We start from the raw sequence: 48,067 nt of genomic DNA on the forward strand, positions 1-48,067 counted from the left end.
AACCGGTCAGCCCTATGACCTTTCGAGCCTGTACGTGATGGCGAGCAGCGCGGCGCTGTTCTCGCCCGCGATCAAGGACCAGTTCCTCGAGCTGTTGCCGAACCGGATGATCTCCGATTCCATCGGCTCCTCGGAGACCGGCTTCGGCGGTCTGTCGATCGTGGCCAAGGGCGTCAACCACACCGGTGGGCCGCGGGTGAAGATCGACGGCTCCACCGAGGTGCTCGACGAAGACGGGAATCCGGTGCAGCCAGGCTCGGGCGTGGTCGGAATTCTGGCCCGGCGCGGGCACATTCCGCTCGGCTACTACAAGGACGAGGCGAAGACCGCCGCAACGTTCAAGGAGTACAACGGAATTCGCTACGCCATCCCCGGCGACTACGCCAGGGTCGAGGAAGACGGCACGGTCACCATGCTCGGCCGCGGTTCGGTCAGCATCAACAGCGGCGGCGAGAAGATCTACCCCGAAGAGGTCGAAGGCGCGTTGAAGACGCACCCGGAGATCTTCGATGCGCTGGTGGTCGGCGTCGACGACGAACGCTGGGGTCAGCGCGTCGTCGCGGTCGTGCAATGTCGTGGCGAGAACCGCCCCACCATCGATGATCTGCGCCCCTTCCTCACCAAGGAGATCGCCCCCTACAAGCTGCCCCGCAGCCTGTGGTTCGTCGACGAGATCAAGCGTTCCCCGGCGGGCAAGCCCGACTATCGGTGGGCCAAGTCGCAGACCGAGGAACGTGCCGCCGACGAGCACGCCGAGGCGAGCCGCAAGTAGATGGTTGTCCGCTACGGGTTCTTCGAGGCGACCGCGCACGGCTTCGAGCCGTTGCCGTTCGCCGCGAGCGCCTGGTCGCCCACGATGATCAACGGGCCCGCGGTCTGCGGACTACTGGCCAGAGCGCTGGAACAGCAACATTGTTCGGCGGGTTTCCTGCCCGCCCGGCTGACCGTCGACCTGTTCCGGCCCACGCTGGCCAAACCGGTGACCGTGGTGACGGAGCTGGTCCGGGAGGGGCGACGGATCCGCGTCGCCGACGCCGCGCTGATGCAGGACGGTGTCGACGTCGCCAGGGCGACCGTCGTCTTTCTCAAGCGCTCGGTGCAGCCGCCGGGGCAGTTGTGGACGCGCAGGGAGGTCCCGCGGCCGCCGTCGGTGCCGGTCGCCACTGAGCCCACGCGTCCGCTCTTCGGCAGTGACGCGCACGCCGACGGGTGGTCCGCCGACATCGGCGAGCACCAGAACGGCAGCCGAAAGCGCATGTGGCAGGTGCCGATGCGGGTGCTGGAGGGCGAACCGCCCTCACCCTTCGTCGGTGCCGTGGTGATCGGCGAGGCCACCAGCCTGATGACCAATTGGGGCAGCGCAGGCGTCGGCTTCATCAACACCGACATGACCCTGGCCCTGGCCCGTACACCGGTCGGCGCCGAGATCGGCGTCGAAGCCGACAGCCACCTCAGCGCCGACGGCGTCGCCGTCGGCAGCGCCACCCTGTTCGACCGAACCGGCCCCTTCGGCACCTGCATAGTCACCGCTCTCTCGAACGCCGACCGCCAGGTCGACTTCACCAACGGCGACATCACCGCCGCCAAGGCCGGTATCCGCTAACGCCTTTCGGTGCGTGAATCACGCAGCCGAATCGGTTCCGTCCGGTTCAGCGGGTGGTGAGTTCGGCCAGGCGGTGGGCGAGGGCGGTGCGGAGGGCAGGGATTCGGGTGAGGGTGGAGAGGGCCAGGTTGCGGAGGGTGCGGGCGGGGCGGGGGCGGAGGGTGGCCATGCGGGTCATGCGGTCGGTGAAGGCGACTACGCCGAGGGCTACTGGACGCCTGGTGGTTTCGTAGGTGTCGAGGAGGGCCGCCGGTTCGCCGTTGACGACTCGGGCGAGGAGGGGGCCCAGGGTGGCGGCGTCTTGGATGCCGGTGTTCATGCCTTGGCCGCCGGCGGGGCTGTGCACGTGGGCGGCGTCGCCGGCCAGCAGGATTCGACCGGCGCGGTAGTGGTCGGCGACGCGGTGGTGGACGCGGAAGCGTGAACTCCACAGCACTTCAAGGACTTTGATGTCGCCGCCGGGGCCGCGGGTGTCGAGGATGGTTTGGATGTCGTCGCGGGTGGGGTGTTCGGGGGCCTCGTCGAGGGTGGCGACTACGCGGTAGCGGTCCGGTTCGGATTCGTCGGGCAGCGGCGCGACCACGGTGACGCCCTCCGGCGAAAGATGCAGTGCCACTTCGTCGCGGGCGATCGGCCAGTCCATGCGGACGTCGGCGAGGACGAACGAGGTGGGATAGGTGTCGCCGGTGAAGCCGATGCCCGCCTGCTCGCGGACGACACTGTGCATGCCGTCGGCGCCGATGACGTAGTCGGCGCGGAGAGCGCCGGTGGCACCTGCTTCGTCGGTGTATTCGACTGTGACGCCATTGTTCTCGTCGGCGACCCGGGTCACCCGGTACGGCCGGTGGACGTCGCCGCCTGCCTTGCGCAGCCGGGCGAGCAGGACCGCCTCGGTGGTGTCCTGCGGCGTCATCAGGGTGTACGGGTATCGGGTCGGGAGGCCGTCGAATCGGATGGTCGCCAGGGTGCGGGCGCCGTCGTGCACCGTGAATCGCGGCACCACCAGACCTTTGGCGATCAGCTCCTCGGCGATACCGAGTTCGTGCAGCACCTCGAGGGTTCTGGCGTGCACTACCGCGGCGCGAGAAGTGTTGGCGCCCTCGGCGAGCCGGTCGAGCAGCACGAAGTCGACGCCCGCGTCGGCCAGGGTGATCGCGGCGGTCAGTCCGGCGGGGCCCGCGCCGACGATCACGACGGAAGTGGTGTCCGAGAGCGGGTTCTGGGTGGTATTCATCGGAACTCCTGAAGTCAACAACTGTAGGCCAACGCCTGTTGGCATAACCGTAGACCCGTCCGGGTTACGAAGTCAACAGTTGTTGGCCTACACTCGTTGGCATGACGATCGAGCCTGATCAGCAGCCCGTGCGCCGCTCCGACGCGACCCGCGCGGCCATCCTGGACGCCGCCCGCGCCCGGTTCGCCGCCGAGGGATACGGCAAGGCGACCATCCGGGCGATCGCCGGGGACGCCGCGATCGACCCGTCCATGGTCATGCGCTATTTCGGCAGCAAGGACGGGTTGTTCGCCGCGGCGGTCGACATCGATCTCGCGCTGCCCGATCTGGCCGCCGCGGCCGAGGGCGAGGTCGGCGAACTGCTGATCCGCCGCTTCCTCGCCCTCTGGGAGGAGCCGCCCGGCAACGCGGTCCTGCTGACGCTGCTGCGCTCGTCCGTCACCGATGAGGCGGTCACCGAACGCTTCCGCGACGTCTTCGCTCAGCAGGTGCTCCCCGCCGTCCTCCGCTTCGGCGACCCCGCCGACGCGCCTCGGCGCAGCGGACTGGTCGTCACCCAACTGCTCGGCATCGCCCTGTGCCGCTACATCCTGCGCATCCCCCCGGTCGTCGCGTGCACCCGCGCCGAACTCATCGCGGACATCGCGCCGACCCTCCAGCGCTACCTGACGTCGACCGAGTCGAGCTGACCTGGCGCACGGCGCGTTTCGCCAGATGTCCGGCTAGCCGGCGACGATCCACTCGACCTTGGTCGCGGTCGTGCCGAAGGCCGCGGCGCTGGCGGCGAGGGCCTTGTTCTCCGCGGTCGCGGCGATATTGGCGAGCGCGATGTCGGTCGGTGCCGCCGCGGCCTTGTCCGCGGCTCGCTTCGCCGCTGCCGCGGTCAGCTGGACGTTCTTCGGCGGGTTCTGGAGTTGCTCGAGGGTTTTCAGCGCGGCCGTGGCAGCCCGCGCGGCCGTCGCCGTGGCCTGTCCTGCCGCCGTCAGCGACGGGCGGAACTGGATGTCTTCGGCGGTAACCGGTTTGACCTCCTGGGTCAGGGTGGTGTCACTCGGTGCCGTCCCCGGCTCGTTGGTGTTGACGGACGCGATCGCCTCGAGCGCGGAGGTGCCGCGCGCGTCGGCGCTGGCGGCGCGGGCGCTGGCCTGCTCGATCAGCGCGGTGAGGTCTGCCACCGGTATCGCCGTCTCGGTGCCCTGCCCGTTGCTCGTGACATCGGGGCGAGCGTCGGCCGCAGGCGCGGCGCCCGCCACGGCCAGCATCCCGAGCACGGCGACCGAGATTCGAGCGAGGGCGGAACGTACGGATGGAATATCGTCCTCCGGAGTTTCGGGTGCGCGGTGCGCACGTAGGTGGCCAGTGGCCTGGCCTCCTCGATATTCGGTACGGGCGAGCCCTCGGATAGGTGCAATCCTGTTTAGGCACAACAAAAAACGCCCCACCGATACCGGCGGGGCGTTCTTCTGCAGGACTGATCAGGCCGGACCGGCCGCCAGCAGCGCGCCGAGCGCGCGCAGGTGATCGGTCCCGCCGCCGAGCGCGAACTCGTTGTGCTTGGCCGCGGTGAAGTAGTTGTGCACGATGTGATCCCGGTCGATCCCGACGCCGCCGTGGACGTGAATGACGGTGTGCGCCACCCGATGCCCCGCGTCGGCCGCCCAGAACTTGGCGGTGTGCACGGCCTCCCCGCTGGGCAGATCCTCGGAGATCTGCCAGGCGGCCTGCGTGAGGGCCAGCCGCAGACCCTGAACATCGATGTAGGCATCGGCCAGGCGCTGCGCCACGGCCTGGAAACTGCCCACCGCCTTGCCGAATTGCTCACGCTCACGGGCATATTCGGCGACCAGCTCGAGCGCCCGTTCCAGCGTCCCGAGCTGGAGCGCACTGAGTCCGAGCCAAGCGCGAGTGAGCAGCCAATCGAGAATCTCGGCGCCGCTGTCGACGGTGCCGACCAATTCGCCTGGGGTGTTGTCGAGTTCGACCGCGTACTCGGGCGTGTGGTCGACGACCTCCTGCGCGGTGACCGTCGCCGCCGCCGGATCGACCAGGAATACCGCCGCCGCGCCGGAGACCGTGGCCGGAACCAGGATTCGATCGGCCCGGTCGGCGAACGGCACGGTGATCTTGACCCCGGTCAGCCGCCAGCCGCCGTCCGCCTCAACGGCGGTGGTGGTCGGCTCGGCCGGCTCCCAGTTGTGCTCTTCGGCGAGCGCGGCGGTCAGGGTCACCTGTCCGGCGCCCGCCTGGGTAGCCCGATCCTGTTGCGCCGCATCGCCGAACCGCGCCAGCGCACCGGCTCCGACCACGATCGACCACAGGTACGGCACGGCCGCCACATATTTGCCGAGTTCACGCAGCACCGCGGTCTGCTCGAGCACGCCGAAATCGTTGCCGCCGACGGCCTCCGGCAGCGCCGCGGCGAGCACGCCGGTCTCGGCCAGCGATCCCCACAGCGCCTCGTCGAATCGTTCGGCCGCGGTGTCGAGTTCGCGCAGCCGGTCCGCGGTGACGAGCTTGCCGCACACCTCGCCGGTCAACCGGCCCAGGTCGAGTTGCGCTTCGGTGGGCATGAAATCCATGTCTGCTACCTGCTTTCCGGCTCAGCGCGCCGCGGCGGGCTGCTTGAGGGCGGTCATGGCGATGATGTCGCGCTGCACCTCGTTGGTGCCGCCGCCGAAGGTGAGGATCAGCGCGGCCCGGTGCATCCGTTCGAGCCGGCCACGCAAGGCTTCGCCGTGCGAGTCCTGGCGCAGATACGCCTGCGGACCGAGAACTTCCATGAGCAGCCGGTACGCCTCGGTGGCCAGTTCGGTGCCGTACACCTTGCAGGTGGAGGCGTCCCACGGCCGCGGCGCGGCGTCGCCGCCCGCGTCGGCCCGGCTGGCGATCTCCCAGTTGAGCAGCTTCAGGTACTCGACCTTGGCGTACACCCGGGCCAGGTTGAGCTGCACCCATTCCTGGTCGATCACCCGGGAACCGTTGGCCGCCTTGGTATTGCGCGCCCATTCGACGGTCTGGTTCACCGCGAGGCCGAGCGGCCCCGCCGAGGTCAGCGCGACGCGCTCGTGGTTGAGCTGGTTGGTGATCAGCGACCAGCCGCCGTTCTCCTGGCCGACCAGTGCGCTCGCGGGCACGCGAACGTCCTGGTAGTAGGTGGCGCTGGTGTCCGGCCCGGCCATGGTGTGCACGGGCGTCCAGGAGAAGCCCTCGGCCGTGGTCGGCACGATGAGCATGCTGATGCCCTTGTGCTTCTTGACGTTCGGGTCGGTGCGTACCGCCAGCCAGATGTAGTCGGCGTACGCGATCAGGCTGGTCCACATCTTCTGACCGTTGATCACGTAGTCGTCGCCGTCGCGCACCGCGCTGGTGCGCAGGCTGGCCAGGTCGGTGCCCGCGCCGGGCTCGGAGTAACCGATGGCGAAGTGCAGCTCGCCCGCGGCGATCTTGGGCAGGAAGAAGCGCTTCTGCTCCTCGCTGCCGTAGTGCATGATCGTCGGCGCGACCGAGTTGATGGTCAGGAACGGCACCGGCGCGCCGGCGATCGCGGCTTCGTCGGTGAAGATCAGCTGATCCATGGTCGGGCGGTCCTGACCGCCGAACTCCTTCGGCCAGGCCAGGGTCAGCCAGCCGTCGCGGCCCATCTCCTGCACGACCTCGCGGTAGACGTTGCCCTGGCCGTACTCGCCGGTCTGCGCGCTGAGCGCAGCCCGGCGCTCGGGAGTGATGAGTCGCGCGAAGTAGTCGCGCAGCTCCGCGCGTAGCTCCTCCTGCTGCGGCGTGTACGCAATGCGCATGGCAAATACCTCAGGCCTTCGTCGATGTGGGTTCACCCGATCATTGCATATGGACTGAAACATGTTCCAGTATTGAGGGTGAATCGGGTCGATGCCGCCACCTGCGGCGGCACCGGCTTGTTAGGCTTCGGCAAGGATCGCGGTAAAGGAGTTCCCATGAAGGTCAGCGTCGATCTGGACCAGTGCGAGGCGAACGGAATCTGTGTCGGAATCGCCCCCGACGTGTTCGAACTCGATGACGACGACCAGCTGCACATCCTCGAGGCGGACGTCCCCGCGGACCGGCTGGCCGACGTCGAGGACGCGGTGGCGCAGTGCCCGAAAGCCGCGCTGCGGCTCCAGTGAGACCGACCCTTGCCATGGAATGGAACACGTTCTAGGGTCGGGCTCGTGAGTGATGATGTGAGTCTTGCGGGCCGGGTGGCGATTGTTACGGGGGCCGGCGCGGGGCTGGGGCGGGCAGAGGCGCTCGCCCTGGCGGCGGCCGGCGCTTCGGTGGTGGTCAACGACCTGTCGGAATCCGACGCGGTGTCCGACACCCTCGCGGAGATCCGCGCGCTCGGCGCCAAGGCCGAATTCGTCGCGGGCAGCATCGCCGAACGGGCGACCGCGGACGCGTTGATCCGCACCGCCGACGAGGCCTTCGGCAGCGTCGACATCGTGGTGAACAACGCGGGCATCACCAGGGACCGGATGCTGTTCAACATGACCGACGAGGACTTCGACGCCGTTGTCGCGGTCCACCTGCGCGGTCACTTCCTGTTGTCCCGCAACGCCGCAACGTACTGGCGCGGCAAGTCCAAGGCGGCAGGCGCGCCGGTCTACGGCAGGCTGATCAACACCTCCTCCGAGGCCGGCCTGCTCGGCCCCGAGGGGCAAGCCAACTACGGCGCGGCCAAGGCGGGCATCACCGCCCTGACTCTGTCGGCCGCGCGGGCACTGTCCCGGTATGGCGTGCGCGCCAACGCGATCGCGCCGCGCGCGCGGACCGCGATGACCGAGGCCGTGTTCAGCGCCGCGCCCGCGGATGAGGTGGACCCGCTCTCGCCCGATCACGTGGCCAGGCTGGTCGCCTATCTCGCCGCGCCCGCCGCCGACTCGGTGAACGGCCAACTCTTCGTGGTCTACGGCGGGATGGTGGCGCTCATGGCGGCCCCCGTCGTCGAGCAACGATTCGACGCCAGCGGTGGGCAATGGTCCGCCGACGACCTCGCCGCCACCCTCGGCGGCTATTTCGCCGAACGCCCTGCCGGGCAAACCTTCTCGGCCTCGGCGCTGCTCGATCTCGGCTGAGACCGTTCGGTGGAACTCCTCCGGCGAATCATGCCGATCGAGGACTGACATCTGCAAGACCCGCTGACAATGAACTGCTGATCGGCCGTCCAACTGTTGATCAAGGGTCGGGCAGTTGGTAGACATTGGAGGGTGAGATGTGTGCCGCCTCACAAAGGTGGGATCAATCTCCTGACACTCGTTCCACATTCATATGCCGATGCAAAGAAAAGTGCAGTTCAAAAGTGGCAAACATCTTCCGGCGATGCAGTGAACGTGTTCTAATCGTTGAGGCGGTGCGGCCTCGGTGAAGAATCGTGCCGTGAGCAGTTCGCGCAAGTTTCAGCAAGGAGGTTCAAAGATGAACGAGGTCCTTGCTGTGCCATTGCGCGCAGTGGGTGGGTTCTTCGAACTGACGGCCGAAGTCGCGCGTTCGAGTGTGCGCAGACCATTTCAAGGTCGCGAGTTCATCGACCAGTCCTGGTTCATCGCACGCGTTTCCATCGTGCCGACACTGTTGGTCGCGATTCCATTCACCGTTTTGGTGAGCTTCACGCTGAACATCTTGTTGCGCGAGATCGGCGCGGCCGATCTGAGCGGGGCGGGCGCGGCTTTCGGCGCGGTCACCCAGGTCGGCCCGATCGTGACCGTGCTGATCGTCGCGGGGGCCGGCGCCACCGCGATATGCGCTGACCTGGGCGCGCGCACGATTCGCGAAGAAATCGACGCGATGCGGGTGCTCGGCATCAACCCGGTGCAACGCCTGGTGGTGCCGCGGGTGCTCGCGTCGATGTTCGTCGCGCTGATGCTCAACAGCCTGGTCTGCACGATCGGTATCGTCGGCGGTTTTTTGTTCTCCGTCTTTCTGCAGGACGTGAACCCCGGCGCGTTCGTCAACGGCATCACGCTGCTGACTCATTTGCCCGAATTGGTCATCTCGGAGGTGAAGGCCGGAATGTTCGGGCTGATCGCCGGGCTGGTGGCCTGTTATCTGGGTCTGAATGTCAAAGGTGGTCCGAAGAGTGTCGGTGATGCGGTGAATCAGACCGTTGTCTTCGCCTTTATGGCCTTGTTCGTGGTCAACGTGGTGGTCACCGCGGTCGGTATCAAGTTCACGGCGCGGTGACCGCATGGCCTTCGTGATCGAATCCCGCTTCCCGCGTACCGTGCGACGAGTGCGTCGGATGTCGGACTCGCTCGATTCTGTTGGTAAACACGCTGTGTTCTATGCACAGGCCCTGGGGGCCATTCCGCGTGCCCTGACGCACTATCGCACCGAAACCATTCGGCTCATCGCCGAAATCAGCATGGGCAGCGGTGCTTTGGCGGTGATCGGCGGCACCGTCGTGATCGTCGGCTTCCTCACGCTGTTCGCCGGCGGCACCATCGCCGTGCAGGGCTACAGCTCGCTCGGCAATATCGGCGTCGAGGCGCTCACCGGCTTCTTCGCCGCCTTCATCAATGTCCGCATCGCCGCGCCGGTGATTTCCGGCATCGGGCTGGCCGCCACCATCGGGGCCGGGTCGACGGCGCAGCTGGGCGCCATGCGGGTGGCCGAGGAGATCGACGCGCTGGAATCGATGGCGATCCGGCCGGTGCCCTATCTGGTCGGCACCCGGGTGCTCGCCGGGATGATCGCGATCGTGCCGCTGTACGCCCTCGCGGTGATCGCGTCGTTCCTGGCCAGCCGGTTCGCCACGGTGGTCATCTACGGGCAGTCGGCGGGCGTGTACGACCACTACTTCTCCACCTTCCTGATCCCGAGCGACATCCTCTGGTCGTTCGCCCAGGCGATCTTCATGGCCCTGGCGGTCATGCTGATCCACACCTATTACGGCTTCCATGCCGCGGGCGGACCGGTCGGGGTCGGCGTCGCGGTCGGCAACGCGGTGCGCGCCTCCCTGGTCGCGGTGGTCACGGTGACCCTGCTGATCTCGCTGGCCATCTACGGCACCTCCGGCAACTTTCACCTCTCCGGGTAACGCGATATGGCGGATTCGAACAAAGTGCGCGCAGCAGTGGGTTACAAGTTGGCCGGCTCCGCGATGGTGCTCGCGCTGGTCGCGATCGTCGCCGTCGCGCTGGTGATGTTCGTCGGCGGGTTCACCTCGACGGCCACCGTGACGATCGACGCGCCCCGTAGCGGGCTGGTGCTCGACCCCGACGCCAAGGTCAAGGTGCGCGGCGTGGAGATCGGCCGGGTGGTCTCGATCGACCAGACCGCCGACGGCGCCAGCCTGAAGCTCGCGCTGAATCCCGAACAGCTGAAGCTGGTTCCGGCCAACGCCGGCGTGGATATCCGCTCCACCACCGTCTTCGGCGCGAAGTACGTGAACTTCACCGTGCCGCAACAACCTTCGTCGGCCTCGCTGCAACCGGGCGCGCGGGTGACCGCGCAGCACGTGACGGTCGAATTCAACACGCTGTTCCAGCACCTGTCCGACGTGCTGGCCAAGGTGGAGCCGGAGAAGCTGAACGCGACGCTGTCCGCGCTCGGCACGGCGTTGCAGGGCCGCGGCGAGAAGCTGGGCGACCTGCTCGCCCGCAGCGACGCCTACCTGCGCGACATCAATCCGTATCTGCCCACCCTGCAACAGGATCTGGTGAAGACCGGCGACGTCACCAACCTGTACGCGGACACCGTCCCGGACCTGTTGCGCACCGTCGACAACGCCACCGTCACCAGTCAGACGCTGGTCGACGAGCAGCAGAGCCTGGACGACGTGCTGGCCAACCTGATCGGCCTGGCCGACACCACCGGCTCGGTGCTGCGGGAGAACGAGGCCGACTTCAGCACCGCGCTCGATCTGCTGCGCCCGACCACGAGCCTGCTGTTCGAGTACGCCCCCGCGCTCAGCTGCATCATCAACGGCCTCGGCCCGATGATGCCGCTGGCCGAGGACGTGTTCGGCGGCAAGCTGCCCGGTATCGGGATGAACACCAACTTCATGTTCGGCGCGCAGCCCTACAAGTATCCGGACGACCTGCCGAAGGTGAACGCGACCGGCGGCCCGCACTGCGAGGGCGTGGTGGATCGGGTGCCGGGCAGCCATGCGGGTTACGTCGTCACCGACACCAACGAGGGAGCGCCGTACGTGCCGAACACGGGTTTCACCAAGCCCAACGAAGCACCGAAGGTGTTCCAGCTGCTGTTCGCCGGGCTGCCGGGGGTGGGCTCGCTGTGAAGAACACCGCGACGACGGTCAAGCTGCTCATCTTCACGCTGGTGATGGCGCTGGTGTTCGCCGGTCTGGTGATCGTGTTCAGCCAGATGCGGTTTGCCCGGGAGTACGGCTACCACGCCGTGTTCACCAGTTCGTCGGGGATGCTGCCCGGATCGAAGGTGCGCATCGCCGGTGTGCCGGTCGGATCGGTCTCCTCGGTGAAGGTGGGCAAGGACCACCTCGCGCACGTCGAGTTCGCCGTCGACCGCAAGTACCGGCTGCTCACCAGCACCCGCGCCACCATCCGCTACGAAAACCTGGTCGGTGACCGGTATCTGGAGCTGCTGGAGGGTCCGGGCGGCACCGAGGCGCTGCGCGACGGCGGCACCATCGGCAAGGACAAGACCGCGCCCGCGCTGGATCTGGACATGCTGCTCGGCGGGTTCCGCCCGCTGCTGCGCGGCCTGGATCCGGCCCAGGTGAACGACCTGACCGGCGCGCTGCTGCAGATCTTCCAGGGCCAGGGCGGCACGTTGGTCTCGCTGCTCAACAGCGGCGGCTCGTTCGCCAAGACGCTCGCCGATCGCGACGAGCTGATCGGCAACGTGATCAACAACCTGAACACGGTGCTGCAGACCATCGATCAGCGCGGCGACCAGTTCGCCACCACGCTCGACGAATTGCAGCGGCTGGTCAGCGGTTTGGCCGCCGACCGCGACCCGATCGGCGACGCGCTGCCCCGGATCGCCGGTGCGACCCGTGACCTGACCGGGCTGCTCCAGCAGGCGCGGCCGGACCTGCGTTCCACCATCGAGCAGACCGGCCGGCTGTCCACCAATCTCGACGAAGGCTCGGACACCATCCAGTGGGTGCTCGACAAGCTGCCCGACACCTACAAGAAGCTGATCCGCATCGGCGCCTACGGCTCGTTCCTGCAGCTCTACGTCTGCGGGACCAACCTGGTGGTGGACGGCCCGAACGGGCAGCCGATGCAGGTGAACCTGCCGGGTAAGCAGACGACCGGAAGGTGCACGCCCTGATGAACGAGCGATCACGCGCCGTCACCATCGGCATCGTCGGGTTAGTCGTCGCGGCGTGTGTCGCCCTGTCCGCCTTGCAGTTCGACCGGTTGCCGTTCATCCGCAGCGGCGCGAGCTACACCGCGTACTTCTCCGACGCGGGCGGCCTGCTGCCCGGCGACCCGGTCCAGGTGGCCGGCGTGCGCACCGGCCGGGTGGACGATGTCCATCTGGACGGCGCGAAGGTGCTGGTCCGGTTCACCCTCGACGAGTCGATCGTGCTCGGCCAGAAGACCTCCGCGGCGATCAAGACCAACACCGTGCTCGGCCGCAAGTCGCTCGAGCTGACCCCGACCGGATCGGGCGCGCTGCGCCGCAGCGACACGATTCCGTTGGACCGCACCACCTCGCCGTACTCGCTCAACGACGCGCTCGGCGACCTCGGCCGTACGGTGCAGGGGCTGGACATGGATCAGGTGGACAAGACACTGGACACGCTCTCGGCGACCTTCGCCGACACCCCCGCGCCGTTGCGCGCGGCCTTGGACGGCGTTACCGCGTTGTCGCGCAGCATCAATGCCCGCGACCAGGCCCTGTCCGAGCTGCTGACCCGGGCGCAGAACGTCACCAAGATCCTGGCCGACCGGAGCAACCAGATCAACGCGCTGCTGCTGGACGGCAACAACCTGCTCGGCGAGCTGGACCGGCGGCGCGCCGCGATCGGGCAGCTGATCGTCTACGTGAACGAGGTGGCCAAGCAGCTCTCCGGCCTGGTCTCGGACAACGAGCCGATCCTCAAACCCGCACTGGACAAACTGAATTCGGTGCTCGGCCTGTTGCAGCGGAACAAGCAGAACATCTCCGACGCGCTCGACAGCCTCGGCCCGTACGCCGCGGCGCTGGGTGAGCAGGTCGGCAACGGGCCGTGGTTCAACGCCTACGTCGTCAACGCCACCAGCACCGAGTTGCAGCCGCTGGTCGACGCGCTGGTCTGGCCCGAGCATCTGCCCGAGGACCTGCGCAATATCTTCACCAACCCGGCACCGCCGTCGATCGGGCCCGCCCTTCAGGAGCCACCGCGATGAACATGCTGGACAGAGCACGCAAGCTGCCGCGCTGGGCGCTGCTGGTTGCCGGCGGGCTGGTCGCCGTGCTGGTGGTCGCCGCGATCTACAGCGGGGTGAGCCGGATCGGGAAGACCAAGATCACCGCGTATTTCCCGTCGACCTCCGGGTTGTATCAGGGCGACGAGGTCCGGGTGCTCGGCGTGAACGTCGGTTCGATCGACTCGATCGAACCGGGCAAGGACCGGGTGAAGGTCGAGATGACCATCGACCGCGGCATCGACCTGCCCGCCGACGCACGCGCGGTGATCATCTCGCCGTCGCTGGTCTCGGCGCGGTTCATCCAGGTGGCGCCCGCCTACGTGAGCGGCCCGAAAATGCGCGACGGCGCGGAGATTCCGCTCGAGCACACGGCCGTGCCGGTGGAGTGGGACGACATCAAGGCCGAACTGTCCAAGCTGTCGACGACGCTCGGCCCGGTCGGCGACGACTCGCAAGGCTCGTTCGGGCGCTTCGTCAACACCGCCGCCGACAACATGGACGGCAACGGGCAGAAGCTGCGCGACACGTTGCGCGAGCTGTCCGCGACCCTGAACACGTTGTCCGACGGGCGAACCGATCTGTTCGGCACCATCCGCAATCTGCAGAAGTTCGTCGACGTGCTGTCGGCGAGCAACGAGCAGATCGTGCAGTTCGGCGGCCGGCTCGCGTCGGTGTCCTCGGTGCTGGCCGGTACGTCGCAGGAACTCGGTGCGGGACTGGACAATCTGGATACCGCGCTCGGCGATGTGAAGCGGTTCCTGGACGGCAGCGGCGCCGAGCTCACCGAGGGCGTGCAGCGGCTGGCCGATGTCACCCAGCAGCTGGTGGACAAACGCCCCGAACTGGAGCGGGTGCTGCACTCCGGGCCGACGGCGCTGGTGAACTTCTACCAGATCTACAAGCCGGCCCAGGGCACGCTGGCCGGTGCGGTCTCGCTCAACAACACCGCCGATCCGCTCGGCTTCCTCTGCGGTTCGGTGCGGGCGCTGGAAACCAACGACTCGGATCGCTCCGCCGATCTGTGCGCGCAGTACCTCGCGCCGGTAATCAGTTCGCTCGCCATGAATTACGCGCCGATCATGCTGAATCCGGCCACCGGCGTGCACGCGTTCCCGAACCAGCTGACCTACAGCCCGCCGAGCCTGGCCGGGCAGACCGCACCGCCCGGACCCGCACCGGGACCGGCGCCGGTCACCGTGCCGAACGGCCTTACCGGACTTGCTATTCCAGGAGGAGGGCGATGAAAAAGCCTCGCCGGATGGCCATGCTGGTGGTGGGTCTCGCGGTGGCGCTCGGCATCTCGGGCTGCGAGTGGGACGGGTTGAACTCGCTGCCGATGCCGGGCACCGAGGGCACCATGGACGGCGCGTACCGGGTGCGCATCCAGATGCCGAATGTGACCACGCTGACCAGGAATTCGCCGGTCCGGGTCGACGACGTCACCGTCGGCACCGTGTCGAACATCGAGGTGGAGGGCTGGCACGCGCTGGTCACCGTCACGCTGAATCCGAGCGTGCGGCTGCCCGCCAATGCCGTCGCCAAGATCGGCCAGACCAGCCTGCTCGGTAGTAATCACATCGAGCTGGCCCCGCCGAGTGACGTTGTGCCGCAGGGACAGTTGAAGGACGGTGACCTGATCCCGCTGGAGCGGGCCGGGGCCTATCCGACGACCGAGCAGGTGCTCTCGTCGCTGTCGGTGGTGCTCAACGGCGGCGGCATCTCGCAGCTGGAAACGATTACCCGCGAACTGAATTCCGCGCTCAGCGGCCGGGCGAACGACATCCGCGATCTGCTGCCGCAGCTCAACGAGCTGACCACCAACCTGGACCGGCAGCGCAACGACATCATCGCCGCGATGAGCGGCCTGGACCGCCTGGGCGGCCAACTGGCCCAGCAGCGCGACGTGGTCGCCGCCGCCATCGAGCGGATCCATCCCGCGCTCACCGTGCTCGCCGACCGCACCAAGAACATCACCGCCACGATCAACGCGCTCGGCGACCTCAGCGACGTCACCGACCGGCTCATCGCCAGCAGCGGCGACAACCTGAAGGCCAACCTGCGCAGCCTCGCCCCGGTGCTGCAGACGCTGGCCGACACGGGGAACAACCTGGTCGAGTCGCTGAAGATCATCCCGACCTTCCCGTTCCCGATGAAGAACCTCGACAAAGCGATCATGGGCGACTACCTGAACCTGTTCATCACCGTCGACCTCACCGGAAAGCGGTTGGACAGCAACTGGTTGACCGGCACGCCGCTCGGCGGTCGGTTCGGCGGCGTCGAGGGCGTGATCGGCAGTTTCGCGCCCGACACCGCGACGCAGAGCGGCAACCCCGCGACCGGGCCCTTGCAGCCGCCGCCCGCCCCGGGCGCCCAGCCGACGCCGACCATTCCCGGCCTGCCGCCGATTCCGGGTCTGCCCGCCATCCCCGGGCTGACCGTGCCGATGCCGGGAGACACTGCGCCACAAGGGGGTCCGGGCCGATGACGCTCACCCGATTCGTCCGCATCCAGCTGTCGATCTTCGCCGTGCTCACGGTGATCGGCCTGGTGATCATGGGCGGGGTGTATGTGAAGGTGCCCGCGATGTTCGGCATCGGCCGCTACGACGTCACGGTGCAGCTGGCGGCGACGGGCGGTCTCTACCCGACCGCCAACGTCGCCTACCGCGGCACCAATGTCGGTGTGGTGCAGGATGTCCGGCTCACCACCGGCGGGGTCGAGGCGAAGCTGTCCATCGACAGCGACTACAAGGTCCCGGCGGATGTGAACGCGTGGGTGCGCAGCGTCTCGGCGATCGGCGAGCAGTACGTCGACCTGATCCCGCCCGAGCACCCGGCCGGGCGAAACCTGGCCGACGGCGCGGTGATTCCGGTGGAGCGCACCAAACTTCCGCAGGACGTCGGCACGCTGCTCGACCAGTCCGACCGGCTGCTGTCCAGCGTCGCCGACACCCGGCTGCGGCAGGTGATCGACGAGGCGTTCAAGGCGTTCAACGGCGCGGGCCCGGACCTGCAACGGTTCATCGACTCGGCGTCGCTGCTGGTGCAGGAGGCGCAGAACAGCGCGGAGCCGACGAAGAAGCTGCTGGATCAGATCGGACCGCTGCTGGACACCCAGATCGAGTCCGACGCGGCCATCCGGTCCTGGACCAGCGATCTGGCCACGGTCACCGACCAGTTGCGGGCGCACGATCCGTCGCTGCGCAACGTGTTGCGCGACGGGCCGTCGGCGATGCAGCGGGTCAGTGCGCAGTTCGAATCGCTGCGCCCGACGTTGCCGCTGCTGCTGACCAACCTGGTCAGCACCGGACAGGTCGGCGTCACGTATCACGCTGGGCTGGAACAACTCCTGGTCGTCTTCCCGCCGCTGATCGCGGCGCTGCGCACGATCATCCGCGGACCAGTGGAGTACGGCGCGATGGTCGACTTCATGGTGGTGGTCAACGACCCGCCCGCCTGCACGACCGGATTCCTGCCGCCCAACGAACGACGCTCGCCGAGCGAGCTGGACTCGATCCCCTCCCCGCCCGGCCTGTACTGCAAAGTGCCGCAGGACTCGCCGATCGACGTGCGCGGCATCCGCAACACGCCGTGCGCCGAATTCCCCGGCGTCCGAGCGCCGACCCCCGAGCTCTGCCGGACCGGTTACGTCCCGGAAGGGGACAACCCCGCGTTCGGTCCGCCGCGACCGGTAGCCCCGGCCTCCGCGCCGGCCGCACCGGGGACGACACAGGTGGCACCCGCCGCGTACGGCACCGGCACGCCCGCTGCCGCGAGATCCTATGACCCGTCCACCGGCCAGTACATCGGCCCGGACGGCCGCACCTACCGACAGGGCGATATCGGACCGGGCGGTTCGGGCACGGTACCGTCGAGCTGGCAGGCGATGCTCGAGGAGCAGCAACGATGAGCGATAAAAACGCAGATCAGCACCGTACGCGGCGACGCGCGGTGCGCTCGGTGGGTCCGCCGGTCGAGGAGACCGCGGGCTCCGCAGTGACGTCGGTTCCGGTCGCCGAGACCGGTGCCGCGCAGGCGGCCGCCACGGCGGTCCCGGTTTCCACGGCCAAGACGCCGGACGCCGAAAACGCGTCCGCGGTCCCGGCTTCCGGGTCGGCAACGACCGAGGCGAAAGACGCGGCTCCGGTTGATGCCGTTGTCGTCGAAGACTCGGCGGACGGCAAGGTGGTCGATCTTGCGAAGGGCGTGCCGGCCGATGCGGCGGACACCGGCACCGAGCGGACCCGCTCCGGTGTGTGGCGCATCGTCGGCGTCGCCGCGGCCTCCGTCCTGGTGCTCGCGCTGCTGATCGGCGCGGGTTTCGCCGGTATGAAGGTGCGTTCGATCGACGCGCGCGACGACCGCCGCGGCGAATACGAGCAGACCGCGCGGCAGGCCATCCTGAACCTCACCACCATCCGCGCCGATTCGGCCAAGGCCGACATCGACCGGATTCTCTCGGTCGCCTCCGGCCAGTTCAAGACCGAATTCGACGGACGGGTCGACCCGTTCATGAATATCGTGCAGCAGGCCAAGGTGGTCTCCAACGGCGAGATCGTCGACGCGGCGCTGGAGAACGACAGCGACGACTCGGCGACGGTGCTGGTCGCGGCCAAGCAGTCGCTCACCAACGCCGGCCAGCAGGGCGAGCAGACCCGGTTCTACCGCTTCCGGGTCACCGTGAGTCGCGGCGACTCCGGCATGACGGTTTCGAAGGTGGAGTTCGTCGGATGACACTTCGTGGAATGACCAAGCGCGGCAAGATCTTCCTGGCCACGCTCAGCGTGCTCGCCCTCGCGGCGGTGGTGGTGCTCGGCGTCAGCGGCTACCGGATCTGGAACGACGACCAGGCCGAGCAGGCCCGCAAGGACGCGGTGACCGCCGCGAGCCGGACCGTGTCCGCCATGTTCACCTACGACTTCCAGACGGTGGACAAGGAACTGCCGAAGGCGGCCGACAATCTCTCGCCGAAGTTCAAGGACGACTACCTGAAGCTCATCGAGCAGGCAATTGCCCCGGGCGCCAAGGAAAAGCAGCTCAACGTCAAGGCGACCACGCAGGCGGGCGGCGTCGTGTCCGGCGACAAGTCGAAGGTCGTCGTGCTGCTGTTCCTGAATCAGGTGACCACCAGCAAGGATTCGCCGGAGGGCACGACCACGGGCAGCCGGGTCCGGGCCACGGTGGAGAAGGACGGCGACCGCTGGCTGGTCGATCAGGTCACGCCGGTTTAGTCGAAAGCGGCTGTCCCGCAGTCGTTTCGCGGGGGAGCCGGACGGTGAACGTGGTGCCGGCGCCCTCGGTGCTGCGCACGTCGACCGAGCCGCCGTGCGCGGTGACCAGCGCCTGCACGATGGAGAGGCCGAGGCCGGTGCCGCCGCTGGTCCGGGCGCGGGAGTTGTCCGTGCGGTAGAAGCGTTCGAAGATGCGGTCGGCCTCGTCGGCGGGCAGGCCCGGGCCGGTGTCGGCGACCTCGAGCAGGACTTCGTCGGCGGTCGGGGTGAGCCGGACCGCGACCGCGGCGTCCGGCGGGGTGTGCGTGAGCGCGTTGTTGAGCAGGTTGGCCAGCACCTGGCGGAGCCGGGTCTCGTCGCCGACGATCTCCAAAGTGCCCTCACCGGTTTCGATTTCGAGTTCGATGCGGCGACTGGACCCGTCCGGGTCCGCGGCCGCGGCCATTGCCCGCGCGCTGTGCACGGCATCGCTGGCGACCGCGAGCAGATCGACCTGGCCACGCTCCAGCGGGCGCTGTGCGTCCAGCCTGGCCAGCATCAGCAGGTCCTCGACCAGAATGCCCATCCGCTGGGATTCGCGTTCGATGCGGTCCATGAAGAGGTCGGGATCGGTGGTCGCGCCTTGGCGGTACAGCTCGGCGAAACCGCGAATGGTGGTGAGCGGCGTGCGCAATTCGTGGCTGGCGTCCGCGACGAACTGGCGCATCTTCGCCTCCGACCGCTTGGCGGCCGCCTCCGACGCCTCGGTTTTCGCGAACGCCTGCTGGATCTGGGTGAGCATGCCGTTGAGCGACCTGGACAACCGGTCGACCTCGGTGTTGCTGCCGCGCACCGGAACTCGCCGATAAAGGTCGCCGCGGGCGATGGCGGCGGCGGTGTTCTCCACCCGCAGCAAGGGGCGCAGGCTGCGCCGGATGACGAAGTAGGCGGCGAAGGCCAGCGCGGTCAGCACGATCAGCCCGACCACCAGTTCCAGCATCACCAGGCGTTGCACGATCTCGAAGTTCTGGTTGAGCGGCAGCGCGACCGTGGTGGTGCCGTCCGGGACCCGGACGGTCAAACTCCGCCACTCGATCGGGCCGCCGCCGACCGAGCGCACGGTCATCGGGCCGATCTCCGGCGAATCCGGCAGCGCGGGTTCGGCATCCAGGCCGAACGCCTTGATCACGTAGACCCGTCCGTCGTCCTGCACCGAACGGACATAGAACTGGCTGGTGTGCCGCGGATCGCCGGGCAGGCTGGGCGGCGGGGGCACCCGGCGGCGCGACCATTCGATCGCGCCGTTGCGCAGCTGCTGATCGGTGCGATCGGTCAGCGAGCGTTCCAGGCCGGAGGTGACCACCATGCCGGAGATCAGCAGCCCGAGTCCCGCCGTGGCGACCAGGATCAGCATCAGCGTCACCCGGAGCGGGATCGCCGAAAGCACACCGGAGGTCTTGGCGCGCAGCGCCGCGATCCGGCCCTGGGTCATTTCCCAGCCGACCGGCTGCGACTCGGCGCGCGCATCACGTAGCCGACCCCGCGCAGCGTGTGAATGAGCCGTTCGTCGCCGGTATCGACCTTCTTGCGCAGGTACGACACGTAGGTCTCGACCACGCCGACCTCGCCGCCGAAGTCGTAGCGCCACACGTGGTCGAGGATGCGCGGCTTGCTCAGCACGGTGCCTGCGTTGACCATGAAGTAGCGCAGCAGGGTGAACTCGGTGGGGGAGAGCGCGACCGGCTCGCCGGCCTTCCACACCTCGTGCGTGTCGTCGTCGAGTTCGATGTCCTCGAACCGCAGCCGGGAACTCTCCCGTTGCGGCGCGGCGTGACCCGCGCGGCGCAAGATCACCCGCAGCCGGGCGACGACTTCCTCCAGGCTGAACGGCTTGGTCACATAGTCGTCGGCGCCGAGGGTGAGGCCGGTGATCTTGTCCTGCACCTCGTCGCGCGCGGTGAGGAACAGCACGGGGGAGTCGATGCCGTCGGCGCGTAGCCGGCGCAGCAGGCCGAAGCCGTCCATGCCGGGCATCATCACATCGACGATCAGCGCCTGCGGCCGGAAACTGCGCGCCTTGTCCAGCGCCTGCGCGCCGTCGACCGCCGTGTCCACGGCGAAGCCCTGGTAGCGCAGGCTCACCGCGAGCAGCTCCACGATCATCGGCTCGTCGTCGACCACCAGCACCCGCGCCTCGGGTGCCTGCTCCGCAGGCGCACCACTCATGGGTTCATAGTCCGTTATTCGCCTGCGAACTTGCTGGACCAAACCTGGGTGATTCCTGTGAAGGGATTATCGCGACGGCTGGCGCTCCTCCGGGTAGGTGTCGTCGTCGGTCAGCAGCGCGCTGCCCGCGACCTGACCTTGGGCCAGGGCCTCGAGGAAGGCACGGGCCCAGCGGTCCACGTCGTGGGCGAGGACCTGGCGGCGCAGCGAGCGCATGCGGCGGCGCTTGGTGTCACGGTCGTCCTCGATGGCGGAGACGATCGCGTCCTTGACGCTGTCCAGGTCGTGCGGGTTGCACAGGTAGGACTGCCGCAATTCGGCTGCGGCGCCGGTGAACTCGCTGAGCACCAGGGCGCCGTTGAGGCCGCTGTGGCAGGCGACGTACTCCTTGGCGACCAGGTTCATGCCGTCGCGCAGCGGCGTCACCAGCATCACGTCCGCGGCGACGAAGAAGGCGATCAGCTCGTCGCGCGGGATCGGGCGGTGCAGGTAATGCACCACCGGGTAGCCGACCTGGGCGAACTCGCCGTTGATCCGGCCGACCTGGCGCTCGATGTCGCCGCGCATCTGGATGTAGCTCTCCACCCGCTCGCGGCTCGGTGTGGCCAGCTGGACCATGACCGTCTCGGACGGGTCGATCCGCTCCTCCAGCAGCAGCTCTTCGAGCGCGTTGAGCCGGATGTCGATGCCCTTGGTGTAGTCCAGGCGATCGACGCCGAGCAGGATGTTCTTCGGATTGCCCAGTTCCGCACGGATTTTCGCGGCCCGTTCGCGGATCGAGCGACGCCGGGAGTGCTCGTCGAGTTCGGCCGAGGAGATGGAGATCGGGAACGCGCCGACCCGGACCGTGCGGAACCCGACCTGCACGACGCCCAGCTTGGACCGCACGCCGACGGTGCCGCGCGAGGTCGGCTGACCGGCCAGCCTGCGGGCCAGGTACAGGAAGTTCTGCGCGCCGCCGGGCAGGTGGAAGCCGATCAGGTCGGCGCCGAGCAGGCCCTCGACGATCTCGGTGCGCCACGGCATCTGCATGAACAGCTCGACCGGCGGGAACGGGATGTGCAGGAAGAAGCCGATGGTCAGATCGGGGCGCAGCATCCGGAGCATCTTCGGCACCAGCTGCAACTGGTAGTCCTGCACCCACACGGTGGCGCCCTCGGCGGCCACCTTCGCGGTCGCCTCGGCGAAGCGCCGGTTCACCGTGACGTAGGCGGCCCACCACTTGCGGTCATAGACCGGGCGCACGATCACGTCGTGATAGAGCGGCCACAGCGTGCCGTTGGAGAAGCCCTCGTAGTAGTCGGCGACTTCCTCCGCGGTCAGCGGCACCGGATGCAGTTCGAGGCCGTCCTCGATGATCGGATCGATGTCCGCGTCGGGCACGCCGGCCCAGCCGACCCAGGCGCCTTTGTTGCTGCGTAGCACCGGTTCCAGCGCGGTGACCAGTCCGCCGGGGCTGCGCTTCCAGCGGGTCGTGCCGTCGGGCAGTCGTTCCAGGTCGACCGGGAGCCGGTTGGCCACGACGACGAAACCGGAACCGGATTCGGCCGGGCCGGTGATCGTCGGGGTGTTCTCGTCAGGTGCGGTGTCTAGGGCGGGGTCGGAGTCGTCGGACGATGTCATCTGGTCCACTCACGCATCCTTTGCGCGTCGCTGGGTCCCCCGGAAATCCGGTAGTCGACGTCGCCGTTGGCGTCGAAAGGCGGGGCTTACTCTGCCCGGGCGCTCGGTGCGATGCCGAGCATCGACAACAGCATCCGGCACTCGTCGGCGTCTTCGGCGTAGGCCGCGACAACGCGCTGTGCCTGACGTGCGGTTTCGTCGGCAAGTGGTTCCAGATCGTCGTCCGCGATGTCGTTCGCGCTGCCCTTCGCGGCCATCTTCAAGTCCTCCCGGTTCACTACGCTCGTACCTGCGAATAGTCAATGGTATCTGGCGTCGCCTGACCCGGGTGGCACCCGCGTCAGACCGGCCCCCGGCCGGTGTGCCGACTCCCTCCCGCCCTATACCGTGGGGCGGAGCATCAACTCCACGAAAGGGTCGATATGCCGCTGGCCACGGTGAACGGAATTTCCCTCAACTACCAGGTCAAAGGTGACCGCGCGCGGGGTACCGATGTCAAGGGTTCGGGGCCGCTTGTGGTCATGATCATGGGCACCGGCAGTCCGGGGCGGGTCTGGGAACTGCATCAGGTGCCCGCGCTGGTCGCGGCCGGCTATCGGGTGTGCACCTTCGACAACCGCGGGATCGCGCCGTCGTTCGAGGCCGCGACCGGGATGACCATCGATCAGCTGGCCGCCGACACCGCCGCGCTGATCGAGTTCCTCGACGAGGGCCCGGCACTGGTCGTCGGCACCTCGATGGGCGCGCGGGTCGCGCAGGAGCTGGCGCTGGCCCGGCCCGAACTGGTGCGCAAGGCCGTCTTCATGGCCGGGCACGGACGCCTCGATCAGTTCCAGAAGACGCTCTCGCTCGGCGAGCACGAACTCGACGCCAGCGGGGTGAAGCTGCCGGAGAAGTACGAGGCGGCGGTCACCGCGGTGATGAACCTCTCGCCCGCGACCCTGGCCGACCCGAACTCGGCGCGCGACTGGCTCGATCTGTTCGAATTCACCGGCGGTCCGGTGACGCCGGGCATCCGCGCGCAGCGTCGGATGGATCACGATTTCGACCGGGTGCAGGCCTACCGCGCGATCACCGTGCCGTGCCTGGCCGTCGGATTCGCCGATGACCGGATGATCCCGCCGTACCTGTCCAGGGAAGTCGCCGAGGTCATCCCCGGTGCGCGCTATCAGGAGGTGCCGGACGCCGGGCACTTCGGCTACCTCGAGCGTCCTGAGACAGTGAACAAGATTCTGCTCGACTTTTTCGCGAGCTGAGATTCCCGGGCCAGAGGTAACCGCCCAGGCGTAACGTCTCCCTTGCTAGGGTCGAAACAACGCTCGGGACTCCAACGGCGCGCAAGTCCGTTGAACCCTCGGTTCGTCGGACCCGGCGCCGAAGGATCCACGAGCGATCCCGTACATAGCGCCAGTATCCAGTGAGGTGAAATTGAGCACCAACCCCTTCGATGACGAAGACGGCCGCTTCTTCGTCCTGGTCAACGACGAAGAACAGCACTCCCTGTGGCCTGCTTTTGCCGAGGTCCCGGCCGGATGGCGCGTCGTGTTCGGCGAGGACAGCCGCGCTGCCTGCGTCGAGTACGTCGAGAAGAACTGGACCGATATGCGTCCGAAGAGCCTGCGCGACGCGATGGCCGCCGACGACGCGGCCCGTCAGGGCGCCCAGTCCTGATCCCGCGGTAGCTGAATACTGCGCCGGGACACTTTGCCGACTGCGTGATGCCGTAAACCCGGTGTCACGCAGTCGGTGTGCCCGGCTATGATGGCAACCGCTTTCCGAAGGCACCCGCCTCCTTAGCTCAGTGGTAGAGCACCGCTCTTGTAAAGCGAAGGTCGTCAGTTCAATCCTGACAGGGGGCTCAACGACGAAAGGGTGGTCGCACCGAGTTGGTCCGACCCCCCTTTGCTCTGCGGCGCAACGGCGTTCGGTCGGGGACGTTGGCTCCGTAGCCGAAGGTCGTGCAGGGTCTGCTCGATCTGGGCCTCGCAGTTATGTTTCCGTGCTGCGGAGTCGATAGTATGGAGAGATTTCGAGGAACACCCGGATTGCCCCGATGAAGACCAACGCAGCGACCAGCATGTGAACGATGACGAGGCTATTCGGCAACCTGGTCGCTGACTGGGTGATTCCCACACCCATCTGGGCCGTTAGAGCCAGCAGAACCCAAGCGGTGCGGCGCCGTAGGTCGGTGCCTGGGGAACTCGACTTCCATATGCTCGCGGCCGCGATGGTGACAGCGCTGGCGAGCACGGCATGTAACCAGGTCGCTGTGGCCCAGTCGAACGGCATTCGCTGCACGTCGCTCGAGTCACCGGCGTGGGGGCCTGCCCCGGTCACCGCTGTTCCTACGATCATCAGTGCGGCGGTGGTAGTCAGCAATACCCAGACCAGCTGCCGTTGCGTTGGTGTGCCGACGGCGGTTGGACGAATGGCGTCGTGACGTCGGTCGAGGGCGTCCCAGGTCGCCGCGGCCCCGGCAAGTAGCAGGGTGGCGGCGAGAAAATGCGCTGCGACCATGTAGGGGTTCAAGCGTGCCAGAACGGTCAGTCCGCCGACGACAGCGTTGAGCACGACAATCCAGAACTGAACCCACGCCAACCGGGTGACCTGTGGCCAGGGTTCTCGTTGAAAGCGCGCGACGACGATCAGCGCTCCGACCACTACGCAAATGACGCCGGTGAGCAGTCGGTTGACGAATTCGACGACGGCGTGAAGCCCCATCTCGGGGGTTGGGGACAGCGCACCATTCGCGCATGTGGGCCAGTCCGGGCAGCCGAGGCCGGAACCCGTGACGCGCACGACTCCGCCACCGACGATGATCGCGATACTCGCCAGCACAGCGGAAGCGGCCGCTGCACGAAGTGCCCCGCGTCCGAAACCGATCTTTCCGTCGAGATAGGAGAAGGGGGTTCTCAGCAGTCGCCGACTCGATCCGGTCGTCACCATCCTGGAGCCCCCTCGGCCATCGTCTCGGAACCACCGGGACGCTTATCGACCCGAACATCTTGTCACGCTGGCGAGTACGTGAGGCCGGTGGTCGACAGCTGACAGCTTGGCTGGTGATGACAACAGATCGCAACGGGTCCGCGCACGCCACCCCGTTGCGAAGAGCCGCAAAGAAATTTGTCGAACTCCGGTGGAACCGATCCGCGATGGTTGCCGTCTAACCCTGTATTACCAACTACGCGGGGGGCGAAGACGTTGTGGTCCAACGGATTCTCCGCTATTTCTTACGGAGGGGTTCTCATGATATTCACTGATGAAGGTGCGCCGATTTGCGGCGCCGGTGCTCACGAGTCAGCAGCTCGAGCAAGCAGCGACTCGGTCACGCCGAGACCCGCGGGGAGTGGAGCTTCAGGGTCTAGTCTTGCCCGGATATTCGTTCTCGCCATAGCAGCAGGCTTGGCAATGCTGGGATCACTTCTTTTGGCTCCGACTGCGGCGGCCGGTCCGGAGTACTCCGAGACCGGGCCGGCAGGCTCGATATACATCACGCTGCGGCCGTTCGATGAAGGTCGGATTGCTTTGACCTATGACATCGTCAACACGCAAGGTGCCACCGGAATGGAAGTTACCCTGTCTCCGGTCGGGTTGAACTCGGCTTCGTCGTCATCGACCTTCGGCGGCGGCCGGGCCTCGAAGACCGTCATCTACCCCTACACGGCAGGAGACCAGGTGAACGTGGGCGTGCATGTCAAGTTCTTGACTCCTCATGGGATCCAAGACAATTCGGCCCATCCGTTCGTTGTAAGCTACCCAAGATGACGAACACGGCGATTCCGGTACTGGTGGGTCAGCTGACGACTGGCCGAACCGGAGAGGTCTCTTGGGCACTGTGGCCAGTGGAGGTCTATTCCACCGGTTGCCTGCTACGTATCCGCCTGATTCCTGACGGTCAAAGGCCTGAATATCAGGATTCGGAATCGAAGGCGCTATTTGCCACGATCCAGCTTTTGGAAGGGCACGAACGTGAGTTGATCTCGCTCGAGTCCGGACACGGCAAGGTTCAGCTCAGTTCTGGTCGGCTGCCGACGCGAGGGGGCGACCCGCAGACCAGCGAGCCGTGGGAGTACGTGTGGACCCTCGAGTACTGGTGGCCGCAGGAACGATGGGACGACAAGCTGACGCTGAAGTGGCCCACCTACGACCTCGGCCTCACCCTGCCGGTCGATATCGGTGAGCTGACCAAGAACAAGCCGTGAGCCCACGGAATCGTCAGATATTCAAAAGCCGTTGAAAATTGGCGGGCACCTGACCGAGGTGCCCGCCAATTGGTCATAACCAGGTAGTCGAGTTCTGCCGCCGGGAGGTCCCGAAAATGAACACCTCTAGACCTTTCGGTTTGTGCTCAGCGGTGAGCTGCTGAATCCGTGATCAGCACAGCGCCGATACCGATTGATCTTGCGAGCGAAAGGGCGTCAGTTCAAGCCTGACAGGGGCTCAAACAATCCGTGGCTTGCTGAGGCAGCAGGTGCCGGATTTTGGCTAGGTGGAGCGAACTGCTCGAGTCCGGTTACGGCTGTGCCGGCCGGACTTCGCTTGCCTTGCGGTACTTTCCGTGTCGACCTTCGCCGATCAGCCAGGTGACCGGCATACCCGGCGTGATGCGTTGGTCGTCGCCCCGGTATTCCCAGCGGGAGAACCACACGTCGTCGCCGGAGTCACTGGCGATCAGACCGTCGTAGCTGTGGGGGAGCCACCAGCGGACCACGCCGTCGAGACTCGGATCGGGATCCCTCGCCGCCTCGATCTGCCCATACGGTATCGAGCGGTCTCGCCCGTGCCACCCGTCGAAGGCGGGGAGCAACGGCTGGTCCCCACCCGCCGGATCGGCCGGCCAGATCTTTCCGCTCCGGGCCAGGACATCGTCATGGATACGCTGCGCCAGTTCGCACGCCACACCGCTGGGAGTGGACTCGCTCGGGGTACAACCAACAAGGACATCCAAAGCCGGAACAGTGAATTCGATCCACCATCCCGGCGGCGAAGGCTGCCGCCGAAGGTGCTCGGGGACCGTTTCGTCGATGCGCACCTCGAACCCGAGAGCCGACTCGATGTCGGTCGCCAACAACTCGGCACCCCGTCTCGATGTGCGCTGATCCATGTGGCGATCATCCTGAATAGGCGTATCCGATGCCACGATCCGGACGCCATGGTCTGTGTCGATGCGGTTGTTAAGGCGACTGACCGGTCCTCGTTAAGCGGCCACTTCTACTGTCGCGGCACAGCGTTCGCGAGTAGGGAGGGGCCAGTGGTGCAGGAGGATGGGGTTGCGGGGTGGCATCCCTTGACGCGCATCGGGTTTCGGTTCGGGGTTTGTTACTTCGGGGGGATCGGGCTGGCGGGGGTGCTGGGGCTGGTGCCGATTTTGTTGGCGGGGGTGGGGGTTGAGACGGGCTCGGTGTTGCATTTGTCGAGTCTGGTGCGGCCGCCTGTCGAGTGGACTGCGGAACATGTGCTGGGTTTGCGGGTGACCAGTGCGCAGGTTGGTAGTGACAGTGCGTTTCAGTGGACCGGGTTGTTTTTGCTGGTGGTGATGTCTGCGGTGGCCACGGGGGTGTGGTCGGTGCTGGATCGGGGGCGGGTGGGGTACCCGCGGCTGTTTGCCTGGACTCAGTTGTATTTGCGGTTTGTGTTGGCGTTGGCGATGTTCTATTTCGGGATGGCCAAGGCGATTCCGACGCAGATGCCGTTTGTGCTGAATCGGCTGGTGGAGCCTTACGGCAATTTCAGTCCGGAGGGGGTGCTGTGGTCGCAGGTCAGTGTGTCGCAGCCGTATGAGATCGCGCTGGGGGCAGCGGAATTGCTGGCGGGGGTGCTGTTGCTGGTGCCGCGGGCGACTGCCGCGGGGGCGCTGTTGTGTGCGGTGGATATGACGCAGGTGTTCCTGTTGAACATGACCTACGACATCCGGTTGAAGACGGTCTCGTCGCAGTTTCTGCTGCTGAGCCTGTTCCTGCTCGCGCCCTACGCGCGGCGGTTGCTGGCGGCGCTGTTCGGCGGCCCGTCCGTGCCCGCGTTCCGGCCGGTGCCGCTGTTCGGTTCCGTGCGGGCGAATCGGATCGCGTTGGCGGCACAGCTGGTGGTGGGTCTGGGCCTGCTGGGCGTGTTCGGGGCGCAGAACTGGCAGCAATGGTCGAAGGAGACCCCGCACCTGTACGGGATCTATCGGGTGGACGGGTTCTCCTCCGAGGGTTATGCCCGCGACCCGTTGCTTACCGACGAATTACGTTGGCGCCGAGTCGTTATCGATCGTCCGTTCCATGTTTCGGACCCGATGGTGCTCACCATCCAGCACATGGACGACTCGTTCGAGGTGTACGGCGGCACCATCGATCCGAAGCGGCACATCATCGACCTGCATCACCGGATAGCGTTGGGCACCTTCGAAGAAACCCCGGTCCGGGTGCGGCTCACCTACTGGTGGCCGGCACCCGGCCGCTTGGTCATCGACGCGAACGACTACGCCGGTCATCGCATCCACACCTCGTTCACCGAGGTCGACCCGAAGTCCTTCCCGCTGCTCGAACGCGGTTTCAGCTGGGTCCAGGAACAGCCGTACAACCGGTGAACGAAAAGGGCGGTCCGAGCGCCGCTTCGGCGCCCGACCACCCTTGGTTTCGATCGATGGACTCAGTCGGGGACGTTGGCTCCGTAGCCGAGCTCGCGCAACGCCTGCTTGATCTTGGTCTGCGCCTCGTCCATGGACTCGGGGCTCGGGTCGGTGTCGGCGCCGGAGATGTCGAAGTCGCCCATGGTGAACGCCGGGAAGACGTGCACATGCAGATGCGGCACCTCGAGGCCGGCGATCAGCAGACCCGCCCGCGGCGCGTCCCACGCCGCGCGCACGGCCTGGCCGATCTTCTGTGCGACGACGTTCAAGCGGGCGAAGGTGTCCGCGTCGATGTCCTGCCACTGATCGATCTCCTTGCGGGGCACCACGAGGGTGTGCCCGGGGGTGACCGGTGCGATGGTGAGGAAACCGACGAATTCGTCGTCCTCCCAAACGAATCGACCTGGTAGCTGACCGGCGATGATCGCGCTGAAGACAGAAGCCATGCTCCGCAGGCTACGCGCTGCGGGGTCGGGTGGCCCGCGGGTGTCGGCGGCGATGTGGTGTTGCGCAACGGAGAAACTGTGTCTATCGTACACATATCAGTTTCCGCTGGACACAATTTAGGAACCACGCATGATCACTCTCGCGCTCGCCACCGCCGCCGCACTGTCCGCCGCCCCCGTCGGCCTGCTCGGCCATCGTCAGTTGCGTCGCCGTCGAGCCGCGGCGGACCTACGGATCGACACCCCGAACGGCATCACCGAGTCCGGCTTCGTGCGCATCGGCGGCATCGATCAATGGATCGAGATCCGCGGCGAGGATCTGGCCAACCCCGTTCTGCTGGAACTGCACGGCGGTCCAGGCATCACCAATACCTACTTCGCCCATCGAACCCGGGCGTGGGAGCGGCACTTCACCATCGTTCGCTGGGACATGCGCGGCGGCGGAAAGACCTTCGGTCGCGGCGAGCAGGGCGTGGCCACTTTCGACCAATTGCTCACCGACGCAGTCGAGGTCACCCGCTACGTGCACAAGCGACTGTCCACGGACAAGGTGGTGCTGCTCGCCAACTCCTTCGGATCGGTGCTCGGACTCCGGCTGGCCCGCAGCCATCCCGAGCTGTACTCCGCCTACGTCGGCACCGACCAGAACATCTCCGGCGGCGAGCGTGACGACATCCCGTTCCATGCGGTGGTGCGCAGACTGCGTTCGAGCGGCAAGCGTGCCGACGCGGCGAAGCTGGAGCGGATCGGCCCGGACGCCACCACCTGGAGCGCGGCCGATTGGGGGCTGCACGCCAAGTTGACCGCCAGCGCCGACCCGTTCATCGCCGCCATGCTCAAGAAACTGGTCCTGCCCGCGATGTGGTTCTCGCCGCAGCACCGGCTGCGCGATCTGAAGGCGGGCGCGGACGGCATGAAATTCTCCGAGCGGATCGGCGTCGAGTCCGTGCGGTTCGACGCGTGGCGCGATGGCACGCGATTCGAGCTGCCGTTCTTCATCTTTCAAGGCGAGCACGACAGTCTGACGCCCGCGGCCCGCGCCCGGCGCTACTTCGACGACGTGCAGGCGCCGCACAAGGACTTCGCGCTGATCACCGACGCAACGCATTTCGCGTCGTTCTGGCAGCCGGCGCAGTTTCTCGAGCTGCTGCTGACCCGGGTGCGTCCGCTGGTCGCCGACGTGGAGAACCGCGCCGAGGCGTAAGCACTACCGGCGACTACACCGCGACGAAATGCGACAGGATGCCCTGCACCTCGTAGATGTCGACCTGACGGTTGAACCGCTTCTGCAACGGCTCGTGACTGCCGGAGATCCAGATGTAGAGCTCGGCGTCCAGGTCGAAGGTGCCCGCGGTCTCCACCGAGAAGTGGGTGATCGAACGGTAGAGAATGCTGTGATAACTGACCTTGCGGCCGGTCATGCCCTGCTTGTCGACCAGGATCAGGCGCCGGTTGGTGAACAGGATGGCGTCGCGTACCAGCAGATACGCGGCATAGACCTGCTCACCGTCGCCCATCAGTTTCGCGTATTCCTGTTGCGCCCGGCCGGGATCGATCCGTCCGGCATTGCCCATCAGTCCGTCGATCAGACCCATCGTGTGCACATCCTTCGCGCGGTGTGGGTGGCGTGGCCCGGATGCGGTCTGCCCGAACCATCCCTTTCCATCATCCATGTCGCGAGACCGATATTCGATGGTCGTCTGCTGTTCATGAGTGAGCGCAGCTCGCCGCGGGCCTTCACCTAAGCTGTCTGCCGTGCGCGTACTCGTCATCGGTTCCGGAGCCCGTGAACATGCCCTCGTCCTTGCGCTGCGCCGCGATCCCGCGGTCAGCGCGATCGTCGCCGCGCCGGGCAACGCGGGAATCGCGCAGCACGCGACGACCCGGCCGGTCGATCCGTGCTCCGCGGAAGCGGTGGTCGCGCTGGCCACCGAGGCGGAGGCCGACCTCGTGGTGATCGGGCCCGAGGTGCCGCTGGTGCTCGGCGTCGCCGACGCGGTGCGGGCCGCCGGGTTCGCCTGCTTCGGACCGTCCGCCGCGGCCGCGCGGATCGAGGGCTCGAAGGCCTTCGCCAAGGATGTGATGGCGGCGGCGGGGGTGCGGACCGCACACAGCGAGATCGTGGACACCCCGGCCGACCTCGATGCCGCGCTGAGCCGGTTCGGGCCGACTTGGGTGGTGAAGGACGACGGGCTCGCCGCAGGCAAGGGCGTCGTGGTGACCGCCGACCGTTTCGCGGCCCGCGATCACGGCGCCGAACTGCTGGAGCAGGGGCATCCGGTGCTGCTGGAGTCGTTCCTGGACGGGCCGGAGGTCTCGCTGTTCTGCCTGGTCGACGGGGAAACCGTGGTGCCGTTGCTGCCCGCGCAGGATCACAAGCGGGTCGGCGACGGGGACACCGGACCGAACACCGGCGGCATGGGCGCTTACACGCCGCTGCCGTGGTTGTCCGACGAAGCGGTGACCGCGATCGTCGAGGACGTGGTGAAACCCGTTGCGGCCGAGCTGGTTCGCCGCGGCTGTCCGTTCTCCGGACTGCTCTACGCCGGTCTCGCGATGGGGGTCGCCGGACCCGCGGTCGTCGAATTCAATTGCCGTTTCGGCGATCCCGAAACCCAGGCCGTGCTCGCCCTGCTGGAAAGCCCGCTGGCCGAACTGCTCAACGCCACCGCGACCGGCACGCTGGCCGAGGTGGACCCGCCGCGCTGGCGGGACGGCTCCGCGATCACCGTGGTGATCGCCGCCGAGAACTACCCGGGCCGTCCGCGCATCGGTGACGTCATCACCGGGGCCGGTGACGGCGCGGTCGACGACTCCGCCGCGGTGCTGCACGCCGGAACCGCGCTGCGCGAGGACGGTGCCCTGGTCTCCGCCGGCGGCCGCGTGCTCAACGTGGTCGGCCTCGGCGCGGACCTCGCCGAGGCCCGCACCAACGCGTACGCGCGCATCGGCTCGATCAAGCTGCCCGGCAGCCACTACCGCACCGACATCGGCCTCGCCGCGGTCGAGGACCGCATCGCCGTTCCTAGCTGAAGGTGAGCCCGTGTAGGGCCAGCCACTGCTGCGGGTCGATGTGCTGCCCGCCGACGAGCACCTCGAAGTGCAGGTGCGGGCCGGTGGAGTCGCCGCGGTTGCCGACGCGGGCGATCTGCATGCCGGCCGGGACGCGTTCGCCGCGGGAGACGAAGAAGTCGTACATGTGGCCGTACACGGTGATGGTGCCGTCGTCGTGCCGGATCCGCACCCATAGTCCGAAGCCCTGGGCCGGGCCTGCGTCGATGACGGTGCCGTCGGCGACCGCGTAGATCGGCGTGCCGATCGGCGCCGCGATGTCGATGCCCGCGTGGAAAGTGCCCCAGCGGGAACCGAACCCGGAGGTGAAGGTGCCGCGGGCGGGCATAACGAAGCCGCCGAGGCCGGGCAGGATCGCGCCGGGCGTGGTGGTCGACGTGTTGCCGCCCATCCACGGTTGCCATTCGCCGGCGGCGGCCGCGGCGGCTTCTGCCTTGGCCCGTTCCAATGTCGCACGCGCGGCCGCCGCGACCACCGCCTGTTCGCGCAGGCGTTCACCGTTGTCGATGGCGTTCAGGTACCGGCGCACCGACGGCGGCGTGGACTGCAACTGCAGGGGATAGGCCACCGCGACGCGCTGGGCGTGGTCCGGGTCCGGGGTGCGATCGCTGATCACGCCCGCGAACGAGGCGTCGCCCGCGGCGAAGACGGCGGTGACCACGAGCGCGCCGAGCAGGACTCGATGCTTGCGCAGCAGGGCGAGGATCTTGTCTCGGTCGGGGCGTTTGTCCCACTTGTCGCGCAGCTCGGAGCGCCGCTGCCACAGTTCCCGCGGATCGGGGCGGCGTCGCAGGAGTTCCTGGACGTTGCGCCGATCGAGCAGGGCCCGCAGGCCGCGCGCCGGTCGTTCCCGGAGCCGGGCACGCCAGTCCGGCGGAATGACCCCGATGCCACCCACTCCGCGCACCCGGTCGAGCCCAGCTCGTCGAGCATCCTCGAGCATCAAGCCGACCATAACCCTGGTGGGAGTGGAGCGCACGACCAGGTGGAAAGGCGAGCGTCAGCGCGGTGTCGGGATACGACACCGTCTACCGTCTGACGGGTGTCCAGAGAATCTCGCCGGTCGACCATTCCACCTTTCTACGTGATGGACGTCTGGAAAGCTGCCGCGCAACGGGCCAGGACGCACGGCGATGTGCTCGTGCTGGCCGCCGGACAGCCGTCTACGCCGGCGCCCGCCCCGGTGCTGCGCGCGACGAAGGCCGCGATCGAATCCGAATTGCTCGGCTACACCGAGACTTTCGGCATCCTGCCGTTGCGCGAGGCGATCGCGGGGCATCACACCGAGACCTACGGCTACGCCGTGGACCCGGACGACGTGGTGGTCACGACCGGTTCTTCCGGCGCGTTCTCGCTGATTTTCCTGGCCGCCTTCGATCCCGGCGACACCGTGGTGGTCGCTCGTCCCGGCTATCCCGCCTACCGGAACACGCTCACCGCGCTCGGTTGCCGCGTGGTGGAACTGGATTGTGGTGCGGAAACCCGGTTCCAGCCGACGGTCGCCATGTTGGACGCGCTGCCCGAACCCCCGGCCGGGCTGGTGGTCGCGAGTCCGGCGAACCCGACCGGCACCATGATCGCCCCCGCCGAACTGGCCGCCCTCGCCCGCTGGTGCGACGACCACGGCACCCTGCTCATCTCCGACGAGATCTACCACGGCATCACCTACGACAGCTCCGACACCGCGACCTCCTCGTCCTGGGAGACCTCCCGCGAGTCCGTCGTCATCGGCTCGGTGTCCAAATACTTCTCGATGACCGGCTGGCGGCTCGGTTGGATGTTGGCGCCCAGCGGATTACGCCCGGCGCTGCAACGGCTCGCCTCCAATCTCACCGTGTGCCCGCCCGCGATCTCGCAGTACGCGGCGCTGCACGCGTTCGGCGCGGAGGCGAAGGCCGAGCTCGACGGGCACGTGCGCCGCTATGCGATCAACCGGCAACTGCTGCTGGACGGCCTGCCGAAGATCGGAATCACCGACCTGGCCCCGGCCGACGGCGCGTTCTACGCGTACGCGGATATCGGCCATCTCACCGATGACGCGCGCGCCTGGTGCGCGGACGTGCTAGACAACACCGGTGTCGCGCTCGCCCCGGGCATCGACTTCGACACTGTGCACGGAAATCGGACAGTTCGGTTCTCCTTCGCGGGAGCCACCGCGGACATCGAGCAGGCCCTGGTTCGTCTAGGGCACTATCTGGGTGTTTGATTGTCGTGTCCGGCAACAACTTTCCGCAGTTCGGCACCGTGGCCGCGCGGATACGGTAGAACATCGATGGTTGCTTTTCCTCGCTGATTTCCCCTGGAAGAACTGATGACGACTGGCACGATGGCACGGTGATCACCGCGACGACCCCGAAAGGCGAACGGCGTCGCCAGGCTTTGGTAGCTGCCGCCGCCGAGTTGTTGCTCGAAGGCGGGTTCGAGGCGGTGCGGCACCGGTCGGTCGCGACCCGCGCCGATCTTCCGCTGGCGTCGACCACCTACTACTTCGAATCATTGGAAGATCTGATCGCGCGCGCGGTCGAGTTCAGCGGCAACGTGGAACTCGACGCGATGCGCCGCCGGGTCGGCGAGGTGAGCCACCGCCGCCGCGGTGCCGAGGCGACCGTCGATCTGGTGCTCGATCTGCTGGTCGGCGTCGACGGGCAATGGCACGACGAGGGCGCGCGCGGGCAGTTGATCGCCCGGTACGAGCGATCGGTCGCGTCCGCGCGCCACCCCGAGCTGCGCGAAGTGCAGCTACGTCTCAGGGCTCAGCTCGACGAGTTGCTCGCCGATGTGTTGCGCCGCTCCGACCGATTAGTCCGTCCCGAGCAACTGCGCAGGCTGGTCGCGGTGGTCGACGGCGCGGTGGTCGCGGCCCTCACCGAATTGGAGCCGGAACCGCGCCGAATGGCCCGTGGTGCGCTGCTCGAGGTGATCGACATCGTCGCACCGGCGACGCCCCAGCAAGTGGACCGTTTCCGCGCATTAGACTGACCAGACGTGAGCCTTGTCCCGAACGTCCTCGCCACCCGTTATGCCAGTCCGGAACTGGTGCGGCTGTGGTCGCCCGAACACAAAATCGTGCTCGAGCGGCGGCTCTGGCTGGAGGTGTTGCGGGCGCAGTCCGAGCTCGGCATCGAGCTGCCCGCGGGCGTGCTCGACGATTACGAGCGGGTGATCGACCAGGTCGACCTGGCCTCGATCGCCGAGCGTGAGCGGGTCACCCGGCACGACGTGAAGGCGCGCATCGAGGAATTCAACGCGCTGGCCGGGCACGAGCACGTGCACAAGGGCATGACCAGCCGCGACCTCACCGAGAACGTGGAGCAGCTGCAGATCCGGCTCTCGCTCGAGCATGTGCACGCGCACGGCATCGCGATCGCGGCCCGGCTCACCGAGCGGGCCGCCGAATATCAGACGCTGGTGATGGCGGGGCGTTCGCACAATGTCGCCGCGCAGGCCACCACGCTCGGCAAGCGGTTCGCCTCGGCGGCCGACGAGCTGCTGATCGCGCTGACCCGGGTGCGCGAGCTGATCGACCGGTACCCGCTGCGCGGCATCAAGGGGCCGATGGGCACCGCACAGGACATGCTCGACCTGCTCGGCGGCGATCCGGCCAAGCTGTCCGAGCTGGAGCAGCAGGTGGCGCGGCATCTCGGCTTCGCGACCGTGCTCACCAGCGTCGGCCAGGTGTATCCGCGCTCGCTCGACCACGACGTGCTCTCCGCGCTGGTCCAGGTCGGCGCCGGTCCGTCGTCGTTCGCCCACACCATCCGGCTGATGGCCGGAAACGAGCTGGTCACCGAGGGCTTCCAGCCCGGCCAGGTGGGCAGCTCGGCCATGCCGCACAAGATGAACACCCGGTCCTGCGAGCGGGTCAACGGCTTGCAGGTGGTGCTGCGCGGCTACGCCTCGATGGGCGCCGAATTGGCCGGCGCGCAGTGGAACGAGGGCGACGTCTTCTGCTCGGTGGTGCGCCGCGTCGCGCTGCCGGACGCCTTCTTCGCCATCGACGGCATGATGGAAACCTTCCTCACCGTGCTCGCCGAATTCGGCGCCTACCCCGCCGTCATCGCCCGCGAACTCGACCGCTACCTCCCCTTCCTCGCCACCACCCGCATCCTCATGGCCGCGGTCCGGGCCGGCGTCGGCCGCGAAACCGCGCACGAGGTCATCAAGGAACACGCGGTGGCCGTAGCCCTCGCCATGCGCGAACAAGGCCGCGAACCCGACCTGCTCGATCGCCTCGCCGCCGACGACCGCCTCCCCCTCGACCGCCCCGCCCTCGACGCCGCCCTGGCCGACAAGTCCGCCTTCATCGGCGCCGCCGAAGCCCAGGTCTCCGACGTCATCGCCGCAGTCCAGAAACTGGTCGACCAGAACCCGGCCGCCGCGAACTACACGCCCTCGCCAATCCTGTAGGGAGAGTGGCCGTTTCGCTGCGAATTCGCTAGCAGGTGTCATAGCTGACCGGTATCGTCCGGCGGTGGCCATTCACGCATTCGTGGACGAGTCGATTCGTCGCGACCGCTACATCCTTTGTGCTGCCTTGATTCCGCCTGGTCGACTGTCCGCCGCGCGGTCTCTGGTCCGTGGTCTGTGCCTACCCGGTCAACGGCGCTGGCATTTCGCCAAGGAGCCGGACAGTCGACGCAGGCAGATTCTCGCCACCATGGCGGGGCAAGAAGGTGTTCGCGTCGCGATATTCGTGGGGCGCGGTGTCGAGGTGCACGCGCGCGACAACTGCATGGCCCGACTGGTGACGCACCTGGTGGACCTGAAGGCGGAACGACTGGTGATTGAATCGCGAGAGAGCTTGGACCATCGCGATCGGCACTGCATCGCCAGGGTGCTGCGCAAAGCGTCGGCGGATCTGCCGTATGTACACATGCCGCCGCACTGCGAACCCGGTCTGTGGTGGCCGGACGCCGTCGCATGGGCGTAGGGCGCTGGCGGGGTGTGGAAGGCGATGGTCGCACCATTGGTGCAGGACGTCTACGAAGTAGAGAAGCCCCGTAGATAGCGCGAAACCCGACTGCTCACCGTCCGGAGAGGAGCCGGGTCCACTTCTTCCCGCTAGTGCCGGAAGCTGTCTTCACGCTACTGCACCGGTTGCTTGGCGGCTACGAAATTGCACGGCCCGGAGGTCCGCTTCCTCCAGCCGTGCGGAGGTAAGGCGCGGTACCCGGCTTCCCACCGTCCGGTGACGAGCCGGGCCCACTTCTCCCGGCTAGTGCCAGGAGCTGGGAGTAAGTATGGGGCGGTTGGGGTGATGGCGGTATCGAATTTCTGGGCGGGGTGGCGGGCTAGGGTTTCGGGCGTGAATCCGTACACGATTTTTGCCGAGATCATTGCTGGGCGGGCCGAGGCCAGCCGGGTGTATGAGGACGATGATGTGTTGGCGTTCATGGATATTCGGCCGATGACGCCGGGGCATGTGCTGGTGGTGCCGAAGGTGGCGGCGCGGAGTTTGGCGGAGTTGGATCCGGTGGTCGGGGGGAAGTTGTTTCAGGTGGGGCAGCGGGTGGCGGCGGCGTTGCGGGTGAGCGAGGTGGGGTGTGACGGGGTGAATTTCTTTCTGGCCGACGGGGTGACGGCGGGGCAGGAGGTGTTCCATGTGCATCTGCATGTGATTCCGCGGACGCCGGGGGACGGGTTCGGGTTGCGGGGGCGGCCGACCAGTCCGCGACGGGCGGATCTGGACTATCTCGCCGGGTCGATTCGCGGTGCGCTGGGCCGCTGAGCGGCGGTATCGGATTGCGTGCCGGATGATTTGCTGGATAAAAGCCGGAGGGCAAGGTCACTTCCGTAATAATTCGTGGTGAGCTACCTTTGAAGCCGTTGTGATGCGGTGATGGAGGTGTGACCATGCGTCGAACACCAGTTGCTGTGGCAGTGCTGACCGTGGCGCTCGCATTAGTGGGTCCCGCGGTCATCGGACCTGCGCAGGCCTCGGCCGCGCAGATCGAGCGGGTGGACAACCTGACCCCGACGCGCGCCGCCGTGTTCATCGATTCACCGGCGATGGGCCGGACGGTGCAGGTTCAGGTGCTGCATCCGGCCGGCGGCGGCCCGCGACCCGCGTACTACCTGCTGGACGGGCTCGATCCCGGCACCAGCCAGAGCACCTGGACCAACGCCACCGACGCCGAGCGGTTCTTCGCGGGCGCCAATGTCAATGTGGTGCTGCCGGTCGGCGGCGAGGCCAGCTACTACACCGATTGGCAGCGGGACGACCCGAAGCTCGGCCACTACGGGTGGGAGACGTTCCTGACCGAGGAGCTGCCGCCGCTGATCGACACCCGGTTCAACGGTAACGGCGTCAACGCGATCGGCGGACTCTCGATGGGCGGCAACGCGGCCTTCATCCTGGCCGCCCGCAATCCATGGCTGTACCGCGCCGTGGCCGGCTACAGCGCCTGCCCCGACACCGGCCTGGCGATGGGCGCGGTGATGTTCTCGATCGCCAACCGCGGCGGCAACCCGATCAACATGTGGGGTCCCCCGGGGAGTCCGGCGTGGGCCGAGCACGATCCGGCGCTACTGGCAGAACGCTTGCGCGGCAAGACGATCTATCTGTCCAGCGGCACCGGCATCCCCGGCCCGCACGAGACGGAGATCAAACCCCAACTGGCGGAGAACATCTTCCTCGGCGGGCCGGTCGAGTTCGGCGTCAACGCCTGCGTCGTCTCGTTCGAGCAGCGCCTGCGCGGGCTCGGCATCCCGGCCCGAGTCGACTACAGCGCCACCGGAACTCACTCCTGGTCCTACTGGCAGGACACGCTGCACGCGTCCTGGTCGACCATCGCCCCGGCCATCGGCGCCTGAATCCATAACGCGCGCAGCGAGATTCTCTAGTCCCGCCCCGCGTTGAGCACGACAATCGCGATCTGGACCCGGTTTTCGGCGTCGAGCTTGGTGAGCAGCCTGCTGGTGTACGACTTCACGGTGGCGATGCTCAGGTGCATCTCCTTGGCGATATCGGAATTGGACAGGCCGCGGCCGATCGCCTCGGCGATATCGCGTTCCCGCTCGGTCAGCGTCGTGAGTGCGGTGCGGGCGCGTTCGCGGGCCGCGTCCGCCGTGCTCGGCCCGGCGGTGGCGACCGAAATCAGTTGCGCGGTAACGCTCGGCGAGAGCATCGGCCGCCCCGCCGCCACCTGCTTGACCGCGGCGACGATATCGGCGGGCGGGGTGTCCTTGAGCAGAAAGCCGTGCGCGCCGATGCGCAACGCCCGCAACACCATGTCGTCGGCGTCGAACGTGGTCAGCACCAGCACGCGGGGCGGGTCGGGCCGGCTCAGCAGTTCGCGGGTGGCGTCCAACCCGTCGCGCACCGGCATCCGGATGTCCATCAGCACGATGTCGGGCGACTGCTCGGCGATCACGGCCAGCGCTTGTTCGCCATTGGCGGCCTCGCCGACCAGGTCCAGCTCGGGATCGCCGCCGAGAATCATCGTCAGCGCCGAACGGGCCAACGGCTCGTCGTCGACGACGATCACGCGGATGCGTGCGGTCATCTGTCGCTCGTCGCGACGACGGCGGGCCACGGCAGCACGGCCCGCAACCGGAAGCCGCCGGTCGAATCGGGCCCATAATCCAGTGTGCCGCCAACCAATTCGGCCCGTTCGGCGAGTCCGAGCAGACCGTAACCGGAAGACGGCAGCGCGAGTCCCGGCTGCCGCGGCGCGGAATTGCCGACGTCGACGATCAGGTCCTGTCCCGGCCCGCCATCGATTCGCACCCGGACCGCGGCGCCGGGAGAGTGCTTGCGCGCGTTGGTCAGTCCCTCCTGGGCGATGCGATACGCGGTGCGCGCGCTGGTCGCCGGAAGGTCGTCGGTGGTGGTGTCGGTGATCGACACGTCCATCCCGGCCGAGCGCGCCTCGTCGACCAGCCGGGCGAGGTCGGCCAGCGTCGGCTGCGGCGGTTCCGGGGTGCCGGTGAGCGAATCATCGCTGGTACGCAGCACTCCCAGCACCTCGCGCAGTTCCTGCAACGCGAGATGCGCGTTCTCGGCGATGGTCTTCGCCGTCGCCGCGGTCTGCTCCCTGGTCAGGTCGGTGCGGAAACCGAGCGCACCGGCGTGCATTGCCACCACCGAAATCCTGTGCGCCAGCACGTCGTGCATCTCCCGCGCGATGCGATTGCGTTCCAGCAGCCGCGCCTCGGCGGCCCGCGCGTGCTGTTCCCGCTCGGCGGTCTCGGCGCGAGAGCGCAACGACCACACCAGATCTCGCCGCGCGCCGACCGCGAAGCCGATCGCGACGATGGTGGCGATGGCGGCGGTGATCACCGCCGGTCCGATCCAATAGGGTTGCAGGTCGGTCTGTTTCGGATAGATCACGCTATCGGTGAGTAGACCCGTGCCGATGCTGACGATGGCCAGCGCGGCGGTCTCGGCGTAGCGCCGCCGGGTGGCCAGCGAACAGAGCACCAGCGCCGCCGCACCGTTGGCGGTCACCGATGCGGTGGACGCCACCGTGACGATCGCCGCGATGGTCACCGGATACCGGCGTCGCAGCAGCGTGAGCAACATGCACGCCACCCCGAGCAGCGGATCCCCGATCTGGAACCAGATCAGCAGCGCACCGTCGATCGGCGCCATCTCGCCCCGGGTGGAGGACCACGCCACCAGCCCGATGAGAATCACCGCCGTCATCCGCCAGGCGTGCGACCACAGCCGAAGCGGCGGCGCCGACGAGAGCGGATCGGTGGGCATGACGCGACTGTAAGGGCCCGTGGACCGCCCGCGCATCGGCCTGCAGGGCGAATTCGGATCTACCAAAGGATGAACCTGCTCGCCGACCGACGGCCGATGCGCGATGACCTGACCCGGGACAACCATGAGTACGTCGCTACCGGGCAAGGTCGGAAATGGAGAGTGTGATGGGCAAGAACGCGTGGGTCGGATTGCAGATCGTCGGCATGGTCTTGCTGGTCGCGTCGGCCCAGGCGGTCATCCGCCTGCTCATCGATCACCGCAAGTCCCAGGTGTGGGGCCTGCTCGACTGGGTGCCGGGCGGCTGGGGCGGTCAGCTCGCGGTGCTCGTCGCGCTGGCCGCGGTCGGCGGGGTGCTCGCCGAACGGTCGAACAACAAGGTGAAGCTGCTCGAAGCCTGATGCCCGCTGGGGGTAAACCCCGAGGCCGCGCACGAATCGTCCTACTGCGCACCTGACTGCTGTCCGGGGCAGGACGATTCGTGCGCGCCGGAGTCAGTGGGACGCAACGGTGGCAGGCTCCCACTCCGGGTAGTCGCTGTACCCCTCGGCGGTGCGTCCGTAGAGCAGATGCTCGCGGATCGGGGCGAGCGGCAGGTCGTGGGTGATGCGATGGACGAGATCCGGGTTCGAGATGAACTGCCGGCCGAACGACACCAGGTCGGCGACGCCGGACCGCAGCACGCTCTCGGCCGCCTCCGCCGTTGTCGCCGTACGGTTTTCGCCGACATTGGCGATGAGGGCGCCGCGCCAGCGCGGCCGGAGATCGGCCAGCGCGGAGTAGGTGTCGTTGTCGGTCAGGTGCAGGTAGGCCAGGCCGCGACCGTCGAGTTCGGTGACCAGCGCGCGATAGAGCGGTGCCGGATCGGCCTCGAACATATTGAACTGCGGATTGCCGGGGGACAGCCGGATGCCCGTGCGATGCGCGCCGATCTCCGCGGTCACGGCGTCGACCACGGCCAACGGCAGCCGCATCCGGTTCTCGATCGATCCGCCGAATTCGTCGGTGCGCAGGTTCGTGTTGTCCGCCAGGAACTGATGCACGAAATAACTGTTGGCACCGTGGATTTCGACCCCGTCGAAGCCCGCGGCGATGGCATTGCGCGCGGCGCGGGCGTGGTGCTCGACGGCCTCGTGGATATCGGCCCGGTCGAGCGCTGCGGGGGTGATCGGGTCGGCCTTGCCGCCCGCGATCAGGTGCACCCGATCCTCGTCCAGCACCGCGGACGGACCGGCCGGCCAGGACCCGTCGATCCGGGCCCGCGGGTGTCCCTTGCGCCCGCCGTGCATCAGCTGCGCGAAGATGCGCCCGCCGTTCGCGTGCACGGCCTCGGTGACCCGCCGCCACGCCGCGACATGCTGTTCGGTTTGCAGCCCGGGCACCCAGGCCTCGCTCTGCCCGGTGGAATGCGGCCAGATGCCTTCGGTCACGATCAGCCCGGCCGCCGCCCGCTGGGCGTAGTAGTCGGCGACGTCGCTGGTCGGCGAGCCGTCGGGCAGTGAACGCAGCCGGGTCATCGGGGACATGACGATGCGGTTGGGCAGGGTGCGGGCGGGATTGCGGTATTCGGTCAGCAGCAACATTCCTGTACCGTAAAACCTGACATCAATGTCAGGTCAAGGAGCGATTTGTGCGCATCGGTGAACTGGCCGAGCGGACCGGCGTCAGCGTCCGGTCGCTGCGGTATTACGAGACCAAGGGCCTGCTCGGCTCGGAACGAACCTCCGGCGGTCAACGCGAGTACCCGGAGGCGGCGGTGGACCGGGTCCGGCGCATCCAGGAGATGTTCGCCGCCGGCCTGCACAGCGACACCGTCGGCGAGCTGCTGCCCTGCATCCACGACGTGGACGGCACGCCGAACGCGGCCGCCACGCCGTTCCTGGTGGAGCGGCTCACCGGCGAACGCGAGCGGATCGAACAGGCCATGCGCGACCTGCAACGCACTCACGACGTGCTGGACAGCGTGATCCACGCCGCGTCCGGCGCCGAGCCGCGCCCGGAGGGCAAGGGCTAGACCGGATTCGGCGAGGTGCGGCGGCTCGAGCAGGGGTGTTGCCGGGTCCTGGCGGGACGGGCGGGGTCCGCGCCGCTACGGTGGAGCCATGGCTCTCGACAGCGGTACCGGAACGATCTCAGACCTCGACGGGGTGACGGCGCCGATCGCCAAGACGGTGCCCACCGAACGCGTGCATCACGGCGACGTGTTCGTCGACGAGTACGAGTGGCTGCGGGACAAAGAGAACCCCGAGGTCATCGCGCACCTAGAAGCGGAGAACGCGTACACCGAGGCGCAGACCGCGCATCTGGCCGGGCTGCGCGACTCGATCTTCGACGAGATCAAGGGCCGTACCCAGGAGACGGACCTGTCCGTGCCGACCCGGATGGGCGACTACTGGTACTACTCGCGCAGCTTCGAGGGCAAGCAGTACGGCGTGCACTGCCGCTGTCCGATCGCGGCCGACGCCGAGGGCATCGACGCCTGGACCCCGCCGCAGCTGGAGGCGGGCACCGAGGTACCAGGCGAACAGATCCTGCTGGACAGCAACGTGGTGGCCGAGGGCCACGACTTCTTCGCGCTCGGCGCGTTCTCGCTCAGCCACGACGGCAACCTGCTCGCCTACTCCGTGGACACCGTCGGCGACGAGCGGTATGTGCTGCGGTTCAAGGACCTGCGCACCGGCGAGATGCTCGCCGACGCGATCGCCGAGACGGCGCCCGGCGCGACCTGGTCGCTGGACGGCACGCACGTCTTCTACCAAACGGTGGACGAGTCCTGGCGGCCCGACACCGTGTGGCGGCACCGGCTCGGCAGCCCGACCGCGACCGACGTGCAGGTCTTCCACGAGCCGGACGAGCGCTACTGGGTGAGCATCACCTCGACCCGCTCGGAGAAGTACCTGATGATCTGGGTCGGTTCGAAGATCACCACCGAGGGCTGGGTGCTCGAATCCGACGATCCCGAGGGTGAATTCCGGGTAATCCTGCCGCGCCGCGAAGGCGTCGAGTATTCCGCCGAGCACGCGGTGGTCGGCGGCGCGGATCGGTTCCTGATCCTGCACAACGACGTGGTCGACGGGGTGAAGGCGGAGAACTTCGTGCTCGCCGACGCGCCGGTCGCCGACCCGTCGGACCTGACCCTGCTGATCGAGCACCGCGACGACGTGCGGCTCGAAGACGTCGACGCCTACTCCGATCACCTGGTGCTGAGCTACCGGCGTGAGGCGCTCACCCGGGTCGCCGTGTGGCCGCTGACCGAGAGCGGATACGGCGAGCGGCGCGAGCTGGACTTCGATCTGGAACTGTTCGCGGTCGGCGCGGGCGCCAACCCGGAGTGGGCGCAGCCGACCCTGCGCATCGGCCTGACCTCGTTCATCACGCCGGTGCAGGTGTTCGACTACGTGCCGGCCACCGGCGATCTGCTGCTGCGCAAGGAGCAGCCGGTGCTCGGCGGCTACGACGCGAACGACTATGAGCAGCACCGGGATTGGGCGATCGCCGAGGACGGCACCCGGATCCCGATCTCGCTGGTCTGGAAGAAGGGGCTGGCGCTGGATTCGCCGAAGCCCATGCTGCTCTACGGATATGGCTCCTACGAGGCGAGCATGGATCCGTCCTTCTCCGTCTCCCGGCTCTCGCTGCTCGATCGCGGCATGGTGTTCGCGGTCGCGCACGTGCGCGGCGGCGGCGAGATGGGCCGGCTCTGGTACGAGAACGGCAAGACGCTCACCAAGAAGAACACCTTCACCGACTTCGTTTCCTGCGCACAGCATTTGATCGAGACCGGGAAGACCTCGGCGGACCGGATGATCGCCGACGGCGGCAGCGCGGGCGGCCTGCTGATGGGCGCGGTGGCGAACCTGGCGCCGGAGCTGTTCGCCGGCATCCTGGCGAACGTTCCGTTCGTCGATCCGCTCACCTCGATTCTCGATCCGTCGCTGCCGCTGACCGTCATCGAATGGGACGAGTGGGGTAACCCGTTGGCGGACAAGGACGTCTACGACTACATGAAGTCCTACGCCCCGTACGAGAACGTCGAGGCCAAGGACTACCCGGCCATCCTGGCGATCACCAGCCTCAACGACACCCGCGTGCTCTACGTCGAACCCGCCAAGTGGGTCGCGAAGCTGCGCGCCACCAAGACCGGGGACGCGCAGCTGCTGTTGAAGACGGAGATGAGCGCGGGCCACGGCGGGGTCAGCGGCCGGTACGAGAAGTGGAAGGAAGTCGCCTTCGAGTACGCGTGGGTGCTGGACCGGGTCGGTCTCGCCGACGCGTAGGTCGTGACGGGAGGCCCGGCGAGAACGTGTGTCAAGGTGTTCGTCGCCCGGTCATCCCGCCTGCACGCCCAGTACATCTGCCCCTGGCACCGTTAGTTCATGAACGCTGAGCTGGTCGTATCCATTTCCGGGATCCGGGACACCACTCGGGACGCGGCGATCGAGTTCGCCGCGGAGCTCGATCAGCGCGGTGTGCCACTGTCGCTGCTCGTGGCGCCCCGGTTGAAGGGCAAGTACAAACTGGTCGAGGATCCCGCGACGCAGGCGTGGTTGCGCGGTCGCCGGGCCCGTGGCGACGCGATCGTGCTGCACGGCTACGACCAGGCGGCGACCAAGAGCCGCCGGGCCGAATTCGCCACGCTGCCAAGGCATGAGGCGCGGCTGCGGCTCATGGCGGCCGATCGGGTGATGGAGCGGGTGGAGCTGCGCACCCGGCTGTTCGCCGCGCCGCGCTGGGACGCGTCGGCGGGCGCGATCGAGGCGCTGCCCGAGGTCGGCTTCCGGGTCGCGCTCGGCCTGACCTCGATCCTGGACCTGGAACACAATGTGGCACAGAAGGTTCGGGTGTACGGGATCGGCGAGGGCTTCCGCGCCGAACCGTGGTGGTGTCGGGCCCTGGTGATGGGCGCGGCCCGGACCGCACGCCGCGGCGGCATGCTCCGGCTCGCGGTGTCGGCCGCGCAACTGGAACGTTCCGGCCCGCGCCAGGCCATGCTCGACGCCGTAGACCTCGCGCTGTTCCACGGCGCGACCGGCACCGTCTACCGGTGGGAACCGCCCGCCATCGCGCGCGCGGCCTGACGAGGCTCAGGCAGGCTCGATCTTCCGGCTGGGCACCGCGGCCCGCGCGCTGTGCGTGAATCCGCCCGCCTCCTGTTGGGTGAGCGAGGTCGAAAACGGGTGCTGCACCAGCTGTTTCATGCATCGGGCGAAATCGGCCAGTAGCAGATCGGCCATGTCGACGGTGAAGCCGTCCCGGATCACCGCCCGCATGATCGTCTCGTCTTCTCGGTCAGCGGGTAGCGGATAGGCGGCGATCAGCCAGCCCCGGCTGCGCAGCCGATCCGACAGGTCGTACAGGTTGAACCCGGGATCGCCGGTCAACCGCCACGCCACCGCGGTGATGCCCCGTCGCGGATCACCGTCGTGGATCAGCTCGAACGGCCCGAGTTCGCGCAGACCCGCCGCCAGATGCTCGGCCGCGCCGTAGATGGCCGACTGCACGCGGGTGTATCCGGTGCGGCCCAACCGGATGAACTCGTAGTACTGCGTGATCGCCTGCCCACCCGGCCGGGAGAAATTCAGATTGAAGGTGCCGATGCTGCCGCCGAGATAGTCCACGTCGAAGATCAAGTCGGCGGGCAGGTCGGCCGCCTCGCGCCAGATCGCCCAGCCCACGCCCAGCGGCGCCAGCCCGGTCTTGTGCCCCGAGGCGTTGATCGACTTCACCCGCGGCAGCCGGAAATCCCACACCAGATCGGGCGCGGTGAACGGGGCGAGGAAGCCGCCGCTGGCGGCGTCGACGTGGATCGGGATATCCAGCCCGCTCGTCTCCTGTAATTGGTCGAGCGCGCGACTGATCCCCGCGACATCCTCGAACAACCCGGTGAAGGTCTGCCCGAATGTGGGCACCACCATGATGGTTCGTTCGTCGCAGTGGGCGGCCACGTCGTCCGGATGCATGGTCAGCCGGTCCCCGCGCAGCGGAATCTGCCGGATCTCGACGTCGAAATATCGCGCGAACTTCTCCCAGCAGACCTGCACCGGCCCGCACACGAAATTGGGTGTGCCGGTGCCGCCGCGCTGCCGCCAGCGGAACTTGGCGGCCAGCCCGCCGAGCATCGCCGCCTCGCTGGACCCGGTGGTCGAGGTGCCGTGCGTGCCGGCCGGATCGGGGGAGTGCCACAGGTCGGCGAGCATCCGGACGCAGCGCCGCTCGAGCTCGGCGGTCTGCGGGTATTCGTCCTTGTCCACGATGTTCTTGTCCAGCGACTCGACCATCACCTTGCGCGCCTGCTCGTCCACCCAGGTGGTGCAGAAGGTGGCCAGGTTCATCCGGGAGACGCCGTCGAGCATGAGCTCGTCGTGCACGATCTCGTAGGCGACCTCGGCGAAGAGCTCGCCCTGCGGGAACCCGCCTTTGGGCGCGACCCGGCTCATGCCGGGCAGGGCGAACAGGTCGTCGGAGTCTGCGCTTGTGGACATCGGATTACCTCCGCAGTGTCGGCTCGCGTGCTGGCGTCACCCCACACAACCACACCCATCCGGTGTGGTCGCCGGAAGTCGGGCGACACGAACTGCTCGGTCGACTAGATTTCCACCGTTGTACTGGACGGTTCGTGCCAGGGTGGAACAGCGGCGTTATCGGCCGCGCGACGACGAAGAAGTGAGGCGCTGGCATTGACTGACGATTCCCGCACCGCAGAGCTGCGCGCGAAGGTGGCCGCGCTCATGCCGCAGGCGAAAACCGATCTGACGCAGCTTGTTTCGTTCAAGTCGGTGGCCGATCCGCGGCAGTTCCCGCCGGCGGAATGCGAACGGGCCGCGCAGTGGGTCGCGGACGCGTTCGTCGCGGCCGGGCTGACCAGGGCGGGCCTGCACGCGACACCGGACGGCAGCAAGGCCGTCATCGCCGCCCGGCCCGCCCCGCCCGGCGCGCCGACGGTGCTGCTGTACTGCCACTACGACGTGCAGCCGCCGCT

At 67.6% G+C, this 48,067-nt stretch carries 49 protein-coding genes, 1 tRNA gene and 1 pseudogene (1 of these 51 running past the window's edge); 34 read left to right on the forward strand and 17 right to left on the reverse strand.

What is annotated here, in order from left to right; all coding sequences use genetic code 11:
* Positions 1 to 772 carry the final stretch of an acyl-CoA synthetase gene (locus AB0M22_RS41865; protein ID WP_364738759.1) on the forward strand. It extends 881 nt beyond the left edge of the window, so the window shows 772 of its 1,653 coding nt (coding positions 882–1,653); its start codon lies beyond the left edge, outside the window; its stop codon occupies positions 770 to 772.
* Positions 773 to 1,603, forward strand: coding sequence for a thioesterase family protein (locus tag AB0M22_RS41870; protein WP_364738761.1), 831 nt, complete (start codon positions 773 to 775; stop codon positions 1,601 to 1,603).
* Between the two features lie 46 nt (positions 1,604 to 1,649).
* On the opposite strand, the gene AB0M22_RS41875 is transcribed toward AB0M22_RS41870, so the two are convergent.
* A complete protein-coding gene (locus AB0M22_RS41875) occupies positions 1,650 to 2,837 on the reverse strand; it encodes an FAD-dependent monooxygenase (protein ID WP_364738763.1) in 1,188 nt (395 codons plus the stop codon).
* 101 nt (positions 2,838 to 2,938) lie between these two features.
* On the opposite strand from AB0M22_RS41875, the gene AB0M22_RS41880 reads away from it, so the two are divergent.
* Positions 2,939 to 3,526, forward strand: a complete 588-nt coding sequence (locus AB0M22_RS41880; protein ID WP_364738765.1) for a TetR family transcriptional regulator — start codon at positions 2,939 to 2,941, stop codon at positions 3,524 to 3,526.
* A gap of 33 nt (positions 3,527 to 3,559) precedes the next feature.
* Here AB0M22_RS41880 and AB0M22_RS41885 read toward each other — a convergent pair whose 3' ends face one another.
* The 3 genes from AB0M22_RS41885 to AB0M22_RS41895 form a co-directional block, all read right to left on the reverse strand.
* Entirely contained in the window at positions 3,560 to 4,108 is a 549-nt protein-coding gene (locus tag AB0M22_RS41885) for a hypothetical protein (RefSeq protein WP_364738767.1), read from the reverse strand.
* Positions 4,109 to 4,312: 204 nt separating this feature from the next.
* The gene (locus tag AB0M22_RS41890) at positions 4,313 to 5,416 is read right to left on the reverse strand and encodes an acyl-CoA dehydrogenase family protein (protein WP_364738768.1); all 1,104 of its coding nucleotides are present in this window, start codon (positions 5,414 to 5,416) and stop codon (positions 4,313 to 4,315) included.
* Between the two features lie 21 nt (positions 5,417 to 5,437).
* Positions 5,438 to 6,631: an acyl-CoA dehydrogenase family protein gene (locus tag AB0M22_RS41895; protein WP_364738770.1), complete on the reverse strand. Its 1,194-nt coding sequence runs from the start codon at positions 6,629 to 6,631 to the stop codon at positions 5,438 to 5,440.
* A 156-nt stretch (positions 6,632 to 6,787) separates the two neighbouring features.
* On the opposite strand from AB0M22_RS41895, the gene AB0M22_RS41900 reads away from it, so the two are divergent.
* From AB0M22_RS41900 to AB0M22_RS41955, 12 genes are all read left to right on the forward strand, one after another.
* Entirely contained in the window at positions 6,788 to 6,976 is a 189-nt protein-coding gene (locus AB0M22_RS41900) for a ferredoxin (RefSeq protein ID WP_364738772.1), read from the forward strand.
* Positions 6,977 to 7,021: 45 nt separating this feature from the next.
* Positions 7,022 to 7,924, forward strand: coding sequence for a 3-oxoacyl-ACP reductase (locus AB0M22_RS41905; protein ID WP_364738774.1), 903 nt, complete (start codon positions 7,022 to 7,024; stop codon positions 7,922 to 7,924).
* A gap of 340 nt (positions 7,925 to 8,264) precedes the next feature.
* On the forward strand, positions 8,265 to 9,029 hold the full coding sequence (locus AB0M22_RS41910; RefSeq protein WP_364738856.1) for an ABC transporter permease: 765 nt from the start codon (positions 8,265 to 8,267) through the stop codon (positions 9,027 to 9,029).
* 4 nt (positions 9,030 to 9,033) lie between these two features.
* The gene (locus AB0M22_RS41915; RefSeq protein ID WP_150403814.1) at positions 9,034 to 9,885 is read left to right on the forward strand and encodes an ABC transporter permease; all 852 of its coding nucleotides are present in this window, start codon (positions 9,034 to 9,036) and stop codon (positions 9,883 to 9,885) included.
* A 6-nt stretch (positions 9,886 to 9,891) separates the two neighbouring features.
* The gene (locus tag AB0M22_RS41920; RefSeq protein ID WP_364738776.1) at positions 9,892 to 11,088 is read left to right on the forward strand and encodes an MCE family protein; all 1,197 of its coding nucleotides are present in this window, start codon (positions 9,892 to 9,894) and stop codon (positions 11,086 to 11,088) included.
* A complete protein-coding gene (locus tag AB0M22_RS41925; protein WP_364738778.1) occupies positions 11,085 to 12,107 on the forward strand; it encodes an MCE family protein in 1,023 nt (340 codons plus the stop codon). The genes AB0M22_RS41920 and AB0M22_RS41925 overlap by 4 nt, the downstream gene beginning before the upstream one ends.
* Positions 12,107 to 13,171, forward strand: coding sequence for an MCE family protein (locus tag AB0M22_RS41930; protein ID WP_364738779.1), 1,065 nt, complete (start codon positions 12,107 to 12,109; stop codon positions 13,169 to 13,171). Before AB0M22_RS41925 ends, AB0M22_RS41930 begins: the two co-directional genes overlap by 1 nt.
* On the forward strand, positions 13,168 to 14,436 hold the full coding sequence (locus tag AB0M22_RS41935; protein ID WP_364738781.1) for an MCE family protein: 1,269 nt from the start codon (positions 13,168 to 13,170) through the stop codon (positions 14,434 to 14,436). The genes AB0M22_RS41930 and AB0M22_RS41935 overlap by 4 nt, the downstream gene beginning before the upstream one ends.
* Positions 14,433 to 15,677, forward strand: coding sequence for an MCE family protein (locus AB0M22_RS41940; RefSeq protein ID WP_364738783.1), 1,245 nt, complete (start codon positions 14,433 to 14,435; stop codon positions 15,675 to 15,677). Before AB0M22_RS41935 ends, AB0M22_RS41940 begins: the two co-directional genes overlap by 4 nt.
* Positions 15,674 to 17,101, forward strand: coding sequence for an MlaD family protein (locus tag AB0M22_RS41945; protein ID WP_364738785.1), 1,428 nt, complete (start codon positions 15,674 to 15,676; stop codon positions 17,099 to 17,101). Before AB0M22_RS41940 ends, AB0M22_RS41945 begins: the two co-directional genes overlap by 4 nt.
* Positions 17,098 to 17,925 (forward strand): hypothetical protein, encoded by an 828-nt coding sequence (locus AB0M22_RS41950; protein WP_364738786.1) that lies wholly within the window; start codon positions 17,098 to 17,100, stop codon positions 17,923 to 17,925. Before AB0M22_RS41945 ends, AB0M22_RS41950 begins: the two co-directional genes overlap by 4 nt.
* Positions 17,922 to 18,422, forward strand: a complete 501-nt coding sequence (locus AB0M22_RS41955; RefSeq protein ID WP_364738787.1) for a h domain protein — start codon at positions 17,922 to 17,924, stop codon at positions 18,420 to 18,422. Before AB0M22_RS41950 ends, AB0M22_RS41955 begins: the two co-directional genes overlap by 4 nt.
* Here AB0M22_RS41955 and AB0M22_RS41960 read toward each other — a convergent pair.
* The 4 genes from AB0M22_RS41960 to AB0M22_RS41975 form a co-directional block, all read right to left on the reverse strand.
* On the reverse strand, positions 18,409 to 19,893 hold the full coding sequence (locus tag AB0M22_RS41960; protein WP_364738789.1) for a HAMP domain-containing sensor histidine kinase: 1,485 nt from the start codon (positions 19,891 to 19,893) through the stop codon (positions 18,409 to 18,411). The two genes, AB0M22_RS41955 and AB0M22_RS41960, sit on opposite strands and share 14 nt — an antisense overlap.
* Entirely contained in the window at positions 19,890 to 20,627 is a 738-nt protein-coding gene (locus AB0M22_RS41965; protein WP_150403823.1) for a response regulator transcription factor, read from the reverse strand. The genes AB0M22_RS41960 and AB0M22_RS41965 overlap by 4 nt, the downstream gene beginning before the upstream one ends.
* 66 nt (positions 20,628 to 20,693) lie before the next feature.
* On the reverse strand, positions 20,694 to 22,250 hold the full coding sequence (locus AB0M22_RS41970) for a trehalose-6-phosphate synthase (protein WP_364738858.1): 1,557 nt from the start codon (positions 22,248 to 22,250) through the stop codon (positions 20,694 to 20,696).
* A gap of 86 nt (positions 22,251 to 22,336) precedes the next feature.
* Entirely contained in the window at positions 22,337 to 22,528 is a 192-nt protein-coding gene (locus AB0M22_RS41975; RefSeq protein WP_150403824.1) for a hypothetical protein, read from the reverse strand.
* 144 nt (positions 22,529 to 22,672) lie between these two features.
* Here AB0M22_RS41975 and AB0M22_RS41980 point away from each other — a divergent pair, with 144 nt between their 5' ends.
* From AB0M22_RS41980 to AB0M22_RS41990, 3 genes are all read left to right on the forward strand, one after another.
* The gene (locus AB0M22_RS41980; protein WP_150403825.1) at positions 22,673 to 23,506 is read left to right on the forward strand and encodes an alpha/beta hydrolase; all 834 of its coding nucleotides are present in this window, start codon (positions 22,673 to 22,675) and stop codon (positions 23,504 to 23,506) included.
* Between the two features lie 172 nt (positions 23,507 to 23,678).
* Complete coding sequence (locus tag AB0M22_RS41985; protein WP_011207082.1) at positions 23,679 to 23,921, forward strand: MbtH family protein; 243 nt, start codon at positions 23,679 to 23,681, stop codon at positions 23,919 to 23,921.
* Between the two features lie 116 nt (positions 23,922 to 24,037).
* A tRNA-Thr gene (locus AB0M22_RS41990) sits at positions 24,038 to 24,109 on the forward strand.
* Positions 24,110 to 24,239: 130 nt separating this feature from the next.
* Here the strand turns inward: AB0M22_RS41990 and AB0M22_RS41995 are convergent.
* Positions 24,240 to 25,196 (reverse strand): COX15/CtaA family protein, encoded by a 957-nt coding sequence (locus AB0M22_RS41995; RefSeq protein WP_364738792.1) that lies wholly within the window; start codon positions 25,194 to 25,196, stop codon positions 24,240 to 24,242.
* Positions 25,197 to 25,652: 456 nt separating this feature from the next.
* On the opposite strand from AB0M22_RS41995, the gene AB0M22_RS42000 reads away from it, so the two are divergent.
* Positions 25,653 to 26,015 carry a hypothetical protein gene (locus AB0M22_RS42000; protein WP_364738794.1) on the forward strand — a complete coding sequence of 121 codons (363 nt, stop codon included), beginning with the start codon at positions 25,653 to 25,655 and terminating at the stop codon, positions 26,013 to 26,015.
* Positions 26,012 to 26,452, forward strand: coding sequence for a hypothetical protein (locus AB0M22_RS42005; RefSeq protein WP_364738796.1), 441 nt, complete (start codon positions 26,012 to 26,014; stop codon positions 26,450 to 26,452). The genes AB0M22_RS42000 and AB0M22_RS42005 overlap by 4 nt, the downstream gene beginning before the upstream one ends.
* A gap of 311 nt (positions 26,453 to 26,763) precedes the next feature.
* On the opposite strand, the gene AB0M22_RS42010 is transcribed toward AB0M22_RS42005, so the two are convergent.
* Positions 26,764 to 27,354 (reverse strand): hypothetical protein, encoded by a 591-nt coding sequence (locus tag AB0M22_RS42010; RefSeq protein ID WP_364738797.1) that lies wholly within the window; start codon positions 27,352 to 27,354, stop codon positions 26,764 to 26,766.
* 147 nt (positions 27,355 to 27,501) lie between these two features.
* Here AB0M22_RS42010 and AB0M22_RS42015 point away from each other — a divergent pair, with 147 nt between their 5' ends.
* Entirely contained in the window at positions 27,502 to 28,821 is a 1,320-nt protein-coding gene (locus tag AB0M22_RS42015; protein ID WP_364738799.1) for a DoxX family protein, read from the forward strand.
* A 62-nt stretch (positions 28,822 to 28,883) separates the two neighbouring features.
* Here the strand turns inward: AB0M22_RS42015 and AB0M22_RS42020 are convergent, their stop codons facing one another.
* The gene (locus AB0M22_RS42020) at positions 28,884 to 29,309 is read right to left on the reverse strand and encodes an HIT family protein (RefSeq protein WP_364738801.1); all 426 of its coding nucleotides are present in this window, start codon (positions 29,307 to 29,309) and stop codon (positions 28,884 to 28,886) included.
* Between the two features lie 130 nt (positions 29,310 to 29,439).
* Between AB0M22_RS42020 and AB0M22_RS42025 the strand changes: the two genes are divergently transcribed.
* Complete coding sequence (locus AB0M22_RS42025; RefSeq protein WP_364738803.1) at positions 29,440 to 30,513, forward strand: alpha/beta hydrolase; 1,074 nt, start codon at positions 29,440 to 29,442, stop codon at positions 30,511 to 30,513.
* Between the two features lie 13 nt (positions 30,514 to 30,526).
* On the opposite strand, the gene AB0M22_RS42030 is transcribed toward AB0M22_RS42025, so the two are convergent.
* Complete coding sequence (locus AB0M22_RS42030; protein ID WP_150403830.1) at positions 30,527 to 30,904, reverse strand: PH domain-containing protein; 378 nt, start codon at positions 30,902 to 30,904, stop codon at positions 30,527 to 30,529.
* A 160-nt stretch (positions 30,905 to 31,064) separates the two neighbouring features.
* Here AB0M22_RS42030 and purD point away from each other — a divergent pair, with 160 nt between their 5' ends.
* Positions 31,065 to 32,342, forward strand: a complete 1,278-nt coding sequence (gene purD, locus AB0M22_RS42035) for a phosphoribosylamine--glycine ligase (RefSeq protein WP_364738804.1) — start codon at positions 31,065 to 31,067, stop codon at positions 32,340 to 32,342.
* Here purD and AB0M22_RS42040 read toward each other — a convergent pair.
* Positions 32,335 to 33,324: a M23 family metallopeptidase gene (locus AB0M22_RS42040; RefSeq protein WP_364738806.1), complete on the reverse strand. Its 990-nt coding sequence runs from the start codon at positions 33,322 to 33,324 to the stop codon at positions 32,335 to 32,337. The genes purD and AB0M22_RS42040 overlap by 8 nt on opposite strands.
* Before the next feature lie 99 nt (positions 33,325 to 33,423).
* On the opposite strand from AB0M22_RS42040, the gene AB0M22_RS42045 reads away from it, so the two are divergent.
* The 6 genes from AB0M22_RS42045 to AB0M22_RS42070 all read left to right on the forward strand — a co-directional run bounded on the left by AB0M22_RS42045 (position 33,424) and on the right by AB0M22_RS42070 (position 39,194).
* A complete protein-coding gene (locus tag AB0M22_RS42045; protein ID WP_364738807.1) occupies positions 33,424 to 34,587 on the forward strand; it encodes a pyridoxal phosphate-dependent aminotransferase in 1,164 nt (387 codons plus the stop codon).
* A gap of 128 nt (positions 34,588 to 34,715) precedes the next feature.
* A complete protein-coding gene (locus tag AB0M22_RS42050; RefSeq protein ID WP_364738809.1) occupies positions 34,716 to 35,360 on the forward strand; it encodes a TetR family transcriptional regulator in 645 nt (214 codons plus the stop codon).
* 6 nt (positions 35,361 to 35,366) lie between these two features.
* Positions 35,367 to 36,788, forward strand: coding sequence for an adenylosuccinate lyase (gene purB / locus AB0M22_RS42055; protein WP_364738811.1), 1,422 nt, complete (start codon positions 35,367 to 35,369; stop codon positions 36,786 to 36,788).
* Between the two features lie 64 nt (positions 36,789 to 36,852).
* On the forward strand, positions 36,853 to 37,311 hold the full coding sequence (locus tag AB0M22_RS42060) for a hypothetical protein (protein WP_364738812.1): 459 nt from the start codon (positions 36,853 to 36,855) through the stop codon (positions 37,309 to 37,311).
* Between the two features lie 375 nt (positions 37,312 to 37,686).
* Positions 37,687 to 38,109, forward strand: a complete 423-nt coding sequence (locus AB0M22_RS42065) for an HIT domain-containing protein (RefSeq protein ID WP_364738814.1) — start codon at positions 37,687 to 37,689, stop codon at positions 38,107 to 38,109.
* 125 nt (positions 38,110 to 38,234) lie between these two features.
* A complete protein-coding gene (locus AB0M22_RS42070; RefSeq protein ID WP_364738816.1) occupies positions 38,235 to 39,194 on the forward strand; it encodes an alpha/beta hydrolase family protein in 960 nt (319 codons plus the stop codon).
* 26 nt (positions 39,195 to 39,220) lie between these two features.
* Here the strand turns inward: AB0M22_RS42070 and AB0M22_RS42075 are convergent, their stop codons facing one another.
* The gene (locus tag AB0M22_RS42075; protein ID WP_364738818.1) at positions 39,221 to 39,886 is read right to left on the reverse strand and encodes a response regulator transcription factor; all 666 of its coding nucleotides are present in this window, start codon (positions 39,884 to 39,886) and stop codon (positions 39,221 to 39,223) included.
* Positions 39,883 to 41,088, reverse strand: coding sequence for a histidine kinase (locus AB0M22_RS42080; protein WP_364738820.1), 1,206 nt, complete (start codon positions 41,086 to 41,088; stop codon positions 39,883 to 39,885). Before AB0M22_RS42080 ends, AB0M22_RS42075 begins: the two co-directional genes overlap by 4 nt.
* 167 nt (positions 41,089 to 41,255) lie before the next feature.
* On the opposite strand from AB0M22_RS42080, the gene AB0M22_RS42085 reads away from it, so the two are divergent.
* The gene (locus AB0M22_RS42085; RefSeq protein ID WP_364738822.1) at positions 41,256 to 41,489 is read left to right on the forward strand and encodes a hypothetical protein; all 234 of its coding nucleotides are present in this window, start codon (positions 41,256 to 41,258) and stop codon (positions 41,487 to 41,489) included.
* 93 nt (positions 41,490 to 41,582) lie between these two features.
* Here the strand turns inward: AB0M22_RS42085 and AB0M22_RS42090 are convergent, their stop codons facing one another.
* On the reverse strand, positions 41,583 to 42,671 hold the full coding sequence (locus AB0M22_RS42090; RefSeq protein ID WP_364738823.1) for an alkene reductase: 1,089 nt from the start codon (positions 42,669 to 42,671) through the stop codon (positions 41,583 to 41,585).
* Between the two features lie 47 nt (positions 42,672 to 42,718).
* On the opposite strand from AB0M22_RS42090, the gene AB0M22_RS42095 reads away from it, so the two are divergent.
* From AB0M22_RS42095 to AB0M22_RS42105, 3 genes are all read left to right on the forward strand, one after another.
* Positions 42,719 to 43,102, forward strand: coding sequence for a MerR family transcriptional regulator (locus tag AB0M22_RS42095; RefSeq protein WP_364738825.1), 384 nt, complete (start codon positions 42,719 to 42,721; stop codon positions 43,100 to 43,102).
* A gap of 88 nt (positions 43,103 to 43,190) precedes the next feature.
* The gene (locus tag AB0M22_RS42100) at positions 43,191 to 45,365 is read left to right on the forward strand and encodes a S9 family peptidase (RefSeq protein WP_364738827.1); all 2,175 of its coding nucleotides are present in this window, start codon (positions 43,191 to 43,193) and stop codon (positions 45,363 to 45,365) included.
* Positions 45,366 to 45,464: 99 nt separating this feature from the next.
* On the forward strand, positions 45,465 to 46,166 hold the full coding sequence (locus tag AB0M22_RS42105; protein ID WP_364738829.1) for a DUF2334 domain-containing protein: 702 nt from the start codon (positions 45,465 to 45,467) through the stop codon (positions 46,164 to 46,166).
* A gap of 6 nt (positions 46,167 to 46,172) precedes the next feature.
* Here the strand turns inward: AB0M22_RS42105 and AB0M22_RS42110 are convergent, their stop codons facing one another.
* Positions 46,173 to 47,570, reverse strand: coding sequence for a glutamate decarboxylase (locus AB0M22_RS42110; protein ID WP_364738832.1), 1,398 nt, complete (start codon positions 47,568 to 47,570; stop codon positions 46,173 to 46,175).
* 246 nt (positions 47,571 to 47,816) lie between these two features.
* Between AB0M22_RS42110 and AB0M22_RS42115 the strand changes: the two are divergent.
* Positions 47,817 to 48,067: pseudogene (locus tag AB0M22_RS42115) on the forward strand (dipeptidase); the annotation flags it as partial.

The organism is Nocardia sp. NPDC051756, from assembly GCF_040681495.1.
Lineage (GTDB): Bacteria > Actinomycetota > Actinomycetes > Mycobacteriales > Mycobacteriaceae > Nocardia.

Excerpts from the sequence above, each read along its gene's own strand:
- AB0M22_RS41955 (WP_364738787.1), top strand. The coding sequence starts at position 17,922 with ATGACACTTCGTGGAATGACCAAGCGCGGCAAGATCTTCCTGGCCACG.
- AB0M22_RS41890 (WP_364738768.1), bottom strand. The coding sequence starts at position 5,416 with ATGGATTTCATGCCCACCGAAGCGCAACTCGACCTGGGCCGGTTGACC.
- AB0M22_RS42040 (WP_364738806.1), bottom strand. The coding sequence starts at position 33,324 with ATGCTCGAGGATGCTCGACGAGCTGGGCTCGACCGGGTGCGCGGAGTG.
- AB0M22_RS42110 (WP_364738832.1), bottom strand. The coding sequence starts at position 47,570 with ATGTCCACAAGCGCAGACTCCGACGACCTGTTCGCCCTGCCCGGCATG.
- AB0M22_RS42010 (WP_364738797.1), bottom strand. The coding sequence starts at position 27,354 with ATGGATCAGCGCACATCGAGACGGGGTGCCGAGTTGTTGGCGACCGAC.
- AB0M22_RS41960 (WP_364738789.1), bottom strand. The coding sequence starts at position 19,893 with ATGACCCAGGGCCGGATCGCGGCGCTGCGCGCCAAGACCTCCGGTGTG.
- AB0M22_RS42090 (WP_364738823.1), bottom strand. The coding sequence starts at position 42,671 with ATGTTGCTGCTGACCGAATACCGCAATCCCGCCCGCACCCTGCCCAAC.
- AB0M22_RS41930 (WP_364738779.1), top strand. The coding sequence starts at position 12,107 with ATGAACGAGCGATCACGCGCCGTCACCATCGGCATCGTCGGGTTAGTC.
- AB0M22_RS41950 (WP_364738786.1), top strand. The coding sequence starts at position 17,098 with ATGAGCGATAAAAACGCAGATCAGCACCGTACGCGGCGACGCGCGGTG.
- AB0M22_RS41880 (WP_364738765.1), top strand. The coding sequence starts at position 2,939 with ATGACGATCGAGCCTGATCAGCAGCCCGTGCGCCGCTCCGACGCGACC.
- AB0M22_RS41915 (WP_150403814.1), top strand. The coding sequence starts at position 9,034 with ATGGCCTTCGTGATCGAATCCCGCTTCCCGCGTACCGTGCGACGAGTG.
- AB0M22_RS41920 (WP_364738776.1), top strand. The coding sequence starts at position 9,892 with ATGGCGGATTCGAACAAAGTGCGCGCAGCAGTGGGTTACAAGTTGGCC.
- AB0M22_RS41895 (WP_364738770.1), bottom strand. The coding sequence starts at position 6,631 with ATGCGCATTGCGTACACGCCGCAGCAGGAGGAGCTACGCGCGGAGCTG.
- AB0M22_RS42075 (WP_364738818.1), bottom strand. The coding sequence starts at position 39,886 with ATGACCGCACGCATCCGCGTGATCGTCGTCGACGACGAGCCGTTGGCC.
- AB0M22_RS42085 (WP_364738822.1), top strand. The coding sequence starts at position 41,256 with ATGGGCAAGAACGCGTGGGTCGGATTGCAGATCGTCGGCATGGTCTTG.
- AB0M22_RS41945 (WP_364738785.1), top strand. The coding sequence starts at position 15,674 with ATGACGCTCACCCGATTCGTCCGCATCCAGCTGTCGATCTTCGCCGTG.
- AB0M22_RS41900 (WP_364738772.1), top strand. The coding sequence starts at position 6,788 with ATGAAGGTCAGCGTCGATCTGGACCAGTGCGAGGCGAACGGAATCTGT.
- AB0M22_RS41965 (WP_150403823.1), bottom strand. The coding sequence starts at position 20,627 with ATGAGTGGTGCGCCTGCGGAGCAGGCACCCGAGGCGCGGGTGCTGGTG.
- AB0M22_RS41995 (WP_364738792.1), bottom strand. The coding sequence starts at position 25,196 with ATGGTGACGACCGGATCGAGTCGGCGACTGCTGAGAACCCCCTTCTCC.
- AB0M22_RS41935 (WP_364738781.1), top strand. The coding sequence starts at position 13,168 with ATGAACATGCTGGACAGAGCACGCAAGCTGCCGCGCTGGGCGCTGCTG.
- AB0M22_RS42080 (WP_364738820.1), bottom strand. The coding sequence starts at position 41,088 with ATGCCCACCGATCCGCTCTCGTCGGCGCCGCCGCTTCGGCTGTGGTCG.
- AB0M22_RS42020 (WP_364738801.1), bottom strand. The coding sequence starts at position 29,309 with ATGGCTTCTGTCTTCAGCGCGATCATCGCCGGTCAGCTACCAGGTCGA.
- AB0M22_RS41910 (WP_364738856.1), top strand. The coding sequence starts at position 8,265 with ATGAACGAGGTCCTTGCTGTGCCATTGCGCGCAGTGGGTGGGTTCTTC.
- AB0M22_RS42005 (WP_364738796.1), top strand. The coding sequence starts at position 26,012 with ATGACGAACACGGCGATTCCGGTACTGGTGGGTCAGCTGACGACTGGC.
- AB0M22_RS42100 (WP_364738827.1), top strand. The coding sequence starts at position 43,191 with ATGGCTCTCGACAGCGGTACCGGAACGATCTCAGACCTCGACGGGGTG.
- AB0M22_RS42030 (WP_150403830.1), bottom strand. The coding sequence starts at position 30,904 with ATGGGTCTGATCGACGGACTGATGGGCAATGCCGGACGGATCGATCCC.
- AB0M22_RS41870 (WP_364738761.1), top strand. The coding sequence starts at position 773 with ATGGTTGTCCGCTACGGGTTCTTCGAGGCGACCGCGCACGGCTTCGAG.
- AB0M22_RS41970 (WP_364738858.1), bottom strand. The coding sequence starts at position 22,250 with ATGACATCGTCCGACGACTCCGACCCCGCCCTAGACACCGCACCTGAC.
- AB0M22_RS42025 (WP_364738803.1), top strand. The coding sequence starts at position 29,440 with ATGATCACTCTCGCGCTCGCCACCGCCGCCGCACTGTCCGCCGCCCCC.
- AB0M22_RS41875 (WP_364738763.1), bottom strand. The coding sequence starts at position 2,837 with ATGAATACCACCCAGAACCCGCTCTCGGACACCACTTCCGTCGTGATC.
- AB0M22_RS41980 (WP_150403825.1), top strand. The coding sequence starts at position 22,673 with ATGCCGCTGGCCACGGTGAACGGAATTTCCCTCAACTACCAGGTCAAA.
- AB0M22_RS42070 (WP_364738816.1), top strand. The coding sequence starts at position 38,235 with ATGCGTCGAACACCAGTTGCTGTGGCAGTGCTGACCGTGGCGCTCGCA.
- AB0M22_RS41940 (WP_364738783.1), top strand. The coding sequence starts at position 14,433 with ATGAAAAAGCCTCGCCGGATGGCCATGCTGGTGGTGGGTCTCGCGGTG.
- AB0M22_RS42105 (WP_364738829.1), top strand. The coding sequence starts at position 45,465 with ATGAACGCTGAGCTGGTCGTATCCATTTCCGGGATCCGGGACACCACT.